The sequence below is a fragment of the Kribbella solani genome (assembly GCF_014205295.1).
Classification (GTDB): domain Bacteria; phylum Actinomycetota; class Actinomycetes; order Propionibacteriales; family Kribbellaceae; genus Kribbella; species Kribbella solani.
In genome coordinates this window covers 1-41,026 of the sequence record NZ_JACHNF010000002.1, presented here as the reverse complement: position 1 = coordinate 41,026, position 41,026 = coordinate 1, and the positions used below count along the sequence as shown (strand labels likewise).

Annotated in this window: 57 protein-coding genes; 47 read left to right on the top strand and 10 right to left on the bottom strand. The window is 68.9% G+C overall.

Annotated features, from left to right (window positions below):
• Positions 1-581 precede the first annotated feature (581 nt).
• On the bottom strand, positions 582-929 hold the full coding sequence (locus tag HDA44_RS36575; protein WP_184845150.1) for a hypothetical protein: 348 nt from the start codon (positions 927-929) through the stop codon (positions 582-584).
• 152 nt (positions 930-1,081) lie between these two features.
• Here HDA44_RS36575 and HDA44_RS36570 point away from each other — a divergent pair, with 152 nt between their 5' ends.
• The 13 genes from HDA44_RS36570 to HDA44_RS36510 all read left to right on the top strand — a co-directional run bounded on the left by HDA44_RS36570 (position 1,082) and on the right by HDA44_RS36510 (position 9,295).
• Positions 1,082-1,750 (top strand): hypothetical protein, encoded by a 669-nt coding sequence (locus HDA44_RS36570; RefSeq protein WP_184845147.1) that lies wholly within the window; start codon positions 1,082-1,084, stop codon positions 1,748-1,750.
• 124 nt (positions 1,751-1,874) lie between these two features.
• Positions 1,875-2,594, top strand: a complete 720-nt coding sequence (locus tag HDA44_RS36565; RefSeq protein WP_184845143.1) for a hypothetical protein — start codon at positions 1,875-1,877, stop codon at positions 2,592-2,594.
• Between the two features lie 51 nt (positions 2,595-2,645).
• A complete protein-coding gene (locus HDA44_RS36560) occupies positions 2,646-3,218 on the top strand; it encodes an antitoxin VbhA family protein (RefSeq protein ID WP_184845140.1) in 573 nt (190 codons plus the stop codon).
• The gene (locus HDA44_RS36555) at positions 3,215-3,748 is read left to right on the top strand and encodes a hypothetical protein (RefSeq protein ID WP_184845137.1); all 534 of its coding nucleotides are present in this window, start codon (positions 3,215-3,217) and stop codon (positions 3,746-3,748) included. Before HDA44_RS36560 ends, HDA44_RS36555 begins: the two co-directional genes overlap by 4 nt.
• Complete coding sequence (locus HDA44_RS36550; RefSeq protein ID WP_184845134.1) at positions 3,745-4,053, top strand: hypothetical protein; 309 nt, start codon at positions 3,745-3,747, stop codon at positions 4,051-4,053. The genes HDA44_RS36555 and HDA44_RS36550 overlap by 4 nt, the downstream gene beginning before the upstream one ends.
• Positions 4,050-4,253 carry a hypothetical protein gene (locus tag HDA44_RS36545; protein ID WP_184845131.1) on the top strand — a complete coding sequence of 68 codons (204 nt, stop codon included), beginning with the start codon at positions 4,050-4,052 and terminating at the stop codon, positions 4,251-4,253. Before HDA44_RS36550 ends, HDA44_RS36545 begins: the two co-directional genes overlap by 4 nt.
• A 267-nt stretch (positions 4,254-4,520) precedes the next feature.
• Positions 4,521-6,335, top strand: coding sequence for a UvrD-helicase domain-containing protein (locus HDA44_RS36540; RefSeq protein WP_202888815.1), 1,815 nt, complete (start codon positions 4,521-4,523; stop codon positions 6,333-6,335).
• A 143-nt stretch (positions 6,336-6,478) separates the two neighbouring features.
• Complete coding sequence (locus HDA44_RS36535; RefSeq protein ID WP_184845128.1) at positions 6,479-6,829, top strand: hypothetical protein; 351 nt, start codon at positions 6,479-6,481, stop codon at positions 6,827-6,829.
• Between the two features lie 73 nt (positions 6,830-6,902).
• Positions 6,903-7,355 (top strand): hypothetical protein, encoded by a 453-nt coding sequence (locus HDA44_RS36530; RefSeq protein ID WP_184845125.1) that lies wholly within the window; start codon positions 6,903-6,905, stop codon positions 7,353-7,355.
• Positions 7,356-7,444: 89 nt separating this feature from the next.
• Positions 7,445-7,699 (top strand): type II toxin-antitoxin system Phd/YefM family antitoxin, encoded by a 255-nt coding sequence (locus HDA44_RS36525; protein WP_184845122.1) that lies wholly within the window; start codon positions 7,445-7,447, stop codon positions 7,697-7,699.
• Positions 7,696-7,971, top strand: coding sequence for a type II toxin-antitoxin system RelE/ParE family toxin (locus tag HDA44_RS36520; RefSeq protein ID WP_184845119.1), 276 nt, complete (start codon positions 7,696-7,698; stop codon positions 7,969-7,971). Before HDA44_RS36525 ends, HDA44_RS36520 begins: the two co-directional genes overlap by 4 nt.
• Before the next feature lie 21 nt (positions 7,972-7,992).
• On the top strand, positions 7,993-8,703 hold the full coding sequence (locus HDA44_RS36515) for a TIGR02391 family protein (protein WP_184845116.1): 711 nt from the start codon (positions 7,993-7,995) through the stop codon (positions 8,701-8,703).
• A 145-nt stretch (positions 8,704-8,848) separates the two neighbouring features.
• The gene (locus HDA44_RS36510) at positions 8,849-9,295 is read left to right on the top strand and encodes a hypothetical protein (RefSeq protein WP_184845113.1); all 447 of its coding nucleotides are present in this window, start codon (positions 8,849-8,851) and stop codon (positions 9,293-9,295) included.
• 285 nt (positions 9,296-9,580) lie between these two features.
• On the opposite strand, the gene HDA44_RS36505 is transcribed toward HDA44_RS36510, so the two are convergent.
• The gene (locus HDA44_RS36505; RefSeq protein WP_184845109.1) at positions 9,581-9,745 is read right to left on the bottom strand and encodes a hypothetical protein; all 165 of its coding nucleotides are present in this window, start codon (positions 9,743-9,745) and stop codon (positions 9,581-9,583) included.
• 147 nt (positions 9,746-9,892) lie between these two features.
• Positions 9,893-11,131 (bottom strand): helix-turn-helix transcriptional regulator, encoded by a 1,239-nt coding sequence (locus tag HDA44_RS36500; RefSeq protein WP_184845107.1) that lies wholly within the window; start codon positions 11,129-11,131, stop codon positions 9,893-9,895.
• A gap of 449 nt (positions 11,132-11,580) precedes the next feature.
• Between HDA44_RS36500 and HDA44_RS36495 the strand changes: the two genes are divergently transcribed.
• Complete coding sequence (locus HDA44_RS36495; RefSeq protein ID WP_184845103.1) at positions 11,581-11,766, top strand: hypothetical protein; 186 nt, start codon at positions 11,581-11,583, stop codon at positions 11,764-11,766.
• A 100-nt stretch (positions 11,767-11,866) separates the two neighbouring features.
• On the opposite strand, the gene HDA44_RS36490 is transcribed toward HDA44_RS36495, so the two are convergent.
• Complete coding sequence (locus HDA44_RS36490) at positions 11,867-12,496, bottom strand: tyrosine-type recombinase/integrase (protein ID WP_184845100.1); 630 nt, start codon at positions 12,494-12,496, stop codon at positions 11,867-11,869.
• A gap of 320 nt (positions 12,497-12,816) precedes the next feature.
• Here HDA44_RS36490 and HDA44_RS36485 point away from each other — a divergent pair, with 320 nt between their 5' ends.
• The 4 genes from HDA44_RS36485 (at position 12,817) to HDA44_RS36470 (ending at position 15,949) form a co-directional block, all read left to right on the top strand.
• A complete protein-coding gene (locus HDA44_RS36485; RefSeq protein ID WP_184845096.1) occupies positions 12,817-14,064 on the top strand; it encodes a hypothetical protein in 1,248 nt (415 codons plus the stop codon).
• A gap of 272 nt (positions 14,065-14,336) precedes the next feature.
• Entirely contained in the window at positions 14,337-14,561 is a 225-nt protein-coding gene (locus tag HDA44_RS36480) for a hypothetical protein (RefSeq protein ID WP_184845084.1), read from the top strand.
• Positions 14,558-15,094 carry a DUF6879 family protein gene (locus HDA44_RS36475; protein ID WP_184845081.1) on the top strand — a complete coding sequence of 179 codons (537 nt, stop codon included), beginning with the start codon at positions 14,558-14,560 and terminating at the stop codon, positions 15,092-15,094. Before HDA44_RS36480 ends, HDA44_RS36475 begins: the two co-directional genes overlap by 4 nt.
• A gap of 18 nt (positions 15,095-15,112) precedes the next feature.
• Positions 15,113-15,949, top strand: a complete 837-nt coding sequence (locus HDA44_RS36470; protein ID WP_184845078.1) for a helix-turn-helix domain-containing protein — start codon at positions 15,113-15,115, stop codon at positions 15,947-15,949.
• A gap of 120 nt (positions 15,950-16,069) precedes the next feature.
• Here the strand turns inward: HDA44_RS36470 and HDA44_RS36465 are convergent, their stop codons facing one another.
• The 4 genes from HDA44_RS36465 to HDA44_RS36450 form a co-directional block, all read right to left on the bottom strand.
• Positions 16,070-16,882 carry an AAC(3) family N-acetyltransferase gene (locus tag HDA44_RS36465; RefSeq protein ID WP_337906848.1) on the bottom strand — a complete coding sequence of 271 codons (813 nt, stop codon included), beginning with the start codon at positions 16,880-16,882 and terminating at the stop codon, positions 16,070-16,072.
• Positions 16,883-16,956: 74 nt separating this feature from the next.
• Positions 16,957-17,736, bottom strand: coding sequence for an integrase (locus HDA44_RS36460; protein ID WP_184845076.1), 780 nt, complete (start codon positions 17,734-17,736; stop codon positions 16,957-16,959).
• Between the two features lie 55 nt (positions 17,737-17,791).
• Complete coding sequence (locus HDA44_RS36455) at positions 17,792-19,048, bottom strand: helix-turn-helix domain-containing protein (RefSeq protein ID WP_184845072.1); 1,257 nt, start codon at positions 19,046-19,048, stop codon at positions 17,792-17,794.
• A gap of 157 nt (positions 19,049-19,205) precedes the next feature.
• Positions 19,206-19,460, bottom strand: coding sequence for a helix-turn-helix transcriptional regulator (locus HDA44_RS36450; protein ID WP_184845069.1), 255 nt, complete (start codon positions 19,458-19,460; stop codon positions 19,206-19,208).
• 138 nt (positions 19,461-19,598) lie between these two features.
• On the opposite strand from HDA44_RS36450, the gene HDA44_RS36445 reads away from it, so the two are divergent.
• The 17 genes from HDA44_RS36445 (at position 19,599) to HDA44_RS36370 (ending at position 30,388) form a co-directional block, all read left to right on the top strand.
• Complete coding sequence (locus HDA44_RS36445) at positions 19,599-19,775, top strand: hypothetical protein (RefSeq protein WP_184845065.1); 177 nt, start codon at positions 19,599-19,601, stop codon at positions 19,773-19,775.
• Complete coding sequence (locus HDA44_RS38355; protein ID WP_272956677.1) at positions 19,775-19,906, top strand: hypothetical protein; 132 nt, start codon at positions 19,775-19,777, stop codon at positions 19,904-19,906. The genes HDA44_RS36445 and HDA44_RS38355 overlap by 1 nt, the downstream gene beginning before the upstream one ends.
• Entirely contained in the window at positions 19,906-20,190 is a 285-nt protein-coding gene (locus HDA44_RS36440; protein ID WP_184845061.1) for a hypothetical protein, read from the top strand. Before HDA44_RS38355 ends, HDA44_RS36440 begins: the two co-directional genes overlap by 1 nt.
• Positions 20,187-20,690 (top strand): hypothetical protein, encoded by a 504-nt coding sequence (locus HDA44_RS36435; protein WP_184845055.1) that lies wholly within the window; start codon positions 20,187-20,189, stop codon positions 20,688-20,690. The genes HDA44_RS36440 and HDA44_RS36435 overlap by 4 nt, the downstream gene beginning before the upstream one ends.
• A complete protein-coding gene (locus HDA44_RS36430; RefSeq protein WP_184845052.1) occupies positions 20,687-21,019 on the top strand; it encodes a hypothetical protein in 333 nt (110 codons plus the stop codon). Before HDA44_RS36435 ends, HDA44_RS36430 begins: the two co-directional genes overlap by 4 nt.
• Positions 21,019-21,450: a hypothetical protein gene (locus HDA44_RS36425; protein WP_184845049.1), complete on the top strand. Its 432-nt coding sequence runs from the start codon at positions 21,019-21,021 to the stop codon at positions 21,448-21,450. Before HDA44_RS36430 ends, HDA44_RS36425 begins: the two co-directional genes overlap by 1 nt.
• Before the next feature lie 145 nt (positions 21,451-21,595).
• Complete coding sequence (locus HDA44_RS36420) at positions 21,596-21,823, top strand: hypothetical protein (protein WP_184845044.1); 228 nt, start codon at positions 21,596-21,598, stop codon at positions 21,821-21,823.
• Positions 21,824-21,828: 5 nt separating this feature from the next.
• Entirely contained in the window at positions 21,829-22,239 is a 411-nt protein-coding gene (locus HDA44_RS36415) for an RRQRL motif-containing zinc-binding protein (protein WP_184845040.1), read from the top strand.
• On the top strand, positions 22,236-22,667 hold the full coding sequence (locus HDA44_RS36410; protein WP_184845037.1) for a helix-turn-helix domain-containing protein: 432 nt from the start codon (positions 22,236-22,238) through the stop codon (positions 22,665-22,667). The genes HDA44_RS36415 and HDA44_RS36410 overlap by 4 nt, the downstream gene beginning before the upstream one ends.
• Before the next feature lies 1 nt (position 22,668).
• Positions 22,669-23,715: a hypothetical protein gene (locus HDA44_RS36405; RefSeq protein WP_184845034.1), complete on the top strand. Its 1,047-nt coding sequence runs from the start codon at positions 22,669-22,671 to the stop codon at positions 23,713-23,715.
• Positions 23,716-23,881: 166 nt separating this feature from the next.
• Entirely contained in the window at positions 23,882-26,248 is a 2,367-nt protein-coding gene (locus HDA44_RS36400) for a hypothetical protein (protein WP_184845031.1), read from the top strand.
• A 107-nt stretch (positions 26,249-26,355) separates the two neighbouring features.
• Positions 26,356-27,039, top strand: a complete 684-nt coding sequence (locus tag HDA44_RS36395; protein ID WP_184845027.1) for a hypothetical protein — start codon at positions 26,356-26,358, stop codon at positions 27,037-27,039.
• 71 nt (positions 27,040-27,110) lie between these two features.
• Positions 27,111-27,281 (top strand): hypothetical protein, encoded by a 171-nt coding sequence (locus HDA44_RS36390; RefSeq protein WP_184845024.1) that lies wholly within the window; start codon positions 27,111-27,113, stop codon positions 27,279-27,281.
• On the top strand, positions 27,278-27,742 hold the full coding sequence (locus HDA44_RS36385) for a hypothetical protein (protein ID WP_184845021.1): 465 nt from the start codon (positions 27,278-27,280) through the stop codon (positions 27,740-27,742). The genes HDA44_RS36390 and HDA44_RS36385 overlap by 4 nt, the downstream gene beginning before the upstream one ends.
• Positions 27,742-28,113 (top strand): hypothetical protein, encoded by a 372-nt coding sequence (locus HDA44_RS36380; protein ID WP_184845018.1) that lies wholly within the window; start codon positions 27,742-27,744, stop codon positions 28,111-28,113. The genes HDA44_RS36385 and HDA44_RS36380 overlap by 1 nt, the downstream gene beginning before the upstream one ends.
• A 64-nt stretch (positions 28,114-28,177) precedes the next feature.
• On the top strand, positions 28,178-28,483 hold the full coding sequence (locus HDA44_RS36375; protein ID WP_184845015.1) for a hypothetical protein: 306 nt from the start codon (positions 28,178-28,180) through the stop codon (positions 28,481-28,483).
• Between the two features lie 240 nt (positions 28,484-28,723).
• Positions 28,724-30,388, top strand: a complete 1,665-nt coding sequence (locus tag HDA44_RS36370) for a hypothetical protein (protein ID WP_184845012.1) — start codon at positions 28,724-28,726, stop codon at positions 30,386-30,388.
• Between the two features lie 266 nt (positions 30,389-30,654).
• Here the strand turns inward: HDA44_RS36370 and HDA44_RS36365 are convergent, their stop codons facing one another.
• A complete protein-coding gene (locus tag HDA44_RS36365) occupies positions 30,655-31,008 on the bottom strand; it encodes a hypothetical protein (protein ID WP_184845009.1) in 354 nt (117 codons plus the stop codon).
• On the bottom strand, positions 31,005-31,694 hold the full coding sequence (locus HDA44_RS36360) for a ParA family protein (RefSeq protein WP_184845005.1): 690 nt from the start codon (positions 31,692-31,694) through the stop codon (positions 31,005-31,007). Before HDA44_RS36360 ends, HDA44_RS36365 begins: the two co-directional genes overlap by 4 nt.
• Positions 31,695-31,791: 97 nt before the next feature.
• Here HDA44_RS36360 and HDA44_RS36355 point away from each other — a divergent pair, with 97 nt between their 5' ends.
• The 12 genes from HDA44_RS36355 to HDA44_RS36300 all read left to right on the top strand — a co-directional run.
• Complete coding sequence (locus HDA44_RS36355; RefSeq protein ID WP_184845002.1) at positions 31,792-33,648, top strand: hypothetical protein; 1,857 nt, start codon at positions 31,792-31,794, stop codon at positions 33,646-33,648.
• Between the two features lie 5 nt (positions 33,649-33,653).
• Positions 33,654-34,031 carry a hypothetical protein gene (locus HDA44_RS36350; RefSeq protein WP_184844999.1) on the top strand — a complete coding sequence of 126 codons (378 nt, stop codon included), beginning with the start codon at positions 33,654-33,656 and terminating at the stop codon, positions 34,029-34,031.
• On the top strand, positions 34,028-35,482 hold the full coding sequence (locus tag HDA44_RS36345; protein WP_184844996.1) for a ParB/RepB/Spo0J family partition protein: 1,455 nt from the start codon (positions 34,028-34,030) through the stop codon (positions 35,480-35,482). The genes HDA44_RS36350 and HDA44_RS36345 overlap by 4 nt, the downstream gene beginning before the upstream one ends.
• A complete protein-coding gene (locus tag HDA44_RS36340) occupies positions 35,479-36,225 on the top strand; it encodes an HNH endonuclease family protein (protein WP_184844993.1) in 747 nt (248 codons plus the stop codon). Before HDA44_RS36345 ends, HDA44_RS36340 begins: the two co-directional genes overlap by 4 nt.
• A gap of 128 nt (positions 36,226-36,353) precedes the next feature.
• Positions 36,354-36,527 carry a ribbon-helix-helix domain-containing protein gene (locus HDA44_RS36335; RefSeq protein ID WP_184844990.1) on the top strand — a complete coding sequence of 58 codons (174 nt, stop codon included), beginning with the start codon at positions 36,354-36,356 and terminating at the stop codon, positions 36,525-36,527.
• Between the two features lie 180 nt (positions 36,528-36,707).
• A complete protein-coding gene (locus tag HDA44_RS36330; RefSeq protein ID WP_184844987.1) occupies positions 36,708-38,144 on the top strand; it encodes a DUF6919 domain-containing protein in 1,437 nt (478 codons plus the stop codon).
• Entirely contained in the window at positions 38,141-38,941 is an 801-nt protein-coding gene (locus HDA44_RS36325) for a Pycsar system effector family protein (protein ID WP_184844984.1), read from the top strand. The genes HDA44_RS36330 and HDA44_RS36325 overlap by 4 nt, the downstream gene beginning before the upstream one ends.
• Positions 38,941-39,147 carry a hypothetical protein gene (locus tag HDA44_RS36320; protein WP_184844981.1) on the top strand — a complete coding sequence of 69 codons (207 nt, stop codon included), beginning with the start codon at positions 38,941-38,943 and terminating at the stop codon, positions 39,145-39,147. The genes HDA44_RS36325 and HDA44_RS36320 overlap by 1 nt, the downstream gene beginning before the upstream one ends.
• Positions 39,144-39,446: a hypothetical protein gene (locus HDA44_RS36315; protein ID WP_184844978.1), complete on the top strand. Its 303-nt coding sequence runs from the start codon at positions 39,144-39,146 to the stop codon at positions 39,444-39,446. The genes HDA44_RS36320 and HDA44_RS36315 overlap by 4 nt, the downstream gene beginning before the upstream one ends.
• Positions 39,443-39,784 (top strand): hypothetical protein, encoded by a 342-nt coding sequence (locus tag HDA44_RS36310; RefSeq protein ID WP_184844975.1) that lies wholly within the window; start codon positions 39,443-39,445, stop codon positions 39,782-39,784. Before HDA44_RS36315 ends, HDA44_RS36310 begins: the two co-directional genes overlap by 4 nt.
• Positions 39,781-40,017 (top strand): hypothetical protein, encoded by a 237-nt coding sequence (locus HDA44_RS36305; protein WP_184844972.1) that lies wholly within the window; start codon positions 39,781-39,783, stop codon positions 40,015-40,017. The genes HDA44_RS36310 and HDA44_RS36305 overlap by 4 nt, the downstream gene beginning before the upstream one ends.
• 564 nt (positions 40,018-40,581) lie before the next feature.
• A partial coding sequence (locus tag HDA44_RS36300; protein WP_184844969.1) for a MobC family plasmid mobilization relaxosome protein occupies positions 40,582-41,026 on the top strand: 445 nt, incomplete at its 3' end.

Sequence of the window (41,026 nt, the reverse complement as noted above, 5' to 3'; positions counted from 1 at the left end):
CCGGCAGACACCGAACCGGGGGAGTGGGGTGAAGTCGAGGATGTCGTCGACCTCACCGGCACGGCGTTGGAGGGCTCCGACTGGGATACCTGGGACCCGCCCGCCCCGGCCACGGGCCTGCACCCGAACTGAGAAGTCAGGTTGGCGGCGGTCGGTGTGCCCGGCCTGATCGGGGCGCTTGTCCGGCGTACGCTCTGTCTGAGCGGCGAACCGTCACGCAGTGACGAATGCGGCCGCTGTGCCGGGCCGTGACGACCACCGGCGGGTGTTCCTAGGGTGTTCCTGGGGTGATCCTCCGAACCACACCCCGCAGGTCCGTGACCTGCGGTTTCTGCCCATCCCGACCGACACCTCCCTCCTCCAACGACGACGAGGGAGGTGTCGGTCGGGATGGGCAGAAAGAGAGTTGGTGGTGGTTGGGGTGAAGGGGGGAGGAGTGGGTGGAGAGGTGTTGGAGTGGAGTGTGGTTGTCGAGGTTTGAGGCGGCTTAGCGGTCGGGTGTGTTGAGGACTGGGGCTCGGGGGGGGGGGGGGCTTGGGGGGCTGTGGTGGTGTGGGTGTCGGTCGCGGGGTCGGTCCGGGTCATGAACCAGGTGCCGCGGGTGGGGCTTGCTCGGTCCGGCGTACGTCGCTGGGGTTGAGCCACACGTAGGGCACCAGCAACCTGCGATCGGGCAGCAGGACGCACACGTGCAGCCGGGTCCAGCGCACCGCACGGCCGTGCATCACCTGCTGGCCGTCCTGCTCGAGGACCACTCGTGCCTCGACGTCGATCTGCTTCCACGCCTCAACGTCCTTCAGCGCCCGCGCCACCTCGGGTGCCGGCCAGGACTCGTTCATGACCCGCTGCGGTTTCGGGCGGTTGTCCTCGAACCCTTCGGTGCCGTAGCGGTCGCTGATCGCCTTGCCCACTCCCGCAGTATCGAACATGTGTTCGAGAATGGCCAACCATCTGGATCGACTGCGATCCAAATCGGCTAAGAGTGACCACTTGACGCCCGTCAACCTTTCCTGACAGACTCTCGTCAAACGGTATTGACAGCAAGGTGTCAAGTAGTTGTGACGATGATGGGAGTTGGGTGATGGGCTGGGCGTTCGAGGGGGAGGGTCTGGAGGATCACGAGGGGTACGCGGTGTTTGTGACCGTGGATGGCCGGGAGTCGGGCTCGTCGAGCGCGGACGGTCTGTGGATCTGGCGGCCGGATGCGCAGGTGCGGGCCGCGGCGGCCTGGGCCGAGGGGCGGTCGCCGGGCGACGAGGACGTGAGCGAGCTGGTCGCGTGGGAGCAGCTCGCGGGGTGGCAGGCGGCGTGCACGTGCGGCTGGCGTGGTGAGCGCTGGGACCGCGATGCCACGGTGCAGGGCGAGGATGGTGGCTACCACCCCGACGACGCGTTTCTGCCCGACGGCCGTGACGTGGAGGACGTGGCGCACGATGCGTGGATCGAGCACATGGCGCCGTACCGGCGGCTGGGCAGGGTGAAGGACGCGGCCGCGGCCGCGGTGCTGTCCCGCCAGGCGCTGGATGAGGCGGTGCGCGATGCCAAGACCGGCGGCGCGACGTGGGCCGACATCGGCGAGGCCGCCGGCATGAGCCGCCAGGCCGCACACACCCGGTGGGGCTCGTACGTCGAGGTTTCCGAGGAGACCAGGCAGCGCACGGACCAGATCGTCCGCAAAGCGATCCGGGAGACCTGGCAAGAGATGCAGGCCGAACCCACCGAGAGCGCAGGGGGAGACGGGCGTGGGTGATGCCACCGGAATCGCCCGGCCAATCCGCACACGAACACTGGGGGCAGCGATGACCGCGGAATCACCCCCCGGATCACCGGCACGGATACGGCCACAGTCGAGCAGCGTCGAAGGAGGACAAGAGGTGGGTACGACGGCAGGTACGACAGGAGCCGGGACGGACTGGGTGCTGGTGCCCGACGTCGAGGAACTGCGACCGATCTTCGAGCACGCGGAGGAGCTCCTGCTGGCCCTCGTGGTGTCCGAGGAGGACTCGGTTGAGGATCCGGAGCCGTGGGTGCTGCCGGCGCCGCTCGCGGGCCGCGACGGGGCACTGGCTGCGTTGTACCGGGTCTGGGAGGTGCTGCGGGGCGCGGTGGACGAGTTGGCGCTGCCCCGGATCGAGCCGGACGCCAGCACCCGGCCCCGGCTGCTCAGCGGCAGCCGCGAACGCGTGCCGTTCCGGGCCGTGCCGATCGCCGCCGCGGACCGGGAGTTGCTTGCGGCCGCGGTCGTCCAGCTCGAGGTGGCGCTGATGCCGGCAGCCCGGCGCGAGGCCGGGAATCCGTGGCACCGCAAGCGGATGTCCGATCTGGCGGAACTGCTCGAGCAGATCGCCTACGGCGGCGAATCCGAGCCGCCGCCCCTGACCGAGCTGATCCAGCCCCTGACCCGGATCAGCCGCCTGCTGAACCTGCCGCCCGACGACGACACGACCGTCCTGCTCGACGTCGTCCGGACCAGTGCCGCCACCGGCGCCGACGTCGAGCTGACCTCAGCCCAGACCACGGCGTACGGCAAGACCGCCACCAGGGTCAACACGATCCTGACCGGCGGCGACCCGCTCGCCCGCTGGGTGTACTGACACCGAACCGACTCCGAACTGACTCCGAGCCCGACCGGAGAGGGGACTGGGATGACCACCGAACCTGACGACCAGGCCGACCCGCAGTTGACGCGCGAGGAACGCGCCACCGCGGTGGCGTCGGTCCGGCATTCGACCGAGCTCGAGGGCGGGCGATCGACCGACGCCGCCCGGGCGCTGCAGGACCAGTGGATCGACGGTCGCATCGACGTCGACGAGCTGGGACGCCGTACCCGCGCCCTGCACGAGCTGCCCACCGGCAAAACGGCGGGAGACGACGCTGACGAGCGCGTGGTGGAGGAGCTCGTCCAGGCGTTCCTGCCCGACGTACTCATCGACACCGCGGCCGCCACCCTCAACACACCCGACCTGTCTACGGAAGGAACCAGCGCCATGGCACAGCAACTGCCGACCTGGATCGAGATCGCCAAGAACACCCGCGACGCCCTCAACGAGGCCAGGAACGGGCTCAGCACCGCACGGGACTGGATGAACTCCGACTGGCCCGAAGGGCACGGCCCGGCCGACCACGAGCACCGGCACGAAGCAGCGCGGCTGATCAGCCAGGCCAAGGCCCTCATCGACCAGGCGAAGCATGAACTGGAGCGGAGCACAGGCCGATGACCACCGACCCGGCGCCCGACCCGGCGCCCGGACCGGCGATGGAACGTACGGCGCCGCGCAGCGTCGACGACTGCCCGGCACCGCGCTCGGAGTACGTCGACCTGCGCGAGGCATGGAAGGACCTGGGCCGCGACGCCACGATCAGGAGGGCGGACGACCTGCTGCGCGAGGAGCCCGATCTGCGGTCGAAGATCCTGACCGCACGCAACCTGCAGTGGGCCTGCAAGCGGTTCCTGGAGGCGGCCGTCTTCGGGCTGCTGGACGAAGGCGCCGACCCGGACGAGATCGCCGAGCTCACCGGACACCCGGCCGACTCGATCCGCGACGACGTCGACCAGGACCGCAAGGCGCGGATCCGGCGGGACTACTCCGTGGCGTACTACAAGCGCCACCCCGACCGGACCCCGAACCAGTGGTACGCCGTCGAGGACGACGACCCCGTCCTGCCGGAACTGCCGATCGGCGTCCGGACCCGCGAGGCCACCCGACCCATCCACGAGGCCACCGGAAGAGCGGAGACCGGCCAGTGAAACCCGAGATCCCGACCGGACCGATCGAGACCGAGCCGCACCGTGACCCGGCCTGGATCCGCGCCCAGCAGACCATCCCCTACACCGACGAGGTACGTGCGCAGCGTCGCCGCGAGGACGCCGCGATCATCCTGGACGAGCTGGCCGCCGCCGGCGTCGAGCTGGGCGCCTACGACCGGCGCATGATCGCCTGGCTGGCCGACTGGGAGTACGGAACGCTCGTGACCATCGCGTCCTGGATCCAACGCGCCCGCGCGGCCGGGAATCCGGCGCCACGGTCCCGTAGCACGAAGCGCCAGTCATGACCGCCGGCGCTCGTCGTTCGAAGCTGCCGCCGTTGCCCGCGATCGAGAAGCAGCCCTGCCCCGGCTGCGGGGTCCGGCCCTGGATCACGCATCGGCCGGACTGCGACACCGGTGGGGAATTCGCCTGCCTGACTGTCTGGGTGCCCCGCGGCGCCAAGTACCCGCCGTACGCACGGCTGGGCCGCGAAATCCAAGACTGAAACAACCGCTGCCGGGCGGCCCAGGCACCGACGAACGGCCCCGGTGCAAAACGGTGCCTGCTGCTGGTGTGACGGAAACACGCCAAGCCGGGGAGGTTGCACATCGCGAATGTTTTCGTAACATTATTGATTGTGACGAAAAGGGCGACGATTGCGGCAGGGGCTCCGAAGGAGCGCAAGTGTGCGCGGTGTGGGGAGGAGTTCCTGGTGCGGCGGGCCGGGCCGGGGCGGGCAATGGTGTATTGCTCGCCGGGGTGCAAGCAGGCCATGTACCGGGAGCGTCACGAGGACCCGGCCACGGGGCTGCGATCGGCGGTGATGGCGGATCTGGGGGAGTTGCGCCGCCGGCTGGAATCGGCCGACGTCGACCAGGTCCCCGACGACCAACTGCGGTCGCTATCGCGCCGGGTCAAGGGCCTGCTGGGATTCCTCCCCGCGCACGCCGTACCTGGGCCCGTCGTACCCGATCCTGCCGTGCCTGAGCCGGTGGTGCCGGTCTGGTCGGCGAAGCCTCCAGAGGAGGTTCCTGTGCGTCTCGCGCCGGCCGCCCCGGCGGCTGCTCTGGCGGGTGGCTCGGCTCGGGGTCAGGGTGCTGCTGGCCGGCCGGTGGTGGATGGGTTGCGGCCGACGGGGCAGCAGGCGGCGATCGTGGACGCGTTCGCTGCCGGCGGCAACCTGGTCGTTGAAGCGGGTGCGGGAACGGGGAAGACGTCGACGCTTCGCCTTGCTGCGCTGACGATGCCGCCTGGACGGCGCGGGATCTACGTGGCGTTCAACAAGTCGGTCGCGACCGAGGCCAAGAAGAAGTTCCCGGGCAGCGTGCTGTGCTCGACGGCGCACAGCCTGGCGTACCAGGCCCACGGGAAGCACTACCGGGACCGGTTGAACGGGCCGCGGGTCCCGGCCCGCGAAGCGGCCAGGATCATGCGGATCACGCACTCGCTGGAGCTGTCGGACGCGACGGGGAAACGGGTCCTGGACGCGGTGTCGCTGGCCCGGATCGCGTCGAACACGGTCGATCGGTTCTGCCAGTCCGCGGACACCGGGATCACCCGGTACCACGTGCCGGCGGTGAACGGCGTCGACGGCACGGCACGGGAGGCGTTGCAGGAGTTCGTGGTGCCGGTCGCGCAGAAGATGTGGGCGGAGCTACAGGGCCGGACCGGGCGGCTGCGCTACAGCCACGACGTGTACCTGAAGCAATGGGCGCTGAGCGAGCCCAGCCTGAACACCGACGTCGTGTTCTTCGACGAGGCCCAGGACGCCAACCCGGTGATCGCCAAGGTCGTCCAGGCCCAGCAGGCCCAGCTGGTGGCCGTGGGCGACAGCAACCAGGCGATCTACCAATGGCGCGGAGCGATCGACGCGCTGGAGTCCTGGCCGGCCAACACCCGGCTCCAGCTGACCCAGTCCTGGCGGTTCGGCGACGCAATCGCCGCCGAGGCGAACAAGTGGCTGACCGCGATCGGCGCCCGGCTCCGGCTGTCCGGCACGGCCTCCGTTCAGTCCACGGTTGGCCCGCTGCCCGCGCCCGATGCCGTCTTGTGCCGGACCAACGCCGAAGCGATGTCGCAGGCGATGAAGGCGATGGACGCCGGTACCAGAGTCGCGCTGGTCGGTGGTGCGAGCTCGATCAAGTCGATGGCCGAAGCAGCCCTGGACCTGCAACGGGGCAAGACGACCCAGCACCCCGAGCTGTGCGCGTTCACCAGCTGGCGCGAAGTCCAGGACTACGTCGACCAGGACGAGGCCGGCAGCGACCTGAAGGTGTTCGTCCGCCTCGTCGACGACCACGGCCCCGACGAACTGATCCGGGCCGCGGACCGCCTCGTCCGCGAAAGCGCCGCGCAGCTGACGATCTCCACCGCCCACAAGGCCAAGGGCCGCGAGTGGCACCGCGTCAAGATCGCCGACGACTTCCGCCAGCCCAAGGCCACAGACGACGGCCAGCCCGGCGAACTGCCCCGCGCCGACGCGATGCTCGCCTACGTCGCCGTCACCCGCGCTCAGCACCAGCTGGACCGCGGCGGCCTGAACTGGATCGATGACCACCTCGCCGGCGTCCCGCGCCGCGAACGATAACGCCACCAATCAACGATGTGACGTTATCTCTGGGCAGGCGTCCGCCAGCGTCTTGGTTTCCGTCACCGGCGGATGGTTGTGACTAAAACCGGTTGGGTTCGTACGGCCGCGATCTGTCGGTCGTGACTGCCACACTCGCGGGTATGGAGATCCGGGTTCACGAAGTCCAGGTCCAGTCGCCTGCCGGCGGTTGGCAGGGCCACGAGTTCGAGTACGACCGGGCGACCGATCTGTTCCAGTGCGTCAACTGCGGGCGGTACGAGGGGACGGTCACCAACGACGACAAGACCCTGCTGCCCTGTCAGCCGAGCGCGGAATGGGTGAAGCGGCAGGAAGAGGCCGCTACCCGCGCCCGAGCTCGGAAGCCGCGCTGTTTCTACAGCGAGTCCTTCGATGGTGATGACGGAGACCCGGGCGACTACCTGGCCTGTGTCGGTGACGCCGGCCACGACGGTCCGCATCAACTGGCCGTGCGCAACGCAGACGACTACTGATCTGCCCGACGTACTCATCGACACGGGCGCCACAACGCTCGGCAGCGAGTGAAGCGTCGATACCGTTCATCGCATGCCACAGCTCAACGACGACCAGGTGCGCGTGCTGGCGCGAGGTCTCCACCACAAGATCCAGGCCGACGCCGTGGCGGGGTCCGACCTGACGCGGACGCTGCGGGTGCTCGACGTCGTGTCGGCCCGTGAGCGTCGCGGGCTGTCGATCGGGCTGACCGAACGCGAGGCCGCGGTGTTGATCGCTGCAGCTGCGGGCGAGCCGGTGCCGCCGCACCCATACCGCGAGCAGTGGCAGCTCGACATCATGCTGGCGCGCAAGGACAGCGCGTGCCCGTTCTGCCCCGAGTCGATCCATGCCGGGGTGGAGATCGCCCGGTGGCCGCTGACCGCGCAGTGGGGTCATCGGGCGTGTGTGGAGGCGAAGGCGGTCGCTGAGCCGCCCACAAAGGAGAGCCGGCGGAAGTCGATCGCGATCCTCATGTCGATGAGTCGCAAGCCTGCCAGTTCGTGATCAACGTCAGACCTGCCCGGTCCTGATCGGCTGTCGACAGCGTGGCGTTGACGCACTCGTGATGTGGGCAGAAGAGTACAGTTCCGTACATGAGTGACACGCTGCCGATCACCGAGGCCCGTAGCCAGTTCGGGACCCTCGTACGCCGGGCCAGCACCCGGCGCGTGCGGACCACGATCACCGACCACGGCCAGCCGGCCGCGGTGATCATCAACGCCCAGGAGCTCGAGGACCTGGAGGACGAGTTGGCGTTTGCCAGGTACGACGCTGAGAAGGCCGCGGGTACGCTGCGCACGGTTTCGCACCGTGAGGCCCGCGAGCGGCTCGGGATCGCTGAGGCGTGACCGAGGGCAGCGCCGGGGGAGCGCGGTACGAGGTCATCTGGGACGAGCGAGCCCTGGACCAGGCGGCCGGGTTCCTCAAGGACGACCCGGACGGCCTGGCTGAGCTGTTCCAGGCGGTCGATCAGCTCGCCGTCGAGCCGCGCCCGGCCGACACGGTGGCGTACGGTACGCCGGACCGCCGGCGGCTAAGGTCCGGCCGCTACCGCGTGCTCTACAACGTCGACGACAACCGGGTGACCGTGGTCGTGATCCATGCCGGCCGGACCGGATGACAGCCGATGAACTACCAGTGGATGGTTGAACGCATCCAGGCTTTTCACACGACCTGCCGTACCGTCAGCCTCCTGCCCGGCACGAACGACCCGTGGAAGGTCACGCCGATCGACCACGACCTGGAAGCCAAATACCGCAGCGAGCTTCCGACGTTCAAGAAGATCGCCCGGGCACTCGACGTGGTGCTGCCAGGCACCGTTCCGGTCGACCTGACGAAGCAGGCCGATGTGTACAGGGAGCTCGCTGAAGAGGCTCTCGGAGTCGCCCGCGATGCCGAGTTGGTGAAGACGAACCTCGCACCCGACGGTCCTGCTGTCGGTGCTGACCAGTTCCACCCCAACATCTGGAACGCGGCCGAACCGCTGTGGGGAACTGGCAAGTACCGGGTCGCCGTAGGCGCTGCCGCGACCTCCCTGTCGGCGCACATCGCCCAGAAGGCCGGCAGTTCCCTGACCGACCGGGCCCTGGTCGCGGAGGTCTTCTCGCCCAAGCCCGCGCCCGGGCGGCCCCGGCTGCACGTTCCGGGCGACCCCGGCACCGACAACTGGCGGTCCCGGCAGGAGGGACTGCACCTGATCGCGCAGGGAGCTTTCGCCGGCATCCGCAATCTGGCCGCCCACAGCAACGACGAATGGCCCGAACAGCACGCCCTGGAGATGCTGGGAGTCTTGTCGATCGTCGCCCGCTGGACCGACGAAACCGAGTGGCTCGCCGACGTCGCCGACGAATAGTCGGCCCTGTACGCCGGACAGGTCCTCCACCGGCTTGAGTCCTCCAGCACCCTGAGCCAGCCGCCGTCGATAAGTACGTCCTAAATACATATCGGAGATGCCGGCTGGTTCTGCCGTGCTCGTGCGGCGAGTAGTTTTTCCTGCCGTGGCCAAACACACCCGCTGGGTTCAGTACGACGTACCGCTGCTCGTCCGCGTCGACCTGCACGACGAATACCTCGACGAAGAGGTGACACAAGTCGTCCTGGCCATCCCGGACCTCGACACAGAGCCCCAGCCGCCGCTGCACGGCATCGCCCTGGCCCGTGACCACCGCGGCCAGTTCCTGGTCTACGACGGGGATCCCGGAGCCGAGATGACCCGCGTCCAGGACCCCCTCGCAGACCGCGCCATCAACGCGGCCGAGACCCGCTCGGAATGGCCGGCCCGCAACGCCTGGGAAGAAGACACCAACCCGCGCCGGGACCCCGGCCTGTACGACAGCTACCTCGAAGCCGACGACGAGGACGAGCACGACGACGAAGATCTGCCTGTGCAGACCCGTACGGCGGTGCCACGACCTTCTCAACAGGGGTACGGACAAAAGGCCTGATGACCAGGGGAGACAGCACCGGACCGTACACGCGCTCCGCGCAAGGCGACCGTCGCCCGGACCGGTACGTACCGACGAGTTCCCCTGATACACGAGCGTTCCAGTCCTCCGCTAACGCTCCGGACGTGGAACAGACGACAGAGAAGCAAAAGGGCATAAGGGAACCTGGCAACACGTGTCCTGCGAACCTCGCTTCGCTCGGCCCTCTGCGCTGCGCTCCGAGGACGTGTTGGTCGGCATAGCCGACGGTTTCCCACCGGTGGCGAGCGCGCCACCGGCCACCAGCTAGAGCCGGTCCAAGAGCTCGTCGTCGCGCCGCACCGGGTCCTGACAGCGCGCCGCCGGCCGCGTGACGATCGCCAGCAATCCACGCAACCGCCGTACCAGGTCCGCGACGTACGGATCCGCCGTCCCCGCCCTGGCTGGCTGGTACCGGCAGCGTCGTTGCATCAGATCACTTCCTCCCCTGGGAGAGGTATCGCAATGCCCTCGGCAACCGTTACATCGGGCTCGTCACGACACCCCTACTTCCTGCTCGAGCCCCAGCGCGAGGTCGCCGTACTTCGCGTCGACCGCTTTCCCGTCTGAGATCCCGGGTCAGACCGGGAGGCCGACGTGGTCGGCGAGCTCGCCGAGCTGGTCGGCGTACGCGCGGCGGCGGTGCTCGACGAGTTCGCGGATCATCTCGCGGGCGTAACCCTGGTGGCTGAGCCACTTCGGCGCCGCGTCCCGCAGATCCATCAGGGACTCGATCGCGTCGGCCTGGTTGCCGGACGCAACATGCGCGGCGGCCAGATCCAGCTTGTGCCGATTGCGGTTGTTCACCGTGGGAATCCTCGACGGGACCACCCGTGCGGCGAGCTCGAGGCCCTTGCCGTGCTCCCCGATCAGGATCGCGTTCTCGACGGATTTGAAGCCCACGGTTGTCTCGCAGAACCGCCGTACCGGCGGCGGCGACCAGACACCAACACCAGCACTGGCTGCCAGTTGCTCGCCGTCGAGCCGGGACGCGGCCATCTTGGCCTGCCGCATGTAAGTCTCGGCGTCGTCGGTGCGCGCGTCGCGGATCGCGGCCGCCGACGCGCGCATCATCAGCCATCCCCAGGTCGCGACCTGTGGTGACGCCGGGTCGGACATCTTCGGTTCGATCCGCTCGGCCGTCTGGACGGCCAGTTGCTCCACCTCACGGAACCGGCGCTGCAGCAGCAGGGTCCAGCACTGGATCCCGACCGCCCAGGCTGCGAGCAGCTCGTCGCCGGTGTCGTACGCGACCCGCATCGCCTTGTCGAGTGCGTGGTTGGCCAGGTCCAGCTGCCGGAGCTGGGTGAGGGCGTTGGCCGCATACAGGTAGGCCTGCGCGAGCGGCCGCGGTTCGGCCGGGTTCGCGCGGTGCAGGATCGAGGCCTCTTCGATGAGGACGGGCACGGCCTGGAGCACGGCGTCGTAGCGATCGTCCATGTAGAGCCGTTCGGCGTAGGCCAGCGTCTCCACCCACGGTCCCGGCTGTTCCGGCTCGAGGTCGCCGGTCAGGTCGATCCCGAGCGGTGGGGTCAGGGCACGGCGTACCGCAAGCAGCCCGTCCGGGTCGGCCTCCGGGACGACCGGGGCGCCGGCGGCCGGGATCAACAGGTCGGTGGTGGAAACTCCGAGGGCACGGGCGAGCTTTGCGAGTGTCGGCATCCGGCCTTGCCGCTTGCCGGTCTCGATCGACTTGACCGTGGCCTCGGACAGGCCAGCGCGTTCGGCCAGTTCCTCCTGCGTCAGCTTGCGGCGGTACCTGATGCGGCGTACGGCATCGCCGGTGTTCGGAGTGTGATCAGGGGTATCGTGGTTCATCCGGGGCGTACCTTTCGGAAGACTCAGCACCTTCCACGGTACGCCCCGGATTTGTGCCCGGTACTCGCCGCGTGCACGCAGCGTCTCCCCTTCGTCACCCGGATCCGAAACGTGTACGTTTCGTCCCTGTTGATCACCCGCTGCCGCCGCGAGGATCTCCGTACGGCCAGGGCGCTGGCGCCACACTCTGTGATCTCCCCTGATCGGCCTGGCGCCCTGGCCATTCCAGCCGACCAACGGGGAACCATGAACGCCGCTGCCGCACGAACACTCCTGCCACCCCCAGGCCCCGACGTACGGGTCCGGGTCTGGCTGGGAACCGAGCTCATTTCCGACTGGAGCGGCCCGGCCGACGTCGGCCGGCGCCTGGAGGCCCAGCAGCGTCAGGACTACTCGCAGCGTTGCAACGTGGTGTGCGAACCGGTCCAGCCGGGCCCGGGCACGCGGGCATGACCCAGCCCGAAGCGCCGGTCAAGACGACGTACCGAATCGGCGAGTACGAGACGTGCACAGCAACCAAGGACGGAGTCCGGTGCGTGCTCTACGCCGACCACGACCAGGCATCCGGAGCCGGTCCGGTAAAGCACATCGGCCACAACCCGGTACTCCGCATCTCGCGGGTCTGGTGGACCTGAACTGCGATCCCGTCTGACCGCGTGCGCAGCTTTTCGAACGCGGCGATCAGATTGTCTGCGAGACGCAGTGGGTCCCTCTCTACCCGTGAGCCGGCCTCAGTCATGTTGCCTCCTGCCAGCGCCGGGCGGTCATCACGTCGACCAGCTGGCTGGGGTTGAGACGTCGCAGGTACTCGTCGGTCGTGGCGGTCGATGCGTGGCCGAACTGGTCGGCGATCGCCCGCAGCGGCACGCCGGAATCACTGAGGTCAACCGCGAGCGAGTGCCGTAGCCCGTGCGGGTGGACCCGCTTGTCCAGGCCGGCCTTGACCGCCAGGCGGGCCAGGGCCGCGCGGATATAGCGGTCGCTCATCGGCTGACCGTGGTTGTTCGAGCTGTACGTGGTGAACAGACGGTGCCGGCCTCCGAGCTCGAGCGCAGTACGGCGCTCCAGCCAGTGATCGATCAGGGCGCCGGACTCCGGATCGATGCCGACCACGCGCCACTGGTCGCCCTTGCCGTGCTGGACCCGGATCTTCCCGCCGGCAGTGTCGACGTCGCGCGGCCACAGATCCAAGGCCTCGCTGACCCGCAGACCGGCACCGAACATCACGCCGACCATCGCGCGCATCCGGATCCCCGACGACGTCGTCCGCGACGCGGCCCCGACCAACTGGCGGAGCTCAGCTCGGGTCAGCGGTTCGGGCGGGAACCGCCGGCCCTTGTTCGTGGGCGGTGGTGGTGCGGGCATCGCGGCCTCCTGGTCGACGTCGTGGTCCTGGTCGACGTCGACGACCTGGTGCTCGGCGCACCCGTCGTACGGCGTCCAGTTCCGCTACTGCTGCGAAGCGGAACCGTTCTGACCGTACGACCAGCCACCGACCGAACCCGCCGCGAAAGCGGTACTAAAACTCGCGACGGCAACGGCGTGTCGCCACGCTCACAGAGAACCGTTTTGTGACACCGGACGGGGTTCACGGCGGCGGGCGATAACGGCGGAATCAGCCGCCGCTGGCGGCATGGTTCGTGTCACCGGGCCATCACGCCGTGTAGGGCCTAGGGTCGGGTGTCGTGAACGACTACATGCGCGAGGTCAGTTCCGCCGCCCGGACCTGGGCTGGCAGCTTCGACGAGGGCATCGTCGGCATGAAGATGACCGACCTGGTGGTGCGGGATCCGTACGGCGAAGAACCCGAGCTCACCCTGCCGCTGCGGGAGCTGGTCTGCAGCGAGCTGCGCTACGTGCTGCGCGCTGATGCCGCGGCGCGCGCCGGCGCCAGCCCGGCGACCCGCAACTACCACTTCGTTGAAGACGCCGACCACGACGAACCCGGCGACCCAGACACCGGCGAAGAGCTCCGGCACGCTGCGGCGCGCCTCGATCAGCTCACCAGCACCGCAGAGCTCTACGGCCGCGGGCTCTACCGCGGCTGGCCACCCGAGGCAGCAAACGCCCTGCAGGAGGCCTCCCGCGTCAGTGCGCTGCTCGCCGACCTCGTCAGCCACATAACCGAGCCGGTCACCGAGAACCTCCGCAAGGGCAGCGTCGTCGCCCTGCCCGCGGCCGGTGCCACCGACATCCCGAACCAGGCCGCGGCCGCGGCCGCCCACAGCGCGGCCGCCGAGAAGATCGCCGGCCTGCTCGAGGACGCCGGGGCGAAGCTGCATGAGCTGTCCGGGCAGATCGGGCAACTGCAACACACCACCTCTGCCTACCCGGGAGCCAGCCAGCACGACGGCCCGACGCTGGACACCGAGGCAGTCCTGGACTGGCGGATGCAGGGCTGCGCGAACCAGAGCCGGTTCCACGTTCGGGTGTTCCGGCCCGCCGGCGAACTGCCGGTCGTGGTGATGGGCCAGATGGGCGACAACCACTCCCAGTCGATCACCAACGCCGTCGAGGAAGTTGCCGCCGTCGTGGCAGAACTTCTGCTCGGCGGCGCGGCACACGACACCGTGCGGTGGGTCCAGCTGTACCCGCCCGGCAGGTTCGGCGGACCCCACTCCGAGGCCGGCCTCATCCAGGCCGTCAGGTTCGACGAACCCTACGGATCCCCACGATGGGGACACCGCACCCACGACGAACTCGAGGAACTCGCCGGCGGCGCCGTACGCAGCTGGCACTCCAGCGACTACACCATCCCCGCCATGACCCAACGAGGCATCCCGGTCCTGCACCCCGAAACCAAGCGCTACCGCCCACGCCGCAACGAACCCGAGACTGATACGAGCGCTCCCGCACCGGCCCCGCCCCCAGATCCCAACAGCGAACCACCCCGAAAGAACGGCCGCTGGTGGCGACGTCGCCGCGACCAGTAGAACCAAACGGCCAGGGCCGCGACCGATCGGTCGCGGCCCTGCTGGGTTCCCACAAGAAACGGTTTTTGTGAAACCCCGGAGCGATCGACGGCGGGCCTTGATAACGGCGGAATGAGCCAGGGGCGGGCCGATGTAGACGGCGGTGGCATCGTCGGACCTCTTGTTGCGTGGCCAGCGCCGGCGTCCGGATCCGAGCTCCCTTGACCAGGTGGCGGCGCCTGGGGGACTGTAGTGGCATCATTTGGAATCACCACCACGAAAGGTGCGCACCCATGATCACTCGCATCGCCGGCGGCGACCCCTCCTGCTCCAACGGCAACTGCCCGACCGTGTACGTCGACGACCAGGCACCTGACACGGTCATCATTCAGGGCAACAACCTGGACCCGGTGAGTACGTCGGCCATCGGTGACATCCCTGCCCACGAGGGCCTGCTCCGTGTCCCTCGAGAATTGATCATCAGTGCCTACGAACAGCTGACGAAGGCCCCGGCATGAGCCTCGTCGACGGATTCAAGAACTTCACGGTCTCGGCTTTTCGCCTGGAGACCCTGCCGGCGTACGACGTACCCGACGAGGTGGAAGAGCTGGAGGCCTTCCGCGCTGGGCGGTCACTGCCAGAACGGTCGGTGCGGACGAGCCCCTGGCTGGCCGACATGGCCGCTTCAACTGCGGCTGGCCGCGAATGGCGTCGGCTACGTCTCATCAGCGCCCAGCCAACCATGTACGAGGCGTGGGAGGTCGGCCGGTACGTCGAGTCACAGGCCTGCGGCGAGCAGGTCCGACTGATCGACCGCGCGCAGCACCCCGAGTTGGTCGCCCGCGACTTCTGGCTGTTCGATGCCGGCACTCCAACCGCGGCCGCGTACCTCATGCAGTACGACGAGCAGGGCGGCTTCCACGGCGCCGACCAGGCCGCCGCCGAACTCTTGCCTGGGCTCGTTGCGATCGCGGAGCTGTGGAACAACGCCGTGTCGCTGAACACTTACCTGACCACCTTCGACTCAGGGCGTGCGCAGCTGAGCGCCTGACCCCGTCTGGAGCCAAGTTTGACCTCTACCGAAACCCTTCCCGCCCGCCGGCAGGTTGCCGTCGAGCTTGCCCGGCTGCGACGCCAGGCCGGCATCAGCGGGCGCGCGATGGCCGATCGGCTCGGGGTCAGTCAGCCCACCATCAGTCGAGCCGAGTCCGGCGCGCGTCTGCTGTCTCTGCCGTTGACGCGCGTCTGGCTCGACACTGTCCACGCGGACGCCGCAACCCGCGAGACCGTCCTCGCCCTGGCTGAGGCCAGCCACTCGGAGACGGTGGCCTACCGCCTCCAGTTGCGCGACCAAACCCATCTGCAAAGCCACGTCACCAACATCGAGGCCGATACCCGGGTACTGCGAGCCGTTGATCCCATCACCATCCACGGCCTACTTCAGACACCGCAGTACGCCAGGGCGATCATGGAATTGGCCGATTCCGAGCACATGTTCGACCACGACGCTGCACTCGCCGCACGACTCGAACGTCAGAAAGCCCTCGCCGACACCACACGAGAGTTCTCCTTCGTCATGCTCGAGCAGGTCCTGCACGCACCGTTCGTCACCCGCGCGCAGTTGGAGCACCTCGCCGAACTCGCCACACGCGGCGACTGGCTCACGATCGGAATCGTGCCCCAGAACACACCGTGGCCGGCGATCCCCTGGAGCGGCTACAACCTTTACGAGCTCAGCGACGGCAGCCAGGTCGTCACGGCTGAACTGACCCATGGCGAAGCAACCGTCACTGGTGAGGACGACCTGAAGCTCTACGGCGATCTGCACAGCCGCTGGCTCGCTCAGTCGATCACCGGCGAGCAGGCAGCCAGGTTGTGCCGCGGTCTTGCTGCAGAATCCGAATGACCGAGTGTCCCGGTATGACAGCAGAATCGCTGGCCCACGAATGGCGGATCGCAACTAGCTACCTCGAACCCTCGAGGTAGCCACTACGGTCTACCGAGTGGGGGCGATCTCCGGGGATCCTCAAACCCCTGGGGCTCTGTCGGCGCCGGAGGTGGCAGCCGCCAAGACTCTTACCTGGCGTAGCCGCTGCTGTATCGCGGCGGCGCACTGGCACGCTGGATCGTCACAGAGCAGAGCTGATGGCGAGGCCTCGATCAGATGACGCGTCACAGCCAGCACGTCCGCGACCGAAACGAGGGAGGCAGTGCACGCGCCGATCGAGACTCGTCGGGTGGAGGAACGCAGGTGTGGCTCGATGTCGTCGAAGCGATGACTGGCGCCAGGAATGTTGGGGAGTTCCATCCACACGCCTGGTGCGGCCTTTGCGTACCGGTAGAAGCGAGCGCGACCGAGCAGTTGCTCGCCGAGGTGGATGGTCGTGTTCGTGGTGTGGGAGACGCCAAGCAGGAGCACCTGTCCGCCGAGCTCCGTCAGTGCCTCGATGGGACCTAGAGGCCAGTCGAGGCGCTGCTGCGCGATGAGGTCGTCGGCACCGGCGCCGGCTGCGATGTAGGAGAACCACGGATGCCAGCTTCGGACGTGTTGCCGGGTGCGGCGCAAGGTCTCAGGGATCACCCCGAGGTTTCGGTTGATCGGCAGGTCCCGGTGGAAGTCGGCGGCCTCCGCTAAGGCGGCATCGAAGCTCGCCCAGTCGGACACGTTGGGGGATGCGTTGTTCTCCCGCACGAGATCTGGCGGCGCCGGCACACGAGTCGCATGGGAGGTTGCGCCTGGGAGAAGAAGGGTCCCGCAAGTGGCCAGCAAGGCATCGACAACGGCGTCCGCGCCACCGTCGACGTGGCCGAACGAGCTGAGCGACGAGTGCACGATCACGGCCGAAGATCGTGTCAGGCCCAGCTGTTCCAGCCCTGCCCTGATGTCGTGAGTGGTGACGGTAGCTGGGTGCATCACACCGCCAAGCGGGTCTGCTCGAAGCCGTCGGGCACCCAGTAGGCCAAGGTGGCGTCGTCGTGTCGCTTCGTCCGGGGATAGCGGGCGCCATCGGGGTCGGATACCTCGATCTCCCGTACGTGGCTGATGAGCCCTGCCGGTCCCAGTTTGTCGAGCAGATCCATGTACTCCGACCATGGGTAGATCGCCATCTGATCGGCTGGACGGGTCGCACCGTCGGAAAAGATTGCAAGACGGCGAAGGGCGTCTCGGGGATAGGCGTTGACCACTGCGTGGTGGGCCGCTTCAGGATCAGCAGCAGCTACCCACCAGCCGTCCTCCCGATTCCGCGTCTGTGTCTGACGAGCCACCAGTTGGGTCAGAGCTTCGCGGTGTTCGGAGGTGTTGAACAACATTCCGGCGACTGCTTCGGGCTCGGTGCCGGAGATCTCTTCGATTCGTAGGTCGCACGTGATCTGTGGGCCGTCAGCTGTCTCCACCAGCACAGTCACATCGGAGAGGGCTAGCGTCTCGACGCGGTCCGCGCCAATTCGCACGATCCCGATCGCCGCGCACGGCGTACCCGGGTCAGACAGGTCGCAGGTATCTGAGTGGGAGGCAGCGACCGCGGCGAGAGCGTCGTGCAGGCCATCGGCCAATGGCCGATCAGACTGTCCGACCAGAGCAGTAAAGGTGCGCGCCGCCAGTTGCTGGGCGTACCACGCGACGCCGTGAGAACAGCCACCCATGGGAACACCGGCGCCGTCTACGACGACGGCGAGGTCAGAGGAGACCATCACAACGTCTTCGTTCGGTCGGCCAGGAGCTGCGTCTGTGGCAAGGGAAAACAACCTAGCTACCGCCAATCTGTGAGTCGACCGATGCGAGCATGGCACAGAACTGCTCGACCTCCGGATTGTGTGACCAACGAGCGAGTTCGGAGGGCAAGGTGTTGCGCAAGGTCGTGAGGGTGCGATCAGAGCCGGTCGCGACGGCGATCCCGTAGGCCTCTTTGGCAGCTGCGACGGCGGCCTCGGGCTCCTCCGCGAGAGTGTGCGCCCTGGCGAGAGAACTCAGGTACTGCCCTCGATCGCGATGGAAGTTTGTCGGTAGGTTGTTGATGACGTCGGTGAAGGCGTTGACAGCAGCGCTTCCGCGACCGAGTTCTAGGGCACATTTGGCGGTGGCGATCTTGGTGTACAGGCCTAGCTCGCAGTAGCGGTCAGCCGTAGGGTCGCCGTCGATGATCTCGCCGTTGTACCTCTCGAGCAGACCCGCAGCCGTATCTAGCGCACGGTCCGCTCCGCTTCCATCTCCGGTGATGGCATGACCGTGCGCTTCGGTGACAGCGGCGATGATCCTTACGCGGCCTGTCTCAGCGGAGTCGAAACGTTGCGCCCGTTGGGCGTACAGGACGGCCTGCCCTCCCTCCCCGGCCGTGAGCGCTGCAGCAGCTCGTCGCATCATGACGAAGGAGGTCATCCGATCGTCTCCGCCACCTTCGGCCCACTCCAGCGCGCGCGACGCCCAGAATGCCGCCCCACTGAGGTCACCGGCGTCGTGGTGCAGCCAACCGGTGAACTCGGCATACCCAGCGCCAATTCGAAGCAGCCTTTCGAGTACGGACCCGCGTGCCCCCCGCTGCATCTCCTCAATGCTGCTGACGTACGAGTTCATCAGCGGCATAAGTACGCGTGGACCGAGCAGGTTGTCAGCGGTGTACTGGCTGCGAAGGTTCTGTTCGAGCCAGTCGAGGCTCTCGCTCGTAGGAGACGCAACTCTTCCGAGGGCGATCTTTGCTGGGATGACCATCTTCAGAGCCGAGGTGGCCTCCGTTGCGAAGACGACCGGGGCCGCCGACTGCGGTCGCTCGTCCTCCTGAAGTATCTCCGTGAAGCGAGCCTGTACATGCAGGCCGGCCTCCTCAAGTAGAAGATCGAGGTCTCGCTGGCTAGCCAGAGTCAGCGTTTTGTCGAGCAGCTCCTTCTCCCACTTGGCAACCGTGCGTTCGGCGCACCCAAGCCGACCGGCGAACTCATCGCCGCTCAGCCTCAGGGCCTTGCGAAGGGCGCGGGCCTTGGAGCCTGTCCACCTACCGACTGTCACCATCAGTTACCCCAGAATCCTGAAAGTTGCACCCAGTGTGACAACCGGAGGGTTCAGTGCAGGTTGAGTGCAGGTTCGGTTCATGGTGCGGCAGCTCCCGTGCTGGTTGCCTAGAGCCATGACCATCTGCGTCGAGTGCATCAAGCTGCTGCCCAGCAGCTCACTGTCGCGCACCTCGTCGCGGACGGCCTGCCTGCCAGTTCTGAATCGTCGTCGGTTTCCAAGCCGGTGCCCGGCCGAACAGCCGATCGGGCTCGGGAGCCTGCCCCCGATGGACGTACGCGTACCACGTAGCGCTGGTGACGGGACAGCCAACCGACTCCAGGTAGCGCAGGACATCGGCGACGGCCCACCAGTCAGTCGGCAGGGTTCCGGTCGTGGCCATCGGGTCAGACCCCTCGTTCGTCGGATTCATCGAATACAAGCCTAACTAGATTCAGGCTCAGGTGGGGCCTTCTTGGTAGAGCACCCCTTGACCTGGCGATACCGAAGTATGTAGACTGATACCGATCTATTCCGAACACTCGCTGAGAGTGACAAGAAAGGAACTGTCATGGAAATCCCGATGGTGATCATCCTGGGCGCTGCGGTGCTGTACTCCGCTGCGCACCGTGGTTCGGACTGGCCGGGCATCGTGCTGGGCGTCGCGCTCGGCGTTGTCGGCTACAACACGTTCATCGGCGACTTCGTCCACGGCACGATCAGCATGATCGCGGGGCTGTTTCACTGATGCGTGAGTCGCTGAGGGAGACCATGCGGATGGTTGCCGGCGTCTGCGTCTTCTACACGCTGCTGCACCTCGGCGTCATCAGCTATCTGGTCGGGCTGCTCCCGTCGCAGCTGTGGTCGTGGGCGTTCTGATGACGACCCCCACGGCCACGACCGAGCTGGAGCGCCAGCTGCGCAACGCGCGGCTGGAGCTCGCTCTGACCCGGCAGTCGTACGGCGATCTGCTGGCCGCTGCCTATGCCTCTGTGGCCGCCGCTGAGACCGGCGACCCCGAGGCCCTTCTGCAGCTCCGCGACGAGCTGAGCTGCCACTACTTCCTCCCGGCACCGCCTGCCACTGCACAGCAGACGGCGCCTCTCGCCTACGGGCCGGCACTGGTTCCGGCCTTTCACCAGACCGGGAGGTCTGCGGCATGAACACGATCAACAAGACGGTGGACACCACCACCAACACCACCCTGAACGGCACCACGCCCGCGCGGACGAAGAGCATCATGTCGGTGGAGCGGCCGTACGTGCGGTCGTCGATGCGGTCGCTGGAGCGACTGCACTCCTGGACCAAGTGGACCGCGGTGTCCACGAGCGGCCTAGCCGGCTCCGTGTGGATGGCCGGCGACCGCGCGCCCGGATCGCTGGCGCTGGCGGCCGCGTTCGGCGGCGCGCTCGGCTCACTTCTGATCGGCGTGGGCCCGGTGTCATGGCTGGCCGATGACGCGGCCGACGGACACCGCCCGCAGGACCGCTACCTGGCCCCGGTGATCGCGATGTACCTGGCCACGCTGGGCGTTGCGCTCTGGTCCGGGATGTGGATTCACCTGGCCCTGCTGGCCCTGGGCGCGGGTGTGGTTGCGCGTCTGCACATGGTGCTGCTGCGCGCGGCGCGCGTTCAGACCGGGCGGCCGGGGGTGGAGTGGTGATCGCCCCGGTCGGCTACCCGCAGCTGGTCAAGGGCCGGACCTGGCTGGTTGTGCTCGGCAACGCGAACTACCGCTGCCAGTGCACCGGCGAGTGCGGCCAGACCCACACCAGCACCGGCAGCACCACCACGAGCATCAGCGGCCGTTGCGTCCACGAAGCCCCCGGTCGCCAGCTGGTCGCGGCGCCGGCCGATCCGGCCGCGACCACGGTCACGGCCTCCCGGGCCCACATCGACGAGTTGCACGCCTGGTGCCCGTCCTGCCTGGACGGCGCGATCCGCAAGACCCTGGCCGCGGGGCGTCAGCTCGTTGAGCTGGGGGTGGCGTGATGACCAGCATCCCTTCCGGCAACCAGTGCGAGGTTGAGGTCGGTCTCGAGATCTTCATGGAGCTGGAGCGTGAGATCCGCGCGGTCGGTGGTACGGCGTGCAAGCGGTGGATGAGGGAGTACACCTCGCCGGTGCTTGCCGATGCCCGCGGAATCACCTTGGCCGCTGAGCTGATCGAGGCCTGCTCCTGGTGCCCGATCGTCGGCTCGTGCGCCCTGTTGGCGGACCAGCTGCCCGAGTCGCAGCGCGGCGGCATGGTGATCGGCGGCCAGTTGTTCAACAAGGCCGGCGAGCGCGTGATGATCGGCGCCGCGGCCGCGGCGATCGTCGGCGTCCAGCCGGACGAGAAGCCGGACAACGAGACTCCGGACGAGCAGCTGCACGAGGCACTCGCCGACGACGGTGCCGGTGTTGTGGAGGTTGCGGCGTGAGCGCGCCGGCGAAGTGCCCGGCGTGCGGGTGGTTCCCGCGGTTCCGGCGGCTGCAGGCTGCCCGGACCGCGGCGCGCCGGCACCGCTGTGTCCCGAAGCCGGTCCGGGCGCGTGGCTGCCGGGCTGCGGACCTGCGGGAGGAAGCGTGAGCAGCCAGACCTCGCGGGCTGTGGAGCAGCTCGTCGACGAGCGTTTCGGTGCCGCGTTCGCGTGGGGCCGGCCGGACGAGGCGAAGCCGGTTGACCAGGCCGCCATGAACGCGGCGGCGGCCCAGTTGGCCGCTGAGCTCGCGCAGTTCGACCACTACCGCAACCAGTACACCGCCGATGGGCTGACCGACCGCCGCAACAACTGCTCCCAGAGGGAGGGCTGACAGATATGGCAACTGTTCGATCGATCGACCTGTGGGAGGGCAGCGAGCATGAGTGCTGGCCCGGCCGCCTGGTCGACGGGACCCCGGTGTTCGGGTTCCGGCTTGCCCCGCCGGGGCTGGCGACACGGCGTCAGCTGCGCGCCAAGGGCTTGTGCCCGGGGCGGCGGGAGCCGTTCGCGCGGCTGGTGTGGAAGCGCGGCCGCCGCTTTGCGTGGCTGTACGTGGCCGCGCACGCCAAGCCGTCCCGCGTCCCGACGCCGGCGCAGGTTTCGGCCTGGGACAAGGCGATGACGGCCCGGCGTACCTGCGCGGCCGGGCACGTCGCCGAGCACTGTGTACGGCTGTCGGACCGGCTCTGCGGTGACCACGCCGTGATCGCCGACGGCCTGGTTAGTGGATTGGTGGTGGCGGCGTGAACGGGCCGGATCACTACCGCGAGGCGGAGCGGCTGCTGGTGCTGGCGGCGACCCCGGCTGCGAAGGAGATCGGGTTGGCCGATGCCCGGCTGTTGCGGGCGCTGGCCGACGCGGATCGTCGCGGTTCGGCGCTGCCGTATCTGGCGCATGCGCTGGGTCAGCCGCTGTCCGCGACCGAGCACCGGCTGCACCAGCTGCTGGAGCAGGGCCTGGTGCAGCAGCTCGACACCGGCGACTGGGCCGCGACCAGCCCGGGGCTGTCTACGTGGGGTCCTGAGTCCCCCACGTCGACGCACCTGCTGGTCGCGGCCGCCGGTGTCCACGCCGGCCTGGCCGTTGCCGCGGCGACGGTCGCCGGGCTGATCGACAAGCGCAATGGGGCCAGCGAGGACGCCGAAGCGCTGCTGTGGGAAAAGGCGGTGAGCTGACATGGCGACCCGCAAGAACAGCAGGCGACGTAGCCGTACGTCGCGGACGTCGAAGTACGCCTCGAAGCTGGCGGGCTGGGCCGGCCGGCAGAGCAAGCGCGCCGCCCGGTGGGGCTGGAAGACCACCTGGAGCTCCACCAAGCGCGCCGGGAAGTGGACCGGGCGACGGGTGATCGCCCCGGCGGCGAAGAAGGCCGCTCGGGTCGCGGGCCGCCGCGGCCGCGCGATCGGCATGGGAGTGGTCGAGGCGATCGAACGTCGGCGCCTGACCGGGTCGGCCCGATCGGCCACCTACACGTGCGGTGAGTGCCCCGGCACGAAGTTCACCGCCGACCAGTACCGCGAGCACCTCAAGGGCCACGGCAAGACCTACGCGATCCCGGCCCGGCTGAAGAACGGGGCCGCCGCCGCCGAGCTCACCGGCAAACCCAACACCCAACCTGGTGCCAAGCCCGCCCCGGCTACCGGGCCGGCCAGCAAACCGGCCCCGGTAGCGAAGCCGGTACCGACGCCGGTGTCGAGCTGGGCGACCCCCGACAGCGGCACCTCCCCGGCACCGGCGCCGGTCACGGTGCTGGGACCAGTGCCACTGACGCCGTTGTTCGGGCGGGAGCCGTCTCGTCCGCACGTGAAAACCGCCGCGGACGCGGCGATGACCACCCTCACCAACCAGTGGAAGAACTCGAACAGGAGTACCCCCGCAATGTCCAACCTGCAGCAGCTTGTCCGCGCCGCGGACGCCCTGGCCGACGAGACACCGGCCACCGCCGAAGAGCTCGACGACATGCTCGGTGCGCTCGCGCTCACCTGGACCAAGGTCGCCGACGCCATCACCAACTACGCCGAGATGCTCGACAGCGACATCCGGATCGACCCGCGAGTCACCCGCCCGATCTACGACGGCGCGGACGACGTCGCCGGCCTGGGCCGGTTGTTCCGCGACTCCCGCACCGCGTTCCGCAAGGTCTACGAGGCGGAGTTCGACGCGATGGACTCAGGCGCCCGCAAGGTCGCCGTCGACGGCTTCTGGGAAGCCGGCGCCGCCTAACCCCACCCCACTACTAGCCCAACCATTTCCGCCCCCTTAGCGGGCGGGCGGGGCAGTCCCTCCCCCTCCCTCAATGGCTGCCCCGCCCGCCCTTCCACCCCCACCGAACCCCAGCCGCAAACCCCAGAGCCTGGCTCGCTGGACGAGCTGAACGGAGAAACCCGAGATGGCACGCAAATCCCGCAATCAGTCGGCCAGCAAGGCGCGCAGGGCCGCGAACCTGAAGGCCCGGCAGACCCGGCTCGAGCGGCGTAACCAGCGCCGTTCCACCGGCCTGTTTCCCGCAGCCCGTCGCGGTGGCAAGGCGACTTCCAGCGACCGCGGTGCCGCCGATCAGGGCGGTGTTTCGCTGGGCCAGCTGCGGGCGACTCTGCACCGTTACCGCTGGCAGATGGCCCCCCTGTACGGCGGGGCGGCGACCTTCGCCGCCGGCGCGGCCGCACACGAGTACGTGCCGGCGCTGATCGTCGCCGGTGCCGCGGCCGCCGGCAACGCCGGGGCGTGGTGGTGGGCCAAGCAGGCCTTCCCGCGGCTGAGCGAACGCATCTACACCTCCACCGTCGCGGCCGCCGCGGGCAGTTGGCTGGTCGCGGCCGCCGCGGCCGGGGCCACCACCGCGCCGCTGCCCGGCCTACTCGGAGTCGCCACTCTCGGGGCGGGGATCCCGTGGTGGTACCACCGCCGGATCCGCGACCACATCATCGCCGACCGGACCCAGGAGGCCTGGCCGAAGATCGCCGAACTGGTCGACCTGTCCGGCACCAAGCTGCGTCAGTACCGCGGCCAGGGCGCGAACTGGGAGGCCAAGCTGCAGCTGGTGCCCGGCCGGCACACCATCGACGACGTCAAGAAGGCCGTCGCCCGGATCGAAACCGCGCTCCAGGTCCGCCCCGGCGCGCTGCGGATCCGCGAGGACAAGGACCGCGCCGACTGGGTGAACCTGGCCGTCGTGGCCGACGACCCGTTCAAGAAGGGCCTCGTGATCCCGCACCCGGCCACCGTCGACCCCGCCGCATGGGTCGCGTGCTCGCGGTCGGTGTACGACGAGGCGCCGTTCGGCGTCGACGAGACCGGCAAGGAGATCACCACCGTCCTGATCGACAAGGACGGCGCCCGCCACGGACTGTTCGCCGGCGCCAACGGCTCCGGAAAGTCCGCAGGCATGGTCGCCGAGATGACCCACGAGCTGGCCAGCAAGGACTCGATCAGCATCGTCATCGACCTCGGCAAGTTCGCCCAGCCCTACCAGCCGCTCGCCAACTGCCTGTACCTGCCGCCGATCACCGCCGTCGAACCGGCGCGGATGGTGCTGCGCGCCCTCGTCGAGGCCATCAAGGACCGCGCCTCCCGGCCGCGGAAGACGCCCAGCTTCAAGTGCACCCCCGCCGAGCCGATGATCAGCCTGACCATCGACGAGGGCTACGACCTGGCCGGTGACGAGGAGTGCGCCGACCTGGTGCTGCAGATCGGGCAGAAGGGCCGCTCCGAAGGGGTACGGCTGCGGTACGGCACCCAGCGCGCCGACGTCGACAGCCTCGGATCCGGCAAGCTCGACGGCCAGTTCAAGACCCGCATCGGGTTCCGCATGGGCCGCAAGGGCGACGTCCGCTACATCTTCCCCGAAGACTGGCGCGACCTGAACACCAGCCTGTTCGACATCGCCGGCCTCGCCTACCTGAAGGACTTCGCCCGCATCGAAGACCCGCGCCCTACGCGCGCCTACGGAATGTTCGACCCCGACGTCGTCCAGCCCGTCGCCGATCGGCTCGCCCTCAAACGCCCCGCCCCCGAGCAGCGCGTGGCCGCGATCTTCACCCGCTACGGCTTCGCCCCCGTCCCGCGCGACGCCGACGGCCACCTCACCACCAGCACCGTGGCGACCGTGGCAACAGCCACCGACGTCGAGCACACCGCGACGACCGCCGCGAGTGCGGTCCAGGACGTCGTCCACGCGCCCACGACCAGGACCGCCGGCCAGAGCCCGGAGAGCCTGGAAAGCAAGGAAGGTACCCACGAAATGGTGGACATGGGCAACAACCGCCCCAACGCGGCCATCGTGCAGGCCGGCCCGGCCGCGACGACTGGCCGGGCGTCGCTGGTGGAGCCGAAGAACAGCGAGGGCGTGTCCGCGACCCGGCAGCGCATCGCCGCCCAGGCCGAACAGATGGCCGCCGAGTTCGCCGCGGACAAGCCGCTGCCGGCGATCAGCCTTGCCGAGCTCGCCGTCGACCAGGACCCGTCGCGGATGGCCGCGCTGCTCGACGAACCCACTAGGCAGATCCTCGCCGAGCTGCAGCAGCGCGACCCGGCCAAGGACGCCGTCGACGGACGGATCCTCGCGATCGTCCGGCTCGGCGGCGAGTCCGGCGTACGGATGCGCCAGATCGTCCCCCACTTCGATCAGGACCGGAAGACCATCACCCGCCGCATCAACGACCTGATTGGCATTGGCCTCATCGAGCGGCCCTCCAAGGGCCTCTACATCGCTCCCCAGCCCGACAAGCAGACCGCGGGCATCGGCAGCCCGGCGTGACCGAGGCCCCCATCGGTTCCAGTTCCGCTGATTCCGCTGGCATCGGCGCACCCCATCACTCACTCCCACCACATCGCACCAACGGACTGTCAGGAGAACTGCGCACCATGAACCTGTTCGACCCCACCACCACGGGCACGAAGACCCTGCCGGCCGACGCCGCCGACGTCGACGGCGTTGGCGAGGATCCGCAGCGGTCTGTCGGCGACAAGCCGGACTGGCCGTCCTGGGCGACCACGGCGCTCGAGCGGCTCAACGCCGGCGGCCGTCGGATCCAGCGGTTCGTCGAAGCCGACCCCGAGGGCGCGTTCCGGCTCTTCGCCGCGGCCATCGGCGCGATCACCGTCGGCGCGCTGATCATTCTGGTCGCCGGGCAGTTCCTGCGCTGGGCGATCGAGGGCGACCCGGCCGGTGACCTCGCAAGCGTCGTCCGTACGGGCCTGCCCGAGGCGCTGTCCACGGGCCAGATCGCGGCCGATGCGCTGATGCACTGGCTGACCATCCACACCACCGGCCTACCGATCACCGCCACCACCGCAGCCTGGATCTGGGGCGGCACCGGGGCGGTGATCTGGATCGTTGCCAGCTTCCACCACGTCGGCGCGAAGTTCCTGTGGCCGGCCTACGGCGCCGCTACCGCCGCCATGGCCTGGTTCGGTACCACCACCGCCACTCACCGGCCCGTCACCGCCGGCCTGGTCGGCATCGCCTGGACCGTGCTGGCTCTGTTCGTCCTCGTACGCCGTCCGCGCCGTCGTCGGATCATCATCCGCCGCCCCGCCGAATCCTGACCACCTTGCGAAGCCCCCAGCCACTACCTCCCCTGCAACCGGATCCCCTGCGACACGGAAGGCAACAGCCCATGAACCCACCACCCGCCAAGCCCGAACGCACGATCTGGGTCATCAGAGACACCAGGACCGGCAAGACCGTCGGTGCCAACCACTACCTCACCGAGGACGCCGCCAAAACCGCCCGCAGACGCAAGTACCTGAGCAGCCGCTTCAAAGTCGAGGAGATCACCGTCCGATGAACACCACCAGCCACACGACCGAGACCACCACCCCCGCCACCAACCCGGCGACTGAGCAGATCATCGACCGGATCATGCGCGAGCACGCCGCCACCACCGATCCGCAGCGGCGCGCCGACCTGATCTTCGCGGCCCTCGGGTACCGCCTGGGCCACGCCGCGCAGATCGCGCTCGCCCCGACCGACGACGACGGCTTCGAAGTCGAAGCCACGCTCACCGCGGCCGGCAAGGTGCTCGAGTACCGGCCCGTCGACGACTGCCTGGCCACCCACCTGCAGATCCCCGAAACCGACCCCGACAGCTACGGCGAGGACGACGAACCCGAGTGGACCCTGCCCGAGTTCTTCCACCCCCTCTGGCTCCCCAGCCCAGACCGGGTCGCCGCCGGACTGGCCAGCATAGGCAACGTCCTGACCTTCCGGGCCGCCACCGCCGACCTGCGCGCTCTCTGGGCCGCTTGATGAGCATTCACACCCACACCTGCGTAGCGGTCCACTGCGACCGCTGCGCAGACACCTGGTGGCACGCCGGCGGCGAGTTCGTCGGCGTGCCGCACTACCCCACCGAAGCCGAGGCCTTCGCCGAACTGAAGGGCGAGCTGGGGTGGCGGATTGAGCCCGGCAAGCAGCTGTGCCCGGACTGCGCGAAGGACGAGGACTGCGAGCGCAACGGACACCTCATGAGCTCGTGGCGAACCTGCTGGTGCCGCTGCAACACCGACCGGACCGAGCCGACCTGCGGGCACCTATGGCGCCAGTGCGCCCACTGTGACGGCGCCTTCGAGAAGGTCACTGTCACCGAGACCGGTGTCCAGGACGGTGTCACTGCGTGAAAAACCTCCGTGACACACGGCGCGCCTCCTCTGGTTCTTTTTTGGGAAACGAAAAGGTGTCGCTATGCAGAAACGGACTGGCCGTGGTCGTGGCCGCCCCCCGAAGGGGGAGCGCGGACCGAGCATCGGTCTCAAGCTGCCGATCGACCACGGGCCGGTCTACGAGGCCTGCGCACAGGAACTGGGCATCCCAGTCGGTGACTTCATCGCCATGTGCATGGCTCAGATCTTCGCGAACGGCGCCACCAGCGACGCTGAGCGCCAGCACTTTGCGATCCCGGACTACATCACGTCCCAGATCGCAGCGAAGCGCAAACGCGATGCCCAGGCCGCTCTCCCCGACCAGAGGGAGGCGACGCAGGCAGCCTGATGCCGCCCGACAACTCCATATAACGCACGAGGCCCGTCACTAGGACGGGCCTCCGAAAGCCAACCTTCACGCCTAAAGCCTGCCAGCCACCGCGTGAGGGCTAACCAACGACACCCCTGAAAGGGGCCTCTCGCTGTGTCCACGGTACGACGTACCACCCCCAATTCCGCAAGTCCTACCGCGCGACGCGCCGCGAAACTGCCTCACCATCGCCATGCACGTGACGATCTGCACACCGTTTTGGCGATCACTGGGGCCGCGCAGCTGCACAAGCACTTCGTGGCCGGGCGGGCCGATATCCGGGTTGCTGGCCATCAGGTCCGTGAGAAGGGCCACGCGGCGTTCTACCGGTTCCGCGGCAACCGTTCCGAGATCATCCGTGAGGTCCGCGAGGGTCTGTACGCGAAGCTGCCGGTCTGGGCGCACCGCGATCAGTGGCTGCTGGCGGTCGAGCTCGCGGTGGCCTCGTTCCCGGAGGTGATCCATGGCGTGGTCGGCAAGCGGATGCTGGCGAAGTTTGTTGTCATGGTCGCGTCGGTCGCCGATGACGCGACCGGCCGGCGGTGCCGGTACGTGTATGCCGAGCTGGCCCGGGCCCTGGGAGTGCACGTCGAGACGGTGCGCCAGTGCTGGCGGGCGCTGGAGCGGTTCGGCCTGGCCGTCCAGGTCGAGCGGTCCCTGGCGTTCTCGTACCAGTACCGCATGCAGCTGTGGCGCCAGGGCATCCAGCAGCGTGGTCACACCCCGGAGTACGCCCTGGTCGTGCCGGCGGCCTACGCCCAGGCCATGGTCACCGGCGAACACCCCGGCGTCCTGCTCGCCCAGGACCCCGCGTACGCAGACCCCAGCGACTCCCCCGCTACGTCCCCCGCCGCCGGCCCCGGCCAGGCCAGCCAGACCCAGCCCGAGCTGATGCCGTGGCAGAAGCTCCATGCAGCCCTCTCCCAGCTCCGCAGCACCGTGCCCCGCCCCTCGTCCGCCGCACCGGCCCACCAGCCCTCAGAGCCGCTGCAGGAGCCCACTGAGCCCGTCCCAACCGCGACCCCCGACAGCACTGTCCACAGCCCCGCGCGACCGGCCAACCGGCCTGTGGATAACTGCCGCCGCGACCCTTTCGGAAAGCTGCGAAATGTCGACATTCTGGGACTCCCACGTAGTGGTACCCAAAAGCCTTTCAGTACCTGTTTGTCCCTGGTGAGCTCAGTTCCTCACGAGGTGAAGTCGAGCGCTGCGCGCGCTGACCACCGAGGTGGTCGCTCCGGAACCGGTCGTTCGGGGGGACCCGGCAAGCCGAAGGGCACTGGGAAGCGCGAGAAGCGCTGTGACAGCTGGTTCGGGGTGCATCGCGACATCGCGGTCGTCCTGACCGCTCCCACGAGCCGTGTGCTGTGGCTGCGTGGCGTGAAGCCGGGGTTCGTGCAGACCCACCTGAAGCGGTTCACCGTGCCCGGCCTGCCCCGGGTCTGGCGGCCCGACGACTTTGTCACCGCGTTCGATCTGATCAACAAGCGGCAAGGCCGCTACTCCCCCGGCTCGAACCGGGCCAGCATGACCCGCGAAGACCGCAACGCGGCCGCGGCAGCTGATGCCGGCGCGATCGGCAGCCCGATCGCGATCCTGCAGTGGTACCTCGACCAGCTCGACCCGGTCAACGACCACCCCCGGTTCCACCCCGACGGCGAGGACCACAAGGCCCGCTGGATCGGACGCCGCGAAGCCGTCGCCGCCGAAAACGCCGAGATCGCCGCCACCGGCCGGGCCCTCGACGCCCCGGACCGCGCCGCCACCACCGCCGCCTGGGCCGCCGAAGCCCGCCGCCAAGCCGGACTCCCCGCCCAAACCTCGCCCCGAAACCGTCACCTGAAACTGATCGTCACCAACCGCAAAGATGGTCACGGAGAGTGATCGGGAGGAGGGCTGGTTTGGGACATGGGACGCCCCGTCCTCGTACGCGCCTGCGCGCGTTAGAGAGCCAATTTCCGCGCCCCATGTCCCATGTCCCATCACGCGCCCCATGTCACGCACAGCTACACCCAACGCCTGGCCTGCACACCCGGACGAGCGGACCCACGCACTCGCGCTCACGGACGCAACCCGCAGCACAGGCAGAGGCGTGCGAGCCGCCGTCGGCGCCTGGGCGTGAGACGGTCTGACGGGTTGCCGTCAGACCGTCATGCCGTCGTATCGCGGGCGATCTCTTCGCCGACCTGGCGGCGTAGATCAGCATCTTCGGCCGCGAGGTACACCAGTGCCCGGACGAATGCCGCCTTCTCGACGCGGTGGCCGGTCTCACGGCGCAGCATCATCGCCAGCTCGTCCCACATGATCGCGTCGGACTCACTCAGCAGCAGAGTGAACTTGCTGCGGCCCGGATTGGCCGGCGCCTTCGGCTCGGGCGGCAATGCCGCCGGTTCAGGCGGCGGCAGGTCGGCAGACTGGCTGCCGGGATCGGCGGCCGGCCGCCCGCCGGCGACGCGGGTCATTGCTTCTTTTGCCGCGCTGGCACGGCGAGGTGGCGGGGTCATCGCTCGATCTCCGCTTCGACGGCCTGCAGTTCCTTCAGAATCTTGCCGTACTCCAGTGCGTCGTCCGGAACGGTCCCCCAGGAGAGCAGGTACGACTCCCAGAGGTGGGTTTGAGCGTCGAACACGGGGAGGTCGAGGTCATTAACGAGCATTTCGCGGGCTTCCACCGCGGTTTTCGTGCCGCTGCGGACCTTGCACAGCAAGACCCGGGCGTAGACGGCAGAAATGGCATCGACTTCGGCGGCAAGGTCGAAGGTTGCCGCCAGGCGGCGCAACTCCATCGGCGACGGGGTGACCGGCACGATCAGGTGGTCGGTGACCAGGAGCGCTTGCCGCATGATCACGTCGTGCTGCGGAGCAGTGTCGATCACGATGTGCGCGTAGTCGGCGGCAACATCCTTCACCCGGCGGGCAAGGTCCCTGGTCGACCAGGGAATCACGGTCACCGACGTGGGCCAATCGGCCGTGTTCGTACTCCAATCGAGCGCGGAACCCTGCGGATCCGCGTCGACGAGCAGGGTTCTGCCCTGCGCACCGAGTGCCGTTGCCAGGTAGACGGCAGAGGTCGTCTTTGCCGTGCCACCCTTCAGGTTGCCAATCGTGATCTTCATCGCTTGCCGCGCTTCCGTTGTGCCATCATACGTGCCACCATGACGGCATGCCGTCAGCGCGTCAATACGGCACAACGGCAAGACGGCAAAAAGACGGCCGCCGCAGACTGCACATCTGCGACGGCCACGCCCCCATCCGACCCTGAGACGAGCAAATGGAGACACCTCAATCATGACTGATATCGCCATCGAGCGAGACCAGGACCGCGCAGACGAAGACACAACCCCCTCGATCGACGAGGGAAACGCGATCGTCCGCGAGCTGCTTGCCGCCGGCGAACAGCTCTCCCGGCGCGAGCTCGTGAACCGGTACGGCCGGTCCGAACGCTGGTGGGGCTACCGCAAGGAAGCCGTCGACCGCGACGCGGCAAACGAGAAACTTGCCGTCACGACGGCAGACCGTCACGGCGGCATGCCGACGGAAAGCCCGGACCCGGAACCGAGCGTGGCGAGTGATGCCGTGGCAAGCCTGCCGACCCCGGACGGCAAGGACGACGGCGCCGCGGCAAGCGACTCCCTTGCCGCGGCAAGCCGAAAGCGTGCCGTCACGACGGCAGACCGTCACGACGGCACTGAGGCGGCAAGGACCTCCGCGCTGCGGCAAACCGGATCCGGTGCCGCGGCTGCCTCGGCGCCGACCACGGCGATTCCGGTCCGGTGGCCGGACCTGATCGAGCGGCAGTCCTATTCGGAGGCGACCAACATGCCCAACCGGGCCTCAATCGCGCCTGAAGGCCCCGTGGAGCACCTTTCAGGCCCTTCGGGGCATCTGGGTGACCCCAGCGAGGGTCAGGGCCGTACGGCGGGCCTCCAGCGGTGGTCACCGATCGCCCCGAACGGCGATGCCACCCCCCAGGTTTCCCGGACCGGCGGCATGCCGCCGGCCGCCGGCCAGACAGTGACGGCAATGCCGCCAGAGGAAAGCCGCCCGGAAAGCGTTGCCGCGACCGACAACGGCATGCCGCCGAGCGAGGAGCGGCACGCCGCCGTGACGGCAGAACGGCATGACGGCAATCAGGCGGCAAGCGATGCCTTGCCAGGCGGCACAGCCCCTGCCGCCGCTCTTGCCGCCGAAGTTGCCGTCACGACGGCACAGCGGCAAGACGGCACAACGGTTGACCCAGCGACGCCGGACACCGCGCCAGACGGCAAGGCCGAAGTTGCCGCCATGCGCCCGCCGGTTGCCGTCACGACGGCAGACCGTCACGACGGCACCGAGACGGTCACTAAGGCGGCCCAGCCGGGCATGCCGCTGATGGAGCTGGTCGACTCCGACGAGATCCGGCGTGCCGCGGTTCTGCAGTACGCCTTCTACGGCACGGCCGCGCTGTTCGCGCTGGTCGGGCAGGTGTGGGCCGGGGTGGAGATCATCTTCGACGGCACCTCGGTGCCGATGGGGCTGCGGATCCTGATCGTGACCCCGGCGCTGGCAGTGATCGAGCTGGCCGGCGTTGCGACGTCGCACCAGGCCGACCTTCGCCGCCGGCTGGGGGAGCAGGCCTACGGGTACCGGGTGCTGTCGCTGATGGCAGCCCTGGTCGCCGCCGGATTCAACTTGGCCGGCCACTGGGGTGAGTGGTGGCCAGCGATCGGGTTCACCGGCCTGAGCGTGTTCGCGTACTGCAGCTGGTTGATGCAGTCCGGCGCGCGCCGCCGCGACACCCTGCGGGCCGCCGGCCAAATGGCGCGCACCGCCCCTGTGTACGGGGTGTTGCAGTGGATCCGGGAGCCGCGGTTGACGCGGCGGGCCCGGACGCTGGCGGTGGAGTGCGGCTACGGCGTGCACGAGTCGCTGCGAGTCGCTCGGGAGGAGGTACGAACACTGGCGCGGCGCAAGGCGATCGCGGCCGCGATCGAGCGGCGGATCCGCGAGCTCCACAAGAACGACGAAGTCGGCGCGACGATCGCTGCGACGACCTACGACCTGGATCGGCTTGCCGACGAGGTCAAGGAGCGGCTGGACTACCAGACCGCGGCCGACTACATCGCCGCGGACCTGGTCCTCGAGCTGCGCCCCGAAAGCCGGTGATCGTGATGGCGATCGAGCGGGCACGCGCCGAGCAGGACGGAAATTGCTGGGTCTTCAACTACGGCCCGGGCAGCGAGGCTGACCAGGCCCACTACAAGACGCCACAGGAGGCGCTGGCCGATCTGGCCGCACGGGCGATCCCGGCCGGCGGTGTTCTGGGCCAGATGCCCGGGCCGTGCTTCGTGGCGCGATGCGACAGCTGCGGGACCCCGGACGGCTGGCACGGCGAGGGAACGACCCACTTCGAGGCCGGGACCCTGGACGAGCTCCGCGGGCTCCTGGGCGACCTCCAGGTGACCGAGGCCGGGCAGCTGCTGTGCGACTGGTGCGCTGAGGACCTCTCGAAGGCCGCCGAAGCGGCCGTACGGAGGCTCGCACTGTGACCACGACCGAAGAGGCAGCGGCAGCTGAACAGGCGGCCATGGCTGGCGGGATGCCGGCCTGGCCGCGGCTCGAGATCACCTACCTGCCGGTGGCGTCGATCGCTGAGCATCCGAAGAACCCGCGCAAGTCGCTGCCGAAGGTCGACGAGATGGCGGCCTCGCTGCAGAGCAACGGTTTCCTGCAGCCGGTGGTCGTGATCCCGATGGCTGCGGCCCTGGAGGCGCTGGCCGACGAGCTGGCCGCCGGGGGAGTGGGGATCCAGGCTGGGCCGGGGCTGGAGTACGTGGTCGTGATTGGGCACCGCCGGATGGCGGCCGCCGAGCGGATCAACTGCGTCGAGGTTCCGGCGATCATCCGGCCCGATCTGCGCTCGGCGATGCAGGTCGCCCGGACGTTCATTGTGGAGAACCTGCAGCGGGTCGACCTGGACCCGATCGAGGAAGCCAACGGCCTCGCCGAGCTGGCCGCGACGGGCCTGTCGCAGCGGGAGATCGCCCAGCAGTGCGGGTTCAGCCAGCCGTACGTGTCGAAACGTCTTGCGCTGCTGCGGATCCCTGAGGGCGCCCAGACGGCGGTGTCGAAGGGAAAGGTGAAGCTGGCCGACGCGGTGAAGCTGGCCGCGTTGCCGCCGGAGGTGCAGGAAGAGGCGTTTTTCGACTGGGTTGACACCCAGCCGTGGGACGACGTCGAGCTGGGCGAGGTGATCGAGGAGACCGAACGGAAGATCGCGGCCGCGAAGCAGCTCGAGGCCAACCGGCAGCAGGCCGTCGACGACGGCGTCGAGCTGATCGGGTCCCCGGAGGAGGTCTTCGGCCGCAACCACTGGGATCACCGGCTCTACAACGACCAGCAGATCGCCAAGGCCCGCACAGCGGGCACCCTGCGCGCCCACGCCACGGCGCGCCAGGTGGAGTACTACTCGACGATTCCGCGGGAATCAGTCAGCACCGGCCGCTCGGCCTGGGCTTCCGAGCAGGAGAAGGCCAAACAGGTGAAGAAGGCGGCGAAGAACCGGGAGCCGGCGCTGCAGCAGCTGGCCGGTCAGCCGATCGCGGCCGAGCAGATGGCCGCCGAGGTCGCGGCCGCGGTCGTGAACGGCAACGCGGGCCACGCCGACGCGTTGAAGGCGGCCCGGCGGTGGCTGCCGGCCGACCGGTTCCCGCAGCCCGAACGCGAGCACGAGTTCGGGGACCCGGTCTACGCCTGGCGGGACGCGATCGGCCAGCCGGACCAGCTGTGGGTGGCCTGGGTGATGACGATCGCCTCCACCGAGCAGTGGCTGCGCAACCCGCACATGCCCTGGGGACAGCGCCAGGCCGTCCACGTGCAGCGGCTCATCGACACCGCCGGGTACGAGCCGACCGACTGGGAGACCGAGCAGCTGCACCGGATCCGCCGCGAAGCCACCGAAGCCGCTGCCCGCGGCGACGACAAGGCGGTGTCAGCATGAGGCGGTTCGCGGCCGCGGCCGGGATCTGGAGTACCGCGACGGCGGTCCTGGTTGGGGGCTGCACGCTGCCGACTGCGGGCGCCGGCCCGACGGGCGTATCCCCGAAGCCGGGCGCGACCGTCACGGCGCCACCCGCGACGTTGCGTCCGACAGGTACGGCGGGCACGGCGCGGGCGATCCGCTCCGAGCTGTCCCGCGCCAAGGTCGTTGCCGTGCGGCCGGAGGTGCTGGGGTACGACCGGTCCTGCCGGAAGGGGCACGCCTGCTCGTTCGGTACGGCGTGGAAAGACGTCGATCGGAACGGCTGCGACACACGCAACGACGTGCTGAAGGCACAGCTGACCGCGGTCGAGTTCAAGAACGCGAAGCGCTGTGTCGTGGTTGCCGGCAAGCTCGCGGATCCCTACACGGGCCGCACGATCAAGTTCGAGAAGGCGCATGCGTCGAAGGTGCAGGTCGACCACGTCTTCGCGCTGTCGAGATCGTGGGACCTGGGCGCTTCCACATGGACGGCACAGCGGCGTACCGAGTTCGCCAACGACCAGGCCGCGAACCTGCTCGCGGTCGACGGGGCGACGAACGCCTCGAAGGGCGACAAGGGGCCGGGGGAGTGGATGCCGGTTGCGGCCGGCTACCGCTGCACCTGGGTCCTGCGGTACCTGAAGGTCGCCAACACCTATGGGCTGGCGATCACCCGCGACGACCAGGTCGCCGCGCAGACCATCACCCGCACCTGCCCGTGAACGGCGCCACCCCCCGATCCGGATCGGGGGGTGGCGACGGCATGACGGCGTGACGGCATGCCGAATGGCTGTGACAGGTAGTGCCTAACTAGTGGCACTCTGCCGCCAGATGGTGTCATAGTGGTGTCATGGTGAGAGTGACAGTGCGGTTCGACGACGACGTGTACGAGCGGCTGCAGGCGGTGGCGGAGCAGGAACGGCGAAGCGTGAACAACGCCGTGATGGTGCTGCTGGCCGAGGCGCTGGACGCCCGCGAACGGCGCGGCACCGGAGGCGGCACGGGGAGCGATACGGGCCGCTGAGATGAGCCGCTGAACGACGCGGCGGCCGGACCCCGACTTGAGACCCGGGTCCGGCCGCCTGAATCCCAACCCGAAAGGCAGGACATCAACATCATGCACGAGACCGATCCCGCCCCTTCAGGGCACCGCCGTACGGCGGAGGCAAGCATTGCGGAGCTGAGTTCAGCGAGGCGTTCCCCGGTGACCGAGGCGCTGGTCGCCGGCCAGTTGGCGGAGTTGACCGGGGTCCTGGGCGAGGCGCTGTCGGAGACCGCCGGCGACCCGGCTGTCGCGTCACGGTTGTCGCGGGTGCAGGAGGACTGGGCGGCCGCCGAACCGGAGTCGCGGGCGAGCCTGCTGCAGTTGCTGGCCTGGCGCGCCCGGGCCGAGTCCGCGAGGGACTTGCCGGACGTGTGGTGGGCCGAGGACCAGGTACGGCGGGGCTGCATGGCCGCGCACCTGTTCATCGAGTACGCCGCCGGGCACGCCGGCACCGGCGGTACGGCGGCAGGCTTCCTGGGCGACGACTTCCCGATGCTCACCGCGGGCCCGGCGGGCATCCTGGGCGCGTCGCTCGCGTTCAACCGCGACAACCTGACGGCGTGCCTGGACACCGCGCTCCTGCTGACCTGGCTCACCCGGCGCGACAGCGCGGGTACTGTCGCGCCGGCCGGGACGGATCCGGCGCCGGTGAACATCAAGACCACGTACGCCGGCAAGGACGTGACCCACATCGTGGGGTGGTGGCGGTGGTGGCTCGATTCGCTGTACGTGAAGGTTCCGACCGCGCTGTGCGGGGCGTACCTGGGCGTCGACGAGCCCGACGACCCGAACGGGCCCGAGGGCGAGCTGGAGGACGACTTCGACCCGGATCGGCCCACCTGCGAGCGGTGCGAGCGCCGCGCCCGGCGCCGATCGCTGTCGGAGCGGATCGCGGCCTGGCGGGAGAACCGGCGGCTGCGGAGGGCGACCGAGGACGCATGGGCGGCCGCGGGAACCTTCACGGATTTGTGCGGCCTGACGGCCCGGTGGCTGGAAGGCGGGCTGACCGAGCACCCGGGCGGGTACGACGAACCGGACCCGGAAACGATCGAGCTCGTGCCGTTCCTGGCCGGCCTGAACCGGGCTGGGTTCCTGACCTTCGGGTCGCAGCCTGGCCTCGTGAGCCGTGGGTACGACGGCGCCGACTGGCGGCAGCGTGCCGCGGTGCACGGGTTCGTCGCCGACACGGCGGTACTGCAGGCACTCACGCAGGCCGCGGTGGAGGCTGGACTGTGGATCGTGGCCCAGCCGCCGGCCGCCGGCCCGCACGCCCCGGCGTTCTCGCTCCTGAACACCGTCCTGGCCGGCGCACTCAGCGACGGGCCGGGCGCTGACCGCGGGGATGGCTGGGTCGTGGTCACGACCCGCGACGGGGAACCGTGCACGGACTTCGGCGGCCGGATGCCGGCCAGCTACATCAAGCTCACCTACGGAGACTGGTGCGACCGGGCTGCCGTCGACGCCGTCAGCACCGCCCACCAGGTGGCCGTGATCGACCCGGTCTGGGGCCGCGACGACCTGCTCTGGCCCACCCTGACCAATGCCCTCACTGACCTGACCCGCCGTAGCGCGCCGCGAGAGGACACCGGACGATGACCACCGAGATGACGACCGAGATGACGACCGAGATGACCGCCAGTACCTCACCAGCCGTCACGCAGGCGATCTCCTCGCCGGTGGAGGATGTAGTCGTCGATCCGGGGCGGTGCTGGTCGCTGTACGACAACGAGTACTACCCGGGGCATCTCTGGGCGAAGCACTTCCCAACGCAGGCTGAGGCCGTTGCGGCTGCCACCAGCAAGGACAAGGGCATCGTCCTGATCGCGTGCGATGCGCGGGACTGCGTCAAGCGGCGGCATGCTGCGATCCACGCCGAGCGGGAGCGACAGTGCGAGGCCGAGCTGCAGGCGGCCGCCAGCGCGCGGGCGTGGCGGCTGGTCGGCCACTGCGCGACCGAGATCGGGAAGGCCGACGCGAAAGCCGGGCTGGTGGTCACGCTCCAGCTCGGCCTGATCGCGGCAGCGGGAAGCGGCGCGCTGGGTGCGACTGGTGTGCTGCGCTGGGCGGCGATCGCCGTGCTGACGATCGGCGTACTGATCGCGGCCTGGGCCGTCCTGCCCCGGCTCCCCAAGCTGTCCCGCCGTACCGGAGAAGGCCAGCAAGGGCAGGGAGCCGGGCTGAACTTCGGTGTCGTTCGTGGCCTCGACGCCCCCGAGCTCGCGGCCCGGCTGCGCGACGTCGACGAGCTCAGCGCCGCCAGCACGGAAGCCGTCAACCTCGCCGGCATCACGCACGCCAAATACGCCCGGATCCGGTGGTCGATGCTGGCCGGCGTACTCGGTCTGGTCCTGGTCGTGATCGGCACCGGCGTTGGTACGGGTGTTGGTGCCTGATGAGCTCCCACAGCGACCACCTGGTCCTGGACCGTGCAGCTGTCGACAGGGCACTTCGCAGCGTCATCGAGTACGCCGACTACGACCTGCACAAGGCGCTGGAAGGCGACGAGACCGGCGAGGACACCTACGCCGAGCATGTGGCCCGATTCATCGCGGCGTACGGAGCCGCTCACCCTGCCGAGCGAGGGAGAGGGAAGCGATGACCGCGCTCGACGCCGATCTGTCCGTCATCGGCCACCGCTACCGGGCCCGGCGTCGCCGCCTCCTGGTCCAGCTGGCCGCCGCGATGCTGACCACCGGCCTCGCGACCTTCCACGCCCACCACGGCGACAACTGGCTGTGGTGGCTGGTCGCCGGCTGTTCTGCCCTGGTCGCCCTCGGCACCTTCCGCCAGCTCGAGGACGCCCGCAACACCCGGTACGACGCCGAACGCCGCGCCCTGCTGACTGCCGCCACCCGACCCACCGATGAGACCACCCGCGAAACGGAGACCGACCAGTGACCACCACCGAGTACACCGAGCCCGACACCGACGCTCTGACCCGTGAGGCGATGGTCAAGGCCGCCACGATCTCCGATGAGTACCAGCAGGCCGCGGCCGACCTGGCGAAGCTCACCGCGACGATCGAAAGCCTCGCCAACCGCACCGTGACCGACCCGGAGGACTACGAACCGGCGCGGCCGCGGGTCCTGCGCGGCCAGGCTGCCGAGTACCAGCACGACGAGGCGTTGCGAGCCCTGGACCGGATCGCTCTCTACCTGCACGCCCGGGCCGGTGCATGGGACGCCGAGGCCAACAAGTACGAAGCTGAGACTGACCAGACAGGAGCCCAGCAGTGAGCAACCAGACGGTGTACGTCCTCACGATCCACGAGCCGGACACTTCGGGAACGACCTTCACGACCACCGCCTACACCAACCCCGAAGCCGCCGAGCAGGACGCGGCGACCTGGCGGCAGATCGACCAGAACCAGGGCAAGAACACGACCTACCGGGTCGTCCCACTCGAGCTCGTCGACCACGCCAAGTGGAAGCCAGCTCCGGACGGCAAGTCCGGCGTACCGAACAAGTAGCCAGACCCTTCGCAAACGGCGGCCCCGACCGAACTGGTCGGGGCCGCTGCTCGATGGGCCCCCCAAGTGGTTGACCCCTGCAGCAACAGCGAAGTTCTACACACCTCTTGCACTAGCAGTGCGAGGACCCGGGAATCAACGCAGCCTTGACAGAGTTCCGGGTGGGCCGGGAGTGACCTGCACGGCGTACCGGGCACCCCGGATCCGGTGATCTTGGGGTCGCTCGACGGGTGCCGGCGCCGGGTGGTCTCGCTCCCGGCCCACCCCTCCAGACTGCCCCAAACCGTGGTGCCGGCGTGGGAGTTATCCACAGCCCCACGGGAGGGTCGCCGATCGTCCGGAAGAGCGCCGGACGACCGCCCCTGAACAGCGTGGCCAGGGTCGCCTGCGGGTGCCCGTAGGCCGGTCCAGAACGCGCACCGGCCTGTCCACTTTGCGAACCACGGAGCCCGAGCAAGCTATATGGATAGCCGGGCTAACCGGCTCCGTTTGGTCCGCGCCGCTGGCCGCTGGCACCCTGCCTCGGGTGGGGCGCTGCGCTGGGCTGACGGGACGGAGAGCAGGTTGGGTGAGGACGTAGTACCGAAGCGGGGCGGTGGGCAGCGACGGCGCCGGGCCAATGTGCCGGGTGGCCGCTCGACGGTCCGGGTCGACGTGAAGCTGTCGCCCGAGGAAGCCGCGGTACTGCGGGCACGCGCCGCCGAGCAGCAGGTGTCGTTGCCGCGGCTGCTGGTCGAATCGACTCTGGCCGCGAGCGGGGAGACGCCGACGCAGCGGCGTGACGCGATGGCGAAGCTGTTCGCGTTGCAGCGGACACTGGGCGGGATCGCGAACAACGTCAACCAGTTGGCCAAGCACGCCAACACCGATGGGCGGTTCCCCGATCAGGCCTTCGAGCTGGGCGTGCGGGTCGTCGAGATCTTCGACCGGATCGACCAGGTGCTCGACGAGATCGCGGTCGTGCAGGCACCCGCGCTCCCGGCCGCGACGCCGGCCACGATGGAGGCTG

Coding starts and splice junctions, on each gene's coding strand:
- HDA44_RS36355 (WP_184845002.1), top strand. CDS start 31,792: ATGACTGATATCGCCATCGAGCGAGACCAGGACCGCGCAGACGAAGAC.
- HDA44_RS36540 (WP_202888815.1), top strand. CDS start 4,521: ATGTACCGGGAGCGTCACGAGGACCCGGCCACGGGGCTGCGATCGGCG.
- HDA44_RS36455 (WP_184845072.1), bottom strand. CDS start 19,048: ATGGTGACAGTCGGTAGGTGGACAGGCTCCAAGGCCCGCGCCCTTCGC.
- HDA44_RS36325 (WP_184844984.1), top strand. CDS start 38,141: ATGACCACCGAGATGACGACCGAGATGACGACCGAGATGACCGCCAGT.
- HDA44_RS36480 (WP_184845084.1), top strand. CDS start 14,337: ATGATCACTCGCATCGCCGGCGGCGACCCCTCCTGCTCCAACGGCAAC.
- HDA44_RS36415 (WP_184845040.1), top strand. CDS start 21,829: ATGGCAACTGTTCGATCGATCGACCTGTGGGAGGGCAGCGAGCATGAG.
- HDA44_RS36405 (WP_184845034.1), top strand. CDS start 22,669: ATGGCGACCCGCAAGAACAGCAGGCGACGTAGCCGTACGTCGCGGACG.
- HDA44_RS36490 (WP_184845100.1), bottom strand. CDS start 12,496: ATGCCCGCACCACCACCGCCCACGAACAAGGGCCGGCGGTTCCCGCCC.
- HDA44_RS36495 (WP_184845103.1), top strand. CDS start 11,581: ATGACCCAGCCCGAAGCGCCGGTCAAGACGACGTACCGAATCGGCGAG.
- HDA44_RS36335 (WP_184844990.1), top strand. CDS start 36,354: ATGGTGAGAGTGACAGTGCGGTTCGACGACGACGTGTACGAGCGGCTG.
- HDA44_RS36575 (WP_184845150.1), bottom strand. CDS start 929: ATGTTCGATACTGCGGGAGTGGGCAAGGCGATCAGCGACCGCTACGGC.
- HDA44_RS36390 (WP_184845024.1), top strand. CDS start 27,111: ATGAACCCACCACCCGCCAAGCCCGAACGCACGATCTGGGTCATCAGA.
- HDA44_RS36555 (WP_184845137.1), top strand. CDS start 3,215: ATGACCACCGACCCGGCGCCCGACCCGGCGCCCGGACCGGCGATGGAA.
- HDA44_RS36380 (WP_184845018.1), top strand. CDS start 27,742: ATGAGCATTCACACCCACACCTGCGTAGCGGTCCACTGCGACCGCTGC.
- HDA44_RS38355 (WP_272956677.1), top strand. CDS start 19,775: ATGCGTGAGTCGCTGAGGGAGACCATGCGGATGGTTGCCGGCGTCTGC.
- HDA44_RS36320 (WP_184844981.1), top strand. CDS start 38,941: ATGAGCTCCCACAGCGACCACCTGGTCCTGGACCGTGCAGCTGTCGAC.
- HDA44_RS36315 (WP_184844978.1), top strand. CDS start 39,144: ATGACCGCGCTCGACGCCGATCTGTCCGTCATCGGCCACCGCTACCGG.
- HDA44_RS36440 (WP_184845061.1), top strand. CDS start 19,906: ATGACGACCCCCACGGCCACGACCGAGCTGGAGCGCCAGCTGCGCAAC.
- HDA44_RS36535 (WP_184845128.1), top strand. CDS start 6,479: ATGGAGATCCGGGTTCACGAAGTCCAGGTCCAGTCGCCTGCCGGCGGT.
- HDA44_RS36525 (WP_184845122.1), top strand. CDS start 7,445: ATGAGTGACACGCTGCCGATCACCGAGGCCCGTAGCCAGTTCGGGACC.
- HDA44_RS36560 (WP_184845140.1), top strand. CDS start 2,646: ATGACCACCGAACCTGACGACCAGGCCGACCCGCAGTTGACGCGCGAG.
- HDA44_RS36500 (WP_184845107.1), bottom strand. CDS start 11,131: ATGAACCACGATACCCCTGATCACACTCCGAACACCGGCGATGCCGTA.
- HDA44_RS36460 (WP_184845076.1), bottom strand. CDS start 17,736: ATGGTCTCCTCTGACCTCGCCGTCGTCGTAGACGGCGCCGGTGTTCCC.
- HDA44_RS36400 (WP_184845031.1), top strand. CDS start 23,882: ATGGCACGCAAATCCCGCAATCAGTCGGCCAGCAAGGCGCGCAGGGCC.
- HDA44_RS36365 (WP_184845009.1), bottom strand. CDS start 31,008: ATGACCCCGCCACCTCGCCGTGCCAGCGCGGCAAAAGAAGCAATGACC.
- HDA44_RS36475 (WP_184845081.1), top strand. CDS start 14,558: ATGAGCCTCGTCGACGGATTCAAGAACTTCACGGTCTCGGCTTTTCGC.
- HDA44_RS36530 (WP_184845125.1), top strand. CDS start 6,903: ATGCCACAGCTCAACGACGACCAGGTGCGCGTGCTGGCGCGAGGTCTC.
- HDA44_RS36545 (WP_184845131.1), top strand. CDS start 4,050: ATGACCGCCGGCGCTCGTCGTTCGAAGCTGCCGCCGTTGCCCGCGATC.
- HDA44_RS36445 (WP_184845065.1), top strand. CDS start 19,599: ATGGAAATCCCGATGGTGATCATCCTGGGCGCTGCGGTGCTGTACTCC.
- HDA44_RS36425 (WP_184845049.1), top strand. CDS start 21,019: ATGACCAGCATCCCTTCCGGCAACCAGTGCGAGGTTGAGGTCGGTCTC.
- HDA44_RS36385 (WP_184845021.1), top strand. CDS start 27,278: ATGAACACCACCAGCCACACGACCGAGACCACCACCCCCGCCACCAAC.
- HDA44_RS36340 (WP_184844993.1), top strand. CDS start 35,479: ATGAGGCGGTTCGCGGCCGCGGCCGGGATCTGGAGTACCGCGACGGCG.
- HDA44_RS36375 (WP_184845015.1), top strand. CDS start 28,178: ATGCAGAAACGGACTGGCCGTGGTCGTGGCCGCCCCCCGAAGGGGGAG.
- HDA44_RS36350 (WP_184844999.1), top strand. CDS start 33,654: ATGGCGATCGAGCGGGCACGCGCCGAGCAGGACGGAAATTGCTGGGTC.
- HDA44_RS36515 (WP_184845116.1), top strand. CDS start 7,993: ATGGTTGAACGCATCCAGGCTTTTCACACGACCTGCCGTACCGTCAGC.
- HDA44_RS36570 (WP_184845147.1), top strand. CDS start 1,082: ATGGGCTGGGCGTTCGAGGGGGAGGGTCTGGAGGATCACGAGGGGTAC.
- HDA44_RS36450 (WP_184845069.1), bottom strand. CDS start 19,460: ATGAATCCGACGAACGAGGGGTCTGACCCGATGGCCACGACCGGAACC.
- HDA44_RS36435 (WP_184845055.1), top strand. CDS start 20,187: ATGAACACGATCAACAAGACGGTGGACACCACCACCAACACCACCCTG.
- HDA44_RS36505 (WP_184845109.1), bottom strand. CDS start 9,745: ATGCAACGACGCTGCCGGTACCAGCCAGCCAGGGCGGGGACGGCGGAT.
- HDA44_RS36395 (WP_184845027.1), top strand. CDS start 26,356: ATGAACCTGTTCGACCCCACCACCACGGGCACGAAGACCCTGCCGGCC.